The sequence below is a fragment of the Acidovorax sp. A1169 genome, assembly GCF_030704685.1.
GTDB lineage: Bacteria > Pseudomonadota > Gammaproteobacteria > Burkholderiales > Burkholderiaceae_C > Acidovorax.
In genome coordinates this window covers 109,337-163,799 of sequence record NZ_JAUZDX010000012.1, presented here as the reverse complement: position 1 = coordinate 163,799, position 54,463 = coordinate 109,337, and the positions used below count along the sequence as shown (strand labels likewise).

General features: G+C 68.7%; 54 protein-coding genes (2 of these 54 cut by a window edge). 30 read left to right on the top strand and 24 right to left on the bottom strand.

Annotated features, from left to right (window positions below; genetic code table 11):
- The 5 genes from QYL93_RS19810 to QYL93_RS19790 all read left to right on the top strand — a co-directional run.
- Nucleotides 1-472 carry the 3' end of a dienelactone hydrolase gene (locus tag QYL93_RS19810; RefSeq protein ID WP_305745251.1) on the top strand. Its footprint begins 602 nt before the window's first position, so only the last 472 of its 1,074 coding nucleotides appear in the window; its start codon lies beyond the left edge, outside the window; its stop codon occupies nucleotides 470-472.
- Nucleotides 473-547: 75 nt separating this feature from the next.
- The gene (locus QYL93_RS19805; RefSeq protein WP_305745250.1) at nucleotides 548-844 is read left to right on the top strand and encodes a 2TM domain-containing protein; all 297 of its coding nucleotides are present in this window, start codon (nucleotides 548-550) and stop codon (nucleotides 842-844) included.
- A gap of 12 nt (nucleotides 845-856) precedes the next feature.
- Nucleotides 857-1,924, top strand: coding sequence for a sensor histidine kinase (locus QYL93_RS19800; protein ID WP_305745249.1), 1,068 nt, complete (start codon nucleotides 857-859; stop codon nucleotides 1,922-1,924).
- A complete protein-coding gene (locus QYL93_RS19795; protein ID WP_305745248.1) occupies nucleotides 1,921-2,751 on the top strand; it encodes a LytTR family DNA-binding domain-containing protein in 831 nt (276 codons plus the stop codon). Before QYL93_RS19800 ends, QYL93_RS19795 begins: the two co-directional genes overlap by 4 nt.
- A gap of 124 nt (nucleotides 2,752-2,875) precedes the next feature.
- Complete coding sequence (locus tag QYL93_RS19790) at nucleotides 2,876-4,150, top strand: putative Na+/H+ antiporter (RefSeq protein ID WP_305745247.1); 1,275 nt, start codon at nucleotides 2,876-2,878, stop codon at nucleotides 4,148-4,150.
- On the opposite strand, the gene QYL93_RS19785 is transcribed toward QYL93_RS19790, so the two are convergent.
- On the bottom strand, nucleotides 4,151-4,762 hold the full coding sequence (locus tag QYL93_RS19785; RefSeq protein ID WP_305745246.1) for a glutathione S-transferase family protein: 612 nt from the start codon (nucleotides 4,760-4,762) through the stop codon (nucleotides 4,151-4,153).
- A gap of 125 nt (nucleotides 4,763-4,887) precedes the next feature.
- On the opposite strand from QYL93_RS19785, the gene QYL93_RS19780 reads away from it, so the two are divergent.
- The 3 genes from QYL93_RS19780 (at nucleotide 4,888) to QYL93_RS19770 (ending at nucleotide 7,967) form a co-directional block, all read left to right on the top strand.
- On the top strand, nucleotides 4,888-5,856 hold the full coding sequence (locus QYL93_RS19780) for a YafY family protein (protein ID WP_305745245.1): 969 nt from the start codon (nucleotides 4,888-4,890) through the stop codon (nucleotides 5,854-5,856).
- Nucleotides 5,857-5,989: 133 nt separating this feature from the next.
- Nucleotides 5,990-7,306 (top strand): hypothetical protein, encoded by a 1,317-nt coding sequence (locus tag QYL93_RS19775; protein WP_305745244.1) that lies wholly within the window; start codon nucleotides 5,990-5,992, stop codon nucleotides 7,304-7,306.
- A gap of 16 nt (nucleotides 7,307-7,322) precedes the next feature.
- Entirely contained in the window at nucleotides 7,323-7,967 is a 645-nt protein-coding gene (locus tag QYL93_RS19770; RefSeq protein WP_305745243.1) for an SMI1/KNR4 family protein, read from the top strand.
- Nucleotides 7,968-7,982: 15 nt separating this feature from the next.
- Here QYL93_RS19770 and QYL93_RS19765 read toward each other — a convergent pair whose 3' ends face one another.
- From QYL93_RS19765 to QYL93_RS19745, 5 genes are read right to left on the bottom strand one after another with little or no spacing between them, the layout of a single operon-like run.
- Nucleotides 7,983-8,555, bottom strand: a complete 573-nt coding sequence (locus QYL93_RS19765) for a TIGR00725 family protein (RefSeq protein ID WP_305745242.1) — start codon at nucleotides 8,553-8,555, stop codon at nucleotides 7,983-7,985.
- On the bottom strand, nucleotides 8,506-9,327 hold the full coding sequence (locus QYL93_RS19760) for an ABC transporter permease (RefSeq protein ID WP_305745241.1): 822 nt from the start codon (nucleotides 9,325-9,327) through the stop codon (nucleotides 8,506-8,508). The genes QYL93_RS19765 and QYL93_RS19760 overlap by 50 nt, the downstream gene beginning before the upstream one ends.
- A gap of 14 nt (nucleotides 9,328-9,341) precedes the next feature.
- Nucleotides 9,342-10,433 carry an extracellular solute-binding protein gene (locus QYL93_RS19755; RefSeq protein WP_305745240.1) on the bottom strand — a complete coding sequence of 364 codons (1,092 nt, stop codon included), beginning with the start codon at nucleotides 10,431-10,433 and terminating at the stop codon, nucleotides 9,342-9,344.
- Between the two features lie 40 nt (nucleotides 10,434-10,473).
- On the bottom strand, nucleotides 10,474-11,502 hold the full coding sequence (locus QYL93_RS19750; protein ID WP_305745239.1) for an ABC transporter ATP-binding protein: 1,029 nt from the start codon (nucleotides 11,500-11,502) through the stop codon (nucleotides 10,474-10,476).
- The gene (locus QYL93_RS19745) at nucleotides 11,499-12,266 is read right to left on the bottom strand and encodes an ABC transporter permease (protein WP_305745238.1); all 768 of its coding nucleotides are present in this window, start codon (nucleotides 12,264-12,266) and stop codon (nucleotides 11,499-11,501) included. The genes QYL93_RS19750 and QYL93_RS19745 overlap by 4 nt, the downstream gene beginning before the upstream one ends.
- A 181-nt stretch (nucleotides 12,267-12,447) precedes the next feature.
- On the opposite strand from QYL93_RS19745, the gene QYL93_RS19740 reads away from it, so the two are divergent.
- Nucleotides 12,448-13,359 (top strand): LysR substrate-binding domain-containing protein, encoded by a 912-nt coding sequence (locus QYL93_RS19740; RefSeq protein WP_305745237.1) that lies wholly within the window; start codon nucleotides 12,448-12,450, stop codon nucleotides 13,357-13,359.
- A gap of 28 nt (nucleotides 13,360-13,387) precedes the next feature.
- Here QYL93_RS19740 and QYL93_RS19735 read toward each other — a convergent pair whose 3' ends face one another.
- The 6 genes from QYL93_RS19735 to QYL93_RS19710 form a co-directional block, all read right to left on the bottom strand.
- Nucleotides 13,388-14,842, bottom strand: a complete 1,455-nt coding sequence (locus QYL93_RS19735; RefSeq protein ID WP_305745236.1) for an efflux transporter outer membrane subunit — start codon at nucleotides 14,840-14,842, stop codon at nucleotides 13,388-13,390.
- Complete coding sequence (locus QYL93_RS19730) at nucleotides 14,842-17,979, bottom strand: efflux RND transporter permease subunit (RefSeq protein ID WP_305745235.1); 3,138 nt, start codon at nucleotides 17,977-17,979, stop codon at nucleotides 14,842-14,844. The genes QYL93_RS19735 and QYL93_RS19730 overlap by 1 nt, the downstream gene beginning before the upstream one ends.
- Complete coding sequence (locus QYL93_RS19725) at nucleotides 17,976-21,107, bottom strand: MdtB/MuxB family multidrug efflux RND transporter permease subunit (protein WP_305745234.1); 3,132 nt, start codon at nucleotides 21,105-21,107, stop codon at nucleotides 17,976-17,978. Before QYL93_RS19725 ends, QYL93_RS19730 begins: the two co-directional genes overlap by 4 nt.
- A 36-nt stretch (nucleotides 21,108-21,143) precedes the next feature.
- The gene (locus QYL93_RS19720) at nucleotides 21,144-22,787 is read right to left on the bottom strand and encodes an MdtA/MuxA family multidrug efflux RND transporter periplasmic adaptor subunit (RefSeq protein ID WP_370877006.1); all 1,644 of its coding nucleotides are present in this window, start codon (nucleotides 22,785-22,787) and stop codon (nucleotides 21,144-21,146) included.
- A 139-nt stretch (nucleotides 22,788-22,926) separates the two neighbouring features.
- The gene (locus tag QYL93_RS19715) at nucleotides 22,927-23,559 is read right to left on the bottom strand and encodes a LysE family translocator (RefSeq protein WP_057266123.1); all 633 of its coding nucleotides are present in this window, start codon (nucleotides 23,557-23,559) and stop codon (nucleotides 22,927-22,929) included.
- Nucleotides 23,560-23,639: 80 nt separating this feature from the next.
- Entirely contained in the window at nucleotides 23,640-24,278 is a 639-nt protein-coding gene (locus tag QYL93_RS19710) for an ABC transporter ATP-binding protein (protein ID WP_305745232.1), read from the bottom strand.
- Nucleotides 24,279-24,376: 98 nt separating this feature from the next.
- On the opposite strand from QYL93_RS19710, the gene QYL93_RS19705 reads away from it, so the two are divergent.
- The 3 genes from QYL93_RS19705 (at nucleotide 24,377) to QYL93_RS19695 (ending at nucleotide 26,318) form a co-directional block, all read left to right on the top strand.
- On the top strand, nucleotides 24,377-24,745 hold the full coding sequence (locus QYL93_RS19705; RefSeq protein WP_305745231.1) for a hypothetical protein: 369 nt from the start codon (nucleotides 24,377-24,379) through the stop codon (nucleotides 24,743-24,745).
- 384 nt (nucleotides 24,746-25,129) lie between these two features.
- Nucleotides 25,130-26,038: a transglutaminase family protein gene (locus tag QYL93_RS19700; RefSeq protein WP_305745276.1), complete on the top strand. Its 909-nt coding sequence runs from the start codon at nucleotides 25,130-25,132 to the stop codon at nucleotides 26,036-26,038.
- A 109-nt stretch (nucleotides 26,039-26,147) separates the two neighbouring features.
- Nucleotides 26,148-26,318: a hypothetical protein gene (locus QYL93_RS19695; protein ID WP_164470704.1), complete on the top strand. Its 171-nt coding sequence runs from the start codon at nucleotides 26,148-26,150 to the stop codon at nucleotides 26,316-26,318.
- Nucleotides 26,319-26,420: 102 nt separating this feature from the next.
- On the opposite strand, the gene QYL93_RS19690 is transcribed toward QYL93_RS19695, so the two are convergent.
- Nucleotides 26,421-27,335 (bottom strand): LysR substrate-binding domain-containing protein, encoded by a 915-nt coding sequence (locus QYL93_RS19690; RefSeq protein WP_305745230.1) that lies wholly within the window; start codon nucleotides 27,333-27,335, stop codon nucleotides 26,421-26,423.
- 124 nt (nucleotides 27,336-27,459) lie between these two features.
- Here QYL93_RS19690 and QYL93_RS19685 point away from each other — a divergent pair, with 124 nt between their 5' ends.
- The 7 genes from QYL93_RS19685 (at nucleotide 27,460) to QYL93_RS19655 (ending at nucleotide 33,277) form a co-directional block, all read left to right on the top strand.
- On the top strand, nucleotides 27,460-28,458 hold the full coding sequence (locus QYL93_RS19685; RefSeq protein WP_305745229.1) for a tripartite tricarboxylate transporter substrate binding protein: 999 nt from the start codon (nucleotides 27,460-27,462) through the stop codon (nucleotides 28,456-28,458).
- Nucleotides 28,459-28,463: 5 nt separating this feature from the next.
- The gene (locus QYL93_RS19680) at nucleotides 28,464-29,342 is read left to right on the top strand and encodes an N-formylglutamate amidohydrolase (protein ID WP_305745228.1); all 879 of its coding nucleotides are present in this window, start codon (nucleotides 28,464-28,466) and stop codon (nucleotides 29,340-29,342) included.
- A gap of 91 nt (nucleotides 29,343-29,433) precedes the next feature.
- Nucleotides 29,434-30,120, top strand: a complete 687-nt coding sequence (locus tag QYL93_RS19675) for a glutathione S-transferase family protein (RefSeq protein WP_305745227.1) — start codon at nucleotides 29,434-29,436, stop codon at nucleotides 30,118-30,120.
- Between the two features lie 266 nt (nucleotides 30,121-30,386).
- Nucleotides 30,387-31,493 (top strand): 4-hydroxyphenylpyruvate dioxygenase, encoded by a 1,107-nt coding sequence (gene hppD, locus QYL93_RS19670; protein ID WP_305745226.1) that lies wholly within the window; start codon nucleotides 30,387-30,389, stop codon nucleotides 31,491-31,493.
- Complete coding sequence (locus tag QYL93_RS19665) at nucleotides 31,490-31,792, top strand: 4a-hydroxytetrahydrobiopterin dehydratase (RefSeq protein ID WP_305745225.1); 303 nt, start codon at nucleotides 31,490-31,492, stop codon at nucleotides 31,790-31,792. Before hppD ends, QYL93_RS19665 begins: the two co-directional genes overlap by 4 nt.
- Nucleotides 31,793-31,801: 9 nt before the next feature.
- The gene (gene phhA, locus QYL93_RS19660; RefSeq protein WP_305745224.1) at nucleotides 31,802-32,704 is read left to right on the top strand and encodes a phenylalanine 4-monooxygenase; all 903 of its coding nucleotides are present in this window, start codon (nucleotides 31,802-31,804) and stop codon (nucleotides 32,702-32,704) included.
- 63 nt (nucleotides 32,705-32,767) lie between these two features.
- Entirely contained in the window at nucleotides 32,768-33,277 is a 510-nt protein-coding gene (locus QYL93_RS19655; RefSeq protein ID WP_305745223.1) for a low molecular weight protein-tyrosine-phosphatase, read from the top strand.
- A 5-nt stretch (nucleotides 33,278-33,282) separates the two neighbouring features.
- Here the strand turns inward: QYL93_RS19655 and QYL93_RS19650 are convergent, their stop codons facing one another.
- From QYL93_RS19650 to QYL93_RS19620, 7 genes are all read right to left on the bottom strand, one after another.
- Nucleotides 33,283-34,359, bottom strand: a complete 1,077-nt coding sequence (locus QYL93_RS19650; protein WP_305745275.1) for an XdhC family protein — start codon at nucleotides 34,357-34,359, stop codon at nucleotides 33,283-33,285.
- A 220-nt stretch (nucleotides 34,360-34,579) separates the two neighbouring features.
- Nucleotides 34,580-35,263, bottom strand: coding sequence for a CoxG family protein (locus tag QYL93_RS19645; protein ID WP_305745222.1), 684 nt, complete (start codon nucleotides 35,261-35,263; stop codon nucleotides 34,580-34,582).
- Nucleotides 35,264-35,300: 37 nt separating this feature from the next.
- Nucleotides 35,301-36,518 (bottom strand): VWA domain-containing protein, encoded by a 1,218-nt coding sequence (locus QYL93_RS19640; RefSeq protein WP_305745221.1) that lies wholly within the window; start codon nucleotides 36,516-36,518, stop codon nucleotides 35,301-35,303.
- Between the two features lies 1 nt (nucleotide 36,519).
- Entirely contained in the window at nucleotides 36,520-37,428 is a 909-nt protein-coding gene (locus tag QYL93_RS19635) for a MoxR family ATPase (protein ID WP_305745220.1), read from the bottom strand.
- Between the two features lie 4 nt (nucleotides 37,429-37,432).
- Complete coding sequence (locus tag QYL93_RS19630) at nucleotides 37,433-38,224, bottom strand: xanthine dehydrogenase family protein subunit M (protein ID WP_305745219.1); 792 nt, start codon at nucleotides 38,222-38,224, stop codon at nucleotides 37,433-37,435.
- 11 nt (nucleotides 38,225-38,235) lie between these two features.
- A complete protein-coding gene (locus QYL93_RS19625) occupies nucleotides 38,236-40,623 on the bottom strand; it encodes a xanthine dehydrogenase family protein molybdopterin-binding subunit (protein WP_305745218.1) in 2,388 nt (795 codons plus the stop codon).
- 33 nt (nucleotides 40,624-40,656) lie between these two features.
- Nucleotides 40,657-41,127 (bottom strand): (2Fe-2S)-binding protein, encoded by a 471-nt coding sequence (locus QYL93_RS19620; RefSeq protein ID WP_057201248.1) that lies wholly within the window; start codon nucleotides 41,125-41,127, stop codon nucleotides 40,657-40,659.
- A gap of 218 nt (nucleotides 41,128-41,345) precedes the next feature.
- On the opposite strand from QYL93_RS19620, the gene QYL93_RS19615 reads away from it, so the two are divergent.
- Nucleotides 41,346-42,509 carry a helix-turn-helix domain-containing protein gene (locus QYL93_RS19615; protein WP_305745217.1) on the top strand — a complete coding sequence of 388 codons (1,164 nt, stop codon included), beginning with the start codon at nucleotides 41,346-41,348 and terminating at the stop codon, nucleotides 42,507-42,509.
- A gap of 11 nt (nucleotides 42,510-42,520) precedes the next feature.
- Here QYL93_RS19615 and QYL93_RS19610 read toward each other — a convergent pair whose 3' ends face one another.
- Nucleotides 42,521-43,300: a TOBE domain-containing protein gene (locus QYL93_RS19610; protein ID WP_305745216.1), complete on the bottom strand. Its 780-nt coding sequence runs from the start codon at nucleotides 43,298-43,300 to the stop codon at nucleotides 42,521-42,523.
- A 203-nt stretch (nucleotides 43,301-43,503) separates the two neighbouring features.
- Between QYL93_RS19610 and modA the strand changes: the two genes are divergently transcribed.
- The 7 genes from modA to QYL93_RS19575 all read left to right on the top strand — a co-directional run bounded on the left by modA (nucleotide 43,504) and on the right by QYL93_RS19575 (nucleotide 49,808).
- The gene (modA, locus tag QYL93_RS19605) at nucleotides 43,504-44,229 is read left to right on the top strand and encodes a molybdate ABC transporter substrate-binding protein (RefSeq protein WP_305745274.1); all 726 of its coding nucleotides are present in this window, start codon (nucleotides 43,504-43,506) and stop codon (nucleotides 44,227-44,229) included.
- Nucleotides 44,230-44,260: 31 nt separating this feature from the next.
- Nucleotides 44,261-44,941, top strand: a complete 681-nt coding sequence (gene modB / locus QYL93_RS19600) for a molybdate ABC transporter permease subunit (RefSeq protein ID WP_305745215.1) — start codon at nucleotides 44,261-44,263, stop codon at nucleotides 44,939-44,941.
- Nucleotides 44,938-46,029, top strand: coding sequence for a molybdenum ABC transporter ATP-binding protein (gene modC, locus QYL93_RS19595; RefSeq protein WP_305745214.1), 1,092 nt, complete (start codon nucleotides 44,938-44,940; stop codon nucleotides 46,027-46,029). The genes modB and modC overlap by 4 nt, the downstream gene beginning before the upstream one ends.
- A gap of 92 nt (nucleotides 46,030-46,121) precedes the next feature.
- Nucleotides 46,122-47,825 carry an EAL domain-containing protein gene (locus QYL93_RS19590; RefSeq protein ID WP_305745213.1) on the top strand — a complete coding sequence of 568 codons (1,704 nt, stop codon included), beginning with the start codon at nucleotides 46,122-46,124 and terminating at the stop codon, nucleotides 47,823-47,825.
- Nucleotides 47,822-48,964 carry a saccharopine dehydrogenase NADP-binding domain-containing protein gene (locus tag QYL93_RS19585; RefSeq protein WP_305745212.1) on the top strand — a complete coding sequence of 381 codons (1,143 nt, stop codon included), beginning with the start codon at nucleotides 47,822-47,824 and terminating at the stop codon, nucleotides 48,962-48,964. The genes QYL93_RS19590 and QYL93_RS19585 overlap by 4 nt, the downstream gene beginning before the upstream one ends.
- Nucleotides 48,961-49,332, top strand: a complete 372-nt coding sequence (locus QYL93_RS19580) for a DoxX-like family protein (protein WP_305745211.1) — start codon at nucleotides 48,961-48,963, stop codon at nucleotides 49,330-49,332. The genes QYL93_RS19585 and QYL93_RS19580 overlap by 4 nt, the downstream gene beginning before the upstream one ends.
- Nucleotides 49,329-49,808, top strand: coding sequence for a DUF2269 domain-containing protein (locus QYL93_RS19575; protein ID WP_305745210.1), 480 nt, complete (start codon nucleotides 49,329-49,331; stop codon nucleotides 49,806-49,808). Before QYL93_RS19580 ends, QYL93_RS19575 begins: the two co-directional genes overlap by 4 nt.
- 1 nt (nucleotide 49,809) lies before the next feature.
- On the opposite strand, the gene QYL93_RS19570 is transcribed toward QYL93_RS19575, so the two are convergent.
- The 3 genes from QYL93_RS19570 to QYL93_RS19560 are packed head-to-tail and all read right to left on the bottom strand — an operon-like array spanning nucleotide 49,810 to nucleotide 52,138.
- Nucleotides 49,810-50,646 carry an extracellular solute-binding protein gene (locus tag QYL93_RS19570; RefSeq protein WP_305745209.1) on the bottom strand — a complete coding sequence of 279 codons (837 nt, stop codon included), beginning with the start codon at nucleotides 50,644-50,646 and terminating at the stop codon, nucleotides 49,810-49,812.
- Nucleotides 50,643-51,380 carry a phosphate ABC transporter ATP-binding protein gene (locus tag QYL93_RS19565; protein WP_305745208.1) on the bottom strand — a complete coding sequence of 246 codons (738 nt, stop codon included), beginning with the start codon at nucleotides 51,378-51,380 and terminating at the stop codon, nucleotides 50,643-50,645. The genes QYL93_RS19570 and QYL93_RS19565 overlap by 4 nt, the downstream gene beginning before the upstream one ends.
- Before the next feature lie 20 nt (nucleotides 51,381-51,400).
- Nucleotides 51,401-52,138 (bottom strand): ABC transporter permease, encoded by a 738-nt coding sequence (locus QYL93_RS19560; RefSeq protein ID WP_305745207.1) that lies wholly within the window; start codon nucleotides 52,136-52,138, stop codon nucleotides 51,401-51,403.
- A gap of 49 nt (nucleotides 52,139-52,187) precedes the next feature.
- On the opposite strand from QYL93_RS19560, the gene QYL93_RS19555 reads away from it, so the two are divergent.
- From QYL93_RS19555 to QYL93_RS19545, 3 genes are all read left to right on the top strand, one after another.
- Nucleotides 52,188-53,312, top strand: coding sequence for a substrate-binding domain-containing protein (locus tag QYL93_RS19555; RefSeq protein WP_305745206.1), 1,125 nt, complete (start codon nucleotides 52,188-52,190; stop codon nucleotides 53,310-53,312).
- Between the two features lie 438 nt (nucleotides 53,313-53,750).
- Nucleotides 53,751-54,371, top strand: a complete 621-nt coding sequence (locus tag QYL93_RS19550) for a TRAP transporter small permease subunit (RefSeq protein WP_305745205.1) — start codon at nucleotides 53,751-53,753, stop codon at nucleotides 54,369-54,371.
- Between the two features lie 18 nt (nucleotides 54,372-54,389).
- Nucleotides 54,390-54,463, top strand: the start of a protein-coding gene (locus QYL93_RS19545) for a TRAP transporter large permease subunit (protein ID WP_305745204.1). It continues 1,708 nt past the right edge of the window; only the first 74 of its 1,782 coding nucleotides appear in the window; its start codon is at nucleotides 54,390-54,392; the stop codon falls past the right edge of the window.

The following is a 54,463-nucleotide window of genomic DNA, read 5'->3' as shown; positions in this document are numbered from 1 at the left end:
CAATTTCCTCGATGGCGTGAAGAAGACCGTGGCACTAGGCGTGATCCGCCAACGCTTTGACGATGCCGCCTGGCAGGTGCATACCGATCCCCGCATCGCGGCCGTGGTGTCGGGCGTGCCTGCCGCAGCCGACTTCGACATGGAGTCGCTGGCAAAGCCACGCATCCCGCTGGCGCTGATCACCTCGGGCAAGGACCTGTGGCTGGTGCCACGCTTTCACAGCGACCGCGTGATACAGGCCTGTGCCGAGCGCTGCACCGTGCTGGCCGCCCTGCCCGACGCCGGCCACGGCGCCCTGCTCTCGCCCCAGCCCCCCGTGGATCGGATGTCCGCACTGGCCGCACGCCTGCTGGGCGACCCACCGGGGTTTGACCGCAGCCTGATGGGTGCGGTGGATGTAGAGATCGTGCGCTACTTCGAGCGGCATCTGCTGGCGCCCGCGTCCGTGCGGGCACGGGGGCAGACCCCGTAACGCAGGCCTGATTAGGCATCGGCCTGCGCCCACGCCTGCTGACACCGCGCTACCAAGCCTAGAATAACCCTATCCATGACCGCACCCCTGACCCCTGAAGCCATCGAGCAACTCGCCCGCAAACGCGCAGGCGCCAAGCTCGGCTGGTACATGCACGCTGCCTTCTATGTGGCGGTGAATCTGGTGCTGTTCTCCGTATCGCGCTACGGCTTTGGCAACCGGCCCTGGTCGGTGTACCCGCTGCTGGGCTGGGGGCTGGGGCTGGCGCTGCACGGCGTCTCGGTCTTCGTGCTGGGCACCGGCAGCGGCCTGCGCGAACGCATGGTGCAAAAAGAGCGCGAGCGGCTGCTGCGCCAGCGCGACGGCGGTTGACGGCACGCCACCATGAAGATCGACTGGATCGACAAGCTGCAGCGCCTGTTGCAGACTTTGGCATTCTGTCTGGCGATTTCAGCCATACAGTACGCTTTTCAGCCTGAGAAGCCCTACGACATCCCGGCGCGCTATTCGCTGGCCATCGGCACGCTGACCTGGGCGCTGGTTGATTTCGGGCGCCACCTGTTCCCCTCCAGCGAGGACTATGGCTGGCCCCGGGGAATTCCGGGCATCGCCCTGCCGGTCGTGGGCATCGTGCTTGGGTACCTGGGTGGCACCGTGCTGGCGGATTGGTGGTGTGGCATCTCGTCATGGGAAAACCCTGGCCGTGCGCAGTTGCGCATCTCCATCGGCATCACCGTGCTGGCGGGCACCGCTATCTGCTACTACTTCTACATGAATGGCAAAAGCGCCTGGCTGCAGGCGCGCATGACCGAGGTGCACAGCCAGGCCACCGAAGCCCAGCTCAAGCTGCTGGAGACACAGCTCGAACCCCACATGCTGTTCAACACTCTTGCCAACCTGCGCATGCTGATTGGCACCGACCCGCTGCGCGCGCAGGACATGCTGGACCGCATGATCGCCTACCTGCGCGCCACGCTGAGCGCATCGCGCAGCACGCAGCACCCGCTGGCCGACGAGTTCCAGCGCCTGGCCGACTACCTGGAGCTCATGGCAGTGCGCATGGGGCCGCGACTGGCTTACACGCTGGACCTGCCCGAGGCCTTGCGCGAGGTGCCCGTGCCCCCGCTGCTGCTGCAGCCGCTGGTGGAAAACGCCATCCGCCACGGGCTGGAGCCCGAAGTGGAAGGCGGCCACATCACCGTGCAGGCGCGCACACAGGCCGGCCCCAGGGGCCGGATGCTGCTGGTGCTGCAGGTGAGCGACACTGGCGCCGGGCTGGACGCCGCGCGCCCCTCTGCATCCACGACACCGGGCACCAGTTTCGGACTGACCCAGGTGCGCGAGCGCCTGGCCACGCTGCATGGCGAGGCCGGGCAGTTCGCGCTGGCCGCCCATGCGCCCCGGGGTACCAGCGCCACCATCACCTTTCCCTTGACTACGAGCCCGGCATGAACACCCCCACCGTGCGCGCCCTGATCGCCGAAGACGAACCCCTGCTGGCCATGGCCCTGCAGCAGGAGCTGGCCCGCGCCTGGCCGGCGCTGCAGATCGCCGCCACCGTGGGCGATGGCCTCTCGGCCGTGCGCCAAGCGCTGGCGCTGCAGCCCGAGGTGCTGTTCTTCGACATCCGCATGCCGGGCCAGAGCGGGCTGGACGCCGCCGTAGAGCTGGCCGATGCCTGGCCTGCGGACAAGCCCTTCCCGGCCCTGGTGTTCGTGACGGCCTACGACCAATACGCCGTGCAGGCCTTCGAGGCCCAGGCGGTGGACTACCTGCTCAAGCCGGTGCAGGCCGCGCGCCTGCAGAAGACCGTGCAAAAGCTGCAGCAGGCGCTGGCCTCCCAGGCCCCTGCGGCCAGCGCGCTCGAAGCCACCATGGCCCAGTTGCGCCACCTGCTGGCGGCGCCCAGTTTGGCGGCCACTGCCCCCGCCCCTGCGGCAGGCAACCCCGCTGGGCCCCTCACCTTGATCCAGGCCAGCAGCGGCAGCCAGATCCACATGGTGCCGGTGGCCGAGGTGCTGTACTTCGAGGCCGCCGACAAATACGTGCGCGTGCTCACGGCGGAGCGCGAGTTCCTGATCCGCACGCCGCTCAAGGAGCTCACGGAGCAGCTCGACACCAGCGTGTTCTGGCAGATCCACCGCAGCACCCTGGTGCGCGCCAGCGCTATCACCACGGTGACGCGCGACGAGGCCGGCAAGCTGCACCTGGCCCTCTCGGGCCGCCTCGAGAGGCTGGCCGTGAGCCGGCTGTACGCACACCTGTTCAAGGCCATGTAAAGTCCGTGCCGGGCCGCGTGCACGCGCGCTCTGGTAAAATCAGCGCTGGGTGTACATGCCGCAGGGGCATGGCAGGTTCATGCGTCGGTCGGGCCGCCACGCGGCTTTTTTGCGACTGGATCCCATGCATTCCCACGCCATCCAATGGATTGCGGCCAGCCTTTTCGGCATTGCCCTGCTCCACACCTTCGCTGCCAAGCAGTTCGAACGCCTCTCCCACCGCTATCCCCGCCATGCCGGGCTGTTCCATCTGCTGGGCGAGGTGGAAGTGGTGTTCGGCTTCTGGGCCATCGTGCTGGTGCTGGCCATGGCCTTCGTGTCGGGTGGCGCGCAGGCGCTGGACTACGCCGAATCGCGCAACTACACCGAGCCCCTGTTCGTCTTCGTGGTGATGGTGATCGCCGCATCCCGCCCGGTGCTGCGCACCGTGATGGCCGCCGTGGATGCCATCGCGCGCCTGGTGCCCGTGCCCACCCCGCTGGCCACCGCCTGGCTCGGCCTGGCCGCCGTGCCGCTGCTCGGCTCGCTGATCACCGAGCCCGCCGCCATGACCATCGCGGCGCTCATGCTGGCGCCGCAGATCTTTCGCCCGGCCGTGCCCGAGCCCGTGAAGTACATCGCGCTCGGGGTGCTGTTCGTCAATGTGTCCATCGGCGGCACGCTCACCTCCTATGCCGCCCCCCCGGTGCTGATGGTGGCCACCACCTGGCAGTGGGACAGTGCCTTCATGCTGGCCACTTTCGGCTGGAAGGCGGCGCTGGCCGTACTGGTCAATGCCACAGCCTGCGCCGTGGTGCTGCGCAGGCACCTTCAGGCAGCCGACGACCCGGCGGTACCGGACGCAGGCGGGCAAGGCTCGAACGCGCCGGTCCCCGTTACCGTGGTGGCCGTGCACCTGGCGCTGCTGGCCGGGGTGGTGCTGTTTGCGCACCATCCCGTCGTCTTTCTGGGCCTGTTCCTGATGTTCCTGGGCTATTCGCAAGCCTATGAGCGCCACCAGAGCCCGCTCATCATCAAGGAGGCCCTGCTGGTGGGCTTCTTCCTCGCCGGGCTGGTGGTGCTGGGCGGCATGCAGCAGTGGTGGCTGCAGCCCATCGTTGCCGGCCTGCCACCGCTGGCCCTGTTTGCCGGCGCCCTGGGCCTGACGGCCATCACCGACAACGCGGCGCTGACCTACCTGGGCTCGCTCATCGAAGGCATCTCAGACCCCGCCAAGTACATGCTGGTCGCCGGTGCCGTGGCCGGGGGAGGCCTCACGGTGATTGCCAACGCCCCCAACCCGGCCGGCGTGGCACTGCTCAAACGCGGCTTTGCCGACGAGACGATCGGCGCAGGCGGCCTGCTGCTCGGTGCACTGGCACCCACGGCAGTGGCAGCCGCCGCGTTCCTGCTGCTGTGATCAATCGGCCTTGAGCTGCATGGCGGGCCGCGCCTGCACGCGTTCCAGCCATGCCTGCACGTGCGGGTGCGCTGCCACCGGCGCACCGACGTAGACGCTGTAGCCGAGGACGGAGCCCACGATCAGGTCCACCAGCGAATAGTCGGCGCCCAGCATCCAGGCCTGTGCGGCCAGGCGGGCATCGAGCAGGGCGAGCAACTGGTCCAGCCCGCTGCGCGCTGCATCCGCATGCACCTCGCTGCGCAAGGCCTCATCGCCCTGCGTGGCCACATGCAGGCGCACCAGCAGGGTGCCGTAGGTCACATAGGCCCAGGTGGCCCAGGACAGGGCCTGCATGCGCTCGGGTGTGCCCTCCTTCGGCCACAGGCCGCGCTCCACACCGTACTGCCCGGCCAGCCAGAAATGGATGGCCAGGGTCTCGAACATGGGGTTGCCGTCCACCACCATGGTGGGCACCTTGCCATTGGGGTTGAGGGCCAGGAACTCGGGGCGGCGCTGGTCGCCGGCCTTCAGGTCCAGCGTGACGCGCTCGTGGGGAATGCCCAGTTCGAGCAGTGCGCTGGCGATGGGGGTGGCGCTGGACATGGGGTGCCAGTAGAGGACGATGGACATGGGAGACTCCTTGAAATGGTTGGTTGACGGGTTCAATCCGTTTCGGCACTGCGCCGGCAACGTGGATGCAATGTAGGATCGATTGCGGACAGATTCCGCCCTCGATTCGGCGTACATTCATTTCCATGCTGTCCTCGTCTTCTCGCCTGCTGCGCGTGCTCTCCCTGCTGCAGACCCGCAGCCACTGGGCCGGTGCCGAGCTGGCCGAGCGCCTGGAGATCCACCCGCGCACCGTGCGCCGCGACATCGACCGGCTGCGCGAGCTGGGCTACCCCATCCACGCCAGCAGCGGCGTGGCCGGCGGCTATGCGTTCCGTGCCGGCCAGGCGCTGCCGCCGCTGCTGCTCGACGACGAGGAGGCGCTGGCCGTGGCGATTGCCCTGCGCCTGGCCACGGCCGGCACCGTGGGCGGGGTGGAGGAAAGCTCGCTGCGCGCCATGGTGAAGCTCGAACAGGTCATGCCCGCGCGCCTGCGCAAGCGCATCGACGCGCTGCGCTCGGCGATCCTGCCCACCGAGCATGTGGGCCCGACCGTGCACGCCGCGGCGCTCTCGGTGCTGGCCACGGCCTGCCGCGACCAGTTGCGCGTGGACTTCGCCTACCTGGACGGCAAGGGCCAGGCCAGCCAGCGCAGCGTGGAGCCGCAGGGCCTGGTGCACAGCGGCCAGCGCTGGTACCTGGTGGCCTGGGACCCGGCGCGCAGCGACTGGCGCACCTTCCGCATCGACCGCATGGCCAGTGATGCGGCGGCGGGTGCCCACTTCGCCCCCCGCGCCGGCCCGGACGGGGGCGACCTGCGCGCCTATGTGTCGCGCTCGGTGGCGCTGACGCAGTACCCGCAGCAGGCGCGCATCATCCTGCACCAGCCGCACGCCACCATGGCACGGCGCATACCACCGTCCGCCGGTGTGCTGGAGGCGCTGGACGACACACGCTGCGTGCTGGCCTGCGGCGCCCACCAGCAAAGCACGCTGGTGCACTGGCTGCTGGCGCTGGACGTGGAGTTCGAGGTGCTGGAGCCGCCGAGCCTGCGCGACCTGCTGCAGGCCGCCACCGAGCGCGTGGCGCGCGGGCTGGCGCGCGGGCGCGCCTGAGCCAGAGCCCGTGTTTTCTGGGCATTTTTCACACCCACGCAGCCCTTTTGCAGATGGCCGCTCAGGCATTGCAGTCCGCGCCCTGTGCCTCTGGCACCATGGTCGTTCCATTCACCGAACTGCCAACGAACCCATGGATTTCGATTCTGTCCTGCCCCTGCTCCAGCGCATCTATGCTTCGGCCAACATGGGCATCGACGACAACGGTCAGACGTTCCACCGCATTCCCGACACCGTGACGGCCCAAGAGCGCCAGCAGCTGGCCGATGCTGGCTGGGAGCCCAACGACCAGGTGCAACTGACGCACGACGAGGCCACCCAGCGTTTGCGCAGCCTGGCCGCGCAGGTGGACCTGCGGCGCGCGGCCGACGCCTTCGTGTCCTCGCTGGGATCGGGCGGGCTGCACTGGCAGGCCGTGCTGCCATCGGTGGCCCTGGGCCTGGCGATGCCGGAGCATGCAATGCAGCCCATGGGCCAGCAAGGGGATCGCTGCGCCATCTGCTTTCACACCGCATCGGCCAAGGACCGCACCCTGCTGGCCTACTTCCGCGGCATCGAAGGCTCGGGCTGGAGCGATGAGGACGGCCCGCTGGGTGCCGTGCTGGCCCTTGAAGACGCACTGAAGCTGCCGCAGGGGCTTTGGCCCCGCCCCACGCCGCGCAACGTCTGGCTGCTGCACCACCTGCTGGACCTGCTGCGCGCCCTGCCCCCAGCCACCCGCTACAGCCAGGCACGCAAAAGCCTCCAGGAGACGAAACTGCTGCGGCCGCACAGGCCCCAGCGCTACGGATCACTGCTCGAAGCGCTGGCGTTCATGGGGGTGCTGGAGACGCCCGAACGCCCCGGCCTGTTCACCCGCTTCACCACAGCGCGCGAACGCGACCAGCGACCCAGCGTGCGCGTGGAAGTGCCCGCGCCGCTGGCCTGGTGGTCGGCGGGCGATGGCACCAACGCCGCCCTGCTGCAGCGCCTGTTCGGCCACCTGGACCGCCCCGAAGCGGAGCCCGCCGCCCCGCCCCCGCCACCCCGTGCCAGGCCTGCGGCGCAGCCCGCCGGAGTTGCCAGGGCACCCCGCGCACTGCCAGGCCCGCTGGCCGCAGGGGACGTGTATGCCGTGCGCTTTCGCGAAGACCTCTGGGGAGCCGCCTACTGCCACGAGGTGAAGCCCGATGCGCGCGGCATCCTGCGCGGCCGCATGGAGTACCTGGACATCCTCTCGCCCACACCGCCCACCGCCGACGCCGTGGCCGGCCGGGGCTTTCGTGACCGCACGCACGACGGCAGCCGCTGGCAGACCTGGTGCGCCGGGCTGGACAAGACCACCGGCGTGAAACGAATCGCCGCGCAGATGCCCGCGCCGCCGCATGCGCAGCCGACGCCAGACCGCATTCCCGTGGGCTCCGCCAAGGAACTCACGCACCTGGCGGCGTGGAACTTTCCACAGCTGTGAACGTACGATACGCACCATGACCACCCTGCCCTACCCGGAACTCTTCGCCATGCTCGGGCGCCGCCTGGCCGCGCAGGACGCCATGCCGCCGCAGGCCATCGACAAGGCCGAGGCCGGCCTGCAGCTCACCGTGCCGAACGCACTGCGCGATTTCTACCTGCAGGCTGGCAATGCGCGCGACTTCATCGCCGTGTACGACCAGTTCCTGGCACCGTCGGAATGGGGTGTGCAGGACGGCAGGCTGATCTTCGTGGAAGAAAACCAGGACGTGGTGCGCTACGGCGTGGACTGCAGCGCCGATGCACCGGCCGACCCGCCCGTGTGGATAGCGACCACCGGCGCCACGCTGGAGTGGCACCCGGCCAGCGACACCTGCTCTGGCTTCATCGCCGCCATGCTGGCGTGGCAGGCCGCCTTCGGTGAAGCCTTGCCCTTCACGGGCTCGGGCTTGGCAACGCCCGCCGCAACGGCGGCGCTCGCAGGCGGCGACTGGCGCCACCTGGGCACGGTCAACGGGATGAGCGCCTACCTGCGGCCGGGCCAGGCCGTGTGCCAGGTGGAGTGGGATGAAGGTGTGCGCCTTTTCGTGAGCGCGCTGACGGATGAATCCTTCTGGGCGCTGGAAGACCTGCTCGGTGTGGAGCTGGAGGCCCACGACTGACGACAGCGCCCCGCTTCAACCAAGCAGGCAGGCCAGCACCCTGGCAAGCATGTCGTTCACGTCGCTGACCGCCACAGCCCCCGGCAGCTCCACGCCACCGTACAGCACGAAGACCGGCTTGCCCCACTTGAGGCCCATCGCCATCTCCGACAGGGTGCCCATGTTGCTGCCGATGGCCACCAGGCAGACGCCGGCGCGCGCGATGATGGCGTTGCGCATCTCCCCCATGCCGGTGGGCACCGCAACGCTCAGCCACTGGTTGGCCTGGGAGTCATCGTCCTCGGGCAGGATGCCCACGGCAATTCCCCCGGCCTCGCTGGCCCCGCGCGATGCGGCGGCCATGACACCGCCGCGCCCGCCGCAGATCACCGCCATGCCGGCGCCCGCCAGCGCATGCGCCACGGCATAGGCAGCGGCGCACTCGGCCTCGTTCGCATCGCCGGGCCCGATCACGGCCACCGGCTGGCGGTGGCGCGCGGGCCCCTGCTGTTTCAGGGCCAGGCGCTGCAGCGCCTGCATGACCGGTGCCGACAGCACCTCAGTGACCGGCACCGACCGCACCCCGCTCGCGCCTTCGCGTAAAGACATCGCCCACTCCCATCACGACCACACACACCACCATCAGCACCAGCGACAAGGCCGCTGCCACCGCGAAATCCGACCCGCCATCGCTGACCTGCGCCAGCAGCATCAGCGGCAGGATGTTGAGCTGCGTACCCACCAGCGCCAGCGCCGTGCCGTAGGTGCCCATGGCGATCGCGGCCACCATGCAGGCGTTTGACAGCACCGAGGGCAGCACCTCGGGCACCACCGTGTCCCAAAAGGCCCGCGCGCGCGACGCGCCCAGCGTGCGCGCGGCCTGCGCCGGGCGCAGGTCGAGGTTGGCGAACACCGGGTACAGCGACAGCGCCACGCGCGGGATCAGGTAGTAGGCATAGGCCACGCCCAGGCCCGAGACGCTGTAGATCCAGCTGCCGATCACGGCCGGGTCACCGCCCAGCCCCGCCAGCAGTTGCGTGACGAAGCCCGCGCGCCCGAAGGCCAGGATGAAGCCGTAGGCGATCACCAGCCCCGAAAAAGCCAGTGGCAGGCCCAGCAAGGTCATCATCCACTGGCGCCGCGATGGGCTCTGGCGCGCCAGTTCGATGGCGATGCAGCTGCCCACCAGCGCCGACACCGCGCCCGCCGCCAGCCCCAGGGCCAGCGTGTTGCGCAGCGCCCCGAGGAACAGAGGGTTGCCGAACAGGCGCGCGAAGGCGCTGCCGCCATCGCCAAAAGCCTCGGGCAGCAGCGCCGCCAGCGGCACTGCGAAAAAGAGCGCCATGAAGGCCCATGCGGGCCAGGCACCGAAGCGTCGCATGCGGGAGAGCCTGCTTACTTGTTGCCCAGGGCCGCCTGGGCCCACAGACGGTCCACCTCGGCCTTGCGCTCGGAGGCCTTGACCACGTCGAGCGGTCGGATCTGCGGCGCGGCCGGCATCTTCGCCGCCACGTCGGCGGACAGCGGCGTGCCCGGCACCGCAGGGCGCACGAAGCCCTGCGCGAACAGCGTCTGCCCAGCCTCGCTCATGATGAAGTTGAGCCAGAGCTTGCCAGCATTGGGGTTGGGGCCGTTCTTCACCAGGCTGATGGCATAGGGTGCGGCTACGCTGGCCTCCTTGGGGATCACCACCTCGACCGCATCGCCCATGCCATCGACATGCTTGGCCTTGAGGCCGTCGTTCTCGTAGCTGATCCACACGGGGATCTCGCCCTTCAGGAACTTGGCATAGGGCGTGGTGCCCTCCACGCGCAGCACGTTGCCGGCGGCATGCAGCTTGCCCAGGTAGTCGGTGCCGGGCTGCACGTTGTCCACGCCGCCGCCGTTGGCGTAGGCCGCGGCAAAGGTCAGCACCTGGCCGATGCCGGTGGAGCGCGGGTCCAGGTAGACCACGGTGTTCTTGAACTCGGGCTTGAGCAGGTCGGCCCAGCCGGTGGGCACGTTCTTCACCAGCTTTTTGTTCACCAGGAAGGCGATGTTGAGCGTGTGGATGGTGAACCAGCGGCCCTCGGCCTCGCGGAACACGGGTGGCAGCTTGTCGAAGTTAACGGGCTTGAAGGGGGCGACCACGTCCTTCTTCGCGGCGTCCACGGCCGACGCGGCGAAGTAATAGGCGGTGTCGGCCTGCGGGCGGCGGCGGGTCTTTTCCAGCGCCACCACGGTGGCGGCCGAGCCGATGTCGTTGTAGGTCAGCTCGATCTCGGGGTAGCGCTTCTTGAAGTCGCGGAACAGCGACTTCCAGTTGGCCCACTCGGGCCCGGTGTCGAACGAGACGCACAGACCTTCCTTCTGCGCCTCGGCATACAGGGCCTTCTCGCCCGCATAGAGCTCGGGGCCGTCAAAGGCAAAGGCGGTGCGTGCGGCAAGCGTTGCGAATGACAGTACGGGCAATGCGCCGGCGGCCTGGATCAGTTGTCTGCGTTGCATGGTGGCTCCTCGGTGGGATGGGTTGGGTGAGGGAAGGAACTCAGTCGTCAAGAAGGCGGATGTGCTCGGGCGCGATGGCGATGGCTTGAGCCGCAGGTATGGGCGACTCGGCCAGGAAGGGCTTGGCCGCACCGGGCACCTCGAAGTCGTAGCGCGTGAGCGCGCCGAGATAGCGCTGGGCACCGGTGCGCCCGGCCAGGCGGTTCAGGCTGCCTGGCGGCGGATCGGGCTGGATATGCTCGGGGCGCACCAGCACATACACCTGGGCGCCTGCAGCGCGGGTGCCCGTGTCGGCCGCCAGTTCGGCAAACCCCAGGTCGAGCCGCCCGGGCGATGCCACTTTGGCAGGCAGGAGGGTCGAGAGGCCAACGAACTCGGCCACCGCGCGGCTGGCGGGCTGCTCGTAGATCTGGCGCGGGGTGGCGATCTGCAGCAGCCGGCCGTCCTTGAGCATGGCCACGCGGTCGGCCATCACCAGCGCTTCCTCCTGGTCGTGCGTGACCAGCAGCGTGGTGGCGCCAAAGCGCTGCTGGATGGCGCGGATCTCGTCGCGCAGATGTCCGCGCACACTGGCGTCGAGGGCAGAGAGGGGCTCGTCGAGCAGCAGCGCCAGGGGGTCGATGGCCAGCGCACGGGCCAGTGCCACCCGCTGCTGCTGCCCGCCCGAGAGCTGGCCGACGCCGCGCTTCGCGTAGCCACCCAGGCCCACAATGTCGAGCAGCTCCTGCGCTCGCCGGTGGCGCTCGGCAACGCCCACCTTGCGCAGCTTGAGGCCATAGGCCACGTTGTCGAGCACGCTGAGGTGCGGGAACAGGGCATAGCTCTGGAACACCATGCCCATGCGGCGCTCGTGCACCGGTGTGCGAGACATGTCCTTGCCATCGAAGGCGATGTGGCCCGTGTGGCCGGTGGTGAGCCCCGACACCAGCTGGAGCAGCGTGGACTTGCCCGAGCCGCTGGGCCCGATCACCGCCACCAGTTCGCCGGTGCGCACATCCAGGGAGACCTCGTGCAGGCCGTGCGTGCTGCCGGGATAGTGGTAGCTGACGTTGTCGAGGACGAGGCTCATGGGCGCTGCTTTACCAAAGAGGAGGACAGGAGGGCCGATGCGCCGGCCAGCACCAGCAGGATCACCGTGGCGGCGCAGGCAAAGCCCGTGGCGCCGTAGAAGGCCTGCAGCAGCACGACCGGGTAGGTGCGGTTCTGAAAGCTGGTGAGCAGGTTCGATACGCCGAACTCGCCCACCGAGATGGCGGCCACCATGACCAGCCCGCTGATCAGGCTCTGGCGCAGGCTGGGCAGCACGATGCCGGTGAACTGCTGCCAGCCCGAGGCGCCCAGCGTGGCCGCTGCCTGCTCCAGCCGGCCAAGGTCCAGGTGGCGCAGATCCGTCAGCAGCGTGTTGGTGAGGTAGGGCAGCGTGAGGACGGCATGCGCCGCGATGAGCAGCGGCATGGAGCCGAGCCAGGGCGCAAGATCGGTGTTGAACACCACCATGTAGCCAAAGGCCAGGGTGATGGCCGGCACGGCCACCGGCATGGCGCTCACGATGCGCGCCGCCATACCGCCGCTGCGGCGCGCGCCGTGGTACAGGGCATAGGCCAGGGGCAGCGCCAGCACGGTGTTGATGGCGCAGGCCGCCATGGCCACCACCAGGCTGCTCACGAAGGCCTTGCGGAACGAGGTGCCCTGCCAGAGGTCGAGGTACCACTGGCCCGTGGTGCCCGTGGGCAGCAGCGTGTTGGTCCAGTTGCCGCCCACGCTGCCGACCATGAGCAGTGCGATGGGCAGCAGCAGGTACAGGCCGTAGATGAGGGAAATGCCGCGGACCACGTTGTTATCTCCAATGTCAGAATCACCGGCATATTTTCCGGATGCGCTACTGTCCGCCACAAGGCATGCCGCAGCACTGGCCAAATTCTAGGGAGAGACCGCCCCATGATGGGTGAAACCTGGATGAAGACAGTTGAGCAATTGGAAAACTTTTTTCACACAGCTTTCACCAAACCCGGATATGAAACGCGACTGCCCGACCATCCAGGAACTGCTGGCCTTCGACTCCGTGGCCCGGCACCAGAGCATCACCCTCGCCTCGGGCGCGCTGTGCATCACCGCCAGCGCGGTCAGCAAGCAGGTCGCAGGGCTGGAAGCCTTTCTGGGCCGCCAACTGCTGCAGAAGAACGGCCGCGGGGTGGAGCTCACACCACAAGGTCGCGTTTACTGGCAGAAGATCTCGGGCGGGCTGCGCGCCATCGAGGCGGCCACCTTCGAGGCCCGCTCGGGCGACGCGGGCGCGGGCCTGCTCACGCTGGCCAGCGTGCCCACCTTCCTCACCAAGTGGCTGATCCCGCGCCTGCCGGACTTCAGCCAGAAAAGCCGCCACGTGATGCTCAGCTTCAGCCGCCACCTGGAGCCCAGCGACGGCATACCGGCCGGGGTGGATGCCGCCATCCGCTACGGGCCCGACGGCTGGCCGGGCGTGGTGTCCGAGTACATCGCGGGGCGCGAGTTCGTGCTCATCGTGGCGCGCAGCCTGGTCGAGGGGCGCCACCGCATCGCCCAGCCCGCCGACATCCTGGGCCACACCCTGCTGCACCATGAGGGCGCGCCCACCGCCTGGCGCCAATGGGCCGCGCAGCATGGCGTGCCCGAGGTGCAGACCCTCGCGGGCCCACGCTTCGCCCAGTATTCGGCGCTGATCCAGGCCGCCCTCAACGGCCTGGGCATCGGTCTGGTGCCGGCCCTGCTGGTGCAAAAGGAGTTTGCCGAGGGCTCGCTGCTCGCCCCCTGCGGCAGCCCCATCCGCGTGGACCAGGGCCACTACCTGTGCTACCGGCCCGACCGGCTGGACCTGCCAGCCTTCGCAGCGTTCCGCGCGTGGATCCTGGATGAGGGCTCGCGGTCGCGCGGCGCGTCGGCGGATTGACGGGCGCGGTGACGCGCGCCAGCGCCCCTCACCGCGCCAACGGCTCCCAGTTCCCCGCCACGTTCTTGAGCAGGGTGTTCACGGCCACCAGGCGGCGGTTCTTCACGTCGATCAGGCTGCGCTGCGACGAAAGCACACTGGCCTGCGCCGTGATCACGTTGAGAAAGCCCACGGTGCCGGCGCGGTACTGGTTGTTCACCACGTCGAGCGCACGCTGGGCGGCGGCCAGGGCCTCGGTCTGCAGTTGCTGCTCCTGCGCCAGGGCGGTGGCGGCAGTGAGGTTGTCCTCCACCTCCTGCAGCGCCGTCAGCACCGTCTGGCGGTAGCTCGCAGCGGCCTGGTCGTTGCTGGCGCGGGCCGATTCCACGGCGGCATTGCGCGCACCGCCATCGAACAGAGAGACCGCAAGCGCCGGGCCCAGCGACCAGAACAGGTTGGGTGCACTCAGCAGGTTGGACAGCTCCGAACCCCGGTAACCGGCCGAGCCCGAGAGCGTGAGCGCCGGGAAGAAGGCCGCGCGCGCCACGCCGATCTGGGCATTGGCGGCGGCCACGCGGCGCTCGGCGGCGGCGATGTCGGGGCGGCGCTCCAGCAGCTGCGAGGGCAGTTGCGCGGGCACGGGCGGTGGGGCCGGCAGCTCGGCCGTGGCCGGCAGGCTGAAGGCGGCGGGCGCCTGGCCCACCAGCGCGGCGAGCGCATGTTCGAGCTGGGTGCGGCTGGTCTCGGATTCGAGCAGTTGCACCTGGGTGTTCTTGTACTGCGCCTCGGCCTGGGCCACGTCGGCCAGCGATGCCACGCCGGCGGCCTGGCGGTTGCGCGTGAGCTCCCAGCTGCGGTCATAGGCATCGAGCGTTTCGCGCAGCAGCCGCGCCTGGGCCTCGGCGGCGCGCAGCGAAAAATAGGTCTGCGCCACCGTGGCCTGCACCGACAGGCGCATGGCGGCCAGGTCGTCGGCGCTGGCCTGGGCGCTGGCGCGTGCGGAATCCACCGTGCCCGAGATGCGGCCCCACAGGTCCAGCTCCCAGCTGGCGTTGAGGCCCAGCGAATGGCTGGTGCCGATGCGCGAAACGCTGCTGCCATCGCTTTGCACCGTGCCGCCGCTGCGCGAGCGCGAGCTGCTGGCGCTGGCGCCCAGGCTGGGCAACAGGCTGGCGCTGCTGCTGGCCACGGCCGCCTGCGCGGACCGCAGGCGGGCCACGCTCAGCGCGATGTTCTGGTTGCCGGCGGCGGCCTGTTGCTGAAGGGTGTCGAGCGTGGCATCGCCATACAGCGACCACCATGCCGTAGGCACGGCCTGGTCGCCACCGGGCTGGGCGGGCTGCCACAGGCCCTGGGCGGCAGCGCTGCTTTCCTTGTAGTCCGGCGGGATGTCCATGGCCGGGCGCTCGTAGGCCTGCTGGCTGGCGCAGGCGCCGAGCAGGACCAGCACGGCGAGCGACAGCGCCAGGCGTGCGGGGAACGGGGAAGAAGGGGTCGAAAGCATCAATCGTTTCCTTGAAGCGCCACGGCGGGGCCCGGCGCTGGGCGCTGTCTGCGCCAGCGGCGCGCCGTGCGCAGCACGCGGGCGCGCAGGCGGTCCAGCGCCACGTAGACCACGGGCGTCGTGTAGAGCGTGAGCACCTGGCTGAACAGCAGCCCGCCCACGATGGCGATGCCCAGGGGCTGTCGCAGCTCGGCACCGTCGGCCCGACCCAGGGCCAGCGGCAGCGCGCCGAAGATAGCCGCCATGGTGGTCATGAGGATGGGGCGCAGGCGCAGGTTGCAGGCGCGGTAGATGGCCTGGGCGGCGCTCACATGGCCGCCGCGCTGGCGCACCAGCGCGAAGTCGATCATCATGATCGCGTTCTTCTTGACGATGCCGATGAGCAAGATCACCCCTATCAGCGCGATCAGCGAGAACTCGGTCTTGAACAGCATCAGCGCCAGCAGCGCCCCCACGCCGGCCGATGGCAGGGTGGAAAGGATGGTGAGCGGGTGCACCAGGTTCTCGTACAGAATGCCCAGCACCAGGTAGATGGTGATGATGGCCGCCAGGATCAGCAGGGGCTGCCCGGCCAGCGCGTCCTGGAAGGCCCCGGCCGTGCCGCCGAAGGTGCCGCGGATGCCCACCGGCACACCGAGCTCGGACACCGCGTTGTGCACCGCGTCGGTCGCCTGCGACAGCGAAATACCCGGCGCCAGACTGAAGCTCACCGTGCTGGCCGGCGTGCCCCGGTCGTGGCTGACCGACAGCGGCGTGTTGGTCTGCGTGATGCGCGCAAACGCCGTGAGCGGTATCTGCTGGCCCAGGTTGTTCACGAAGAAGAAGCTGCGCAGCGTCTCGGGGTCCTGCAGGTACTGGGGCGCGGCTTCCATCACCACGCGGTACTGGTTGAGCGGGTTGTAGATCACGCCCACCTGGCGCTGGCCGAAGGCGTCGTTGAGCGTGGCGTCGATGGTGGCCACCGTCAGGCCCATGCGGGTGGCCGCGTCGCGGTCGATCACCAGCGTGGTCTGCAGGCCATAGTCCTGCACGTCGCTGTTCACGTCCTCCAGCTCGGGCAGCTGCGACAGGGCCTGGCGGATGCGCGGCTCCCAGGTGCGCAGCTCGGCGATGTCGTCGGCCTGAAGGGTGTAGTCGAACGAGGCGCTGCTCTGCCGCCCGCCGATGCGGATGTCGCGCTGGGGTGTCATGAACAGGCGCGCGCCGGGCTCGTTCTTGAGCTGCTCGCGCAGGCGGTTGATCACCACCTCGGAGCTCTCCTGCCCCGGCCCGCGCTTGAGCGACATGAACATCATCGCCGCATTGCGCTGCCAGCCCCCCGTGAAACCCGTGACATGCTCCACGGCCGGGTCGGCCTGCACGATGGACAGGAAGCGCTGCAGCCGCTGCTCCATGGCCTGGAACGAGGTGGCCTGGTCGGCCCGGATGAAGCCCGAGATGCGGCCCGTGTCCTGCTCGGGCATGAAGCCCTTGTCGATGGCGGTGTACAGGTAGACGTTGCTGGCCACCACGCCCGCCAGCACCAGCAGCACCACGGGCTGGTGGCGCAGGCACCAGGCCAGGCTGCGGCGGTAGGCGCGCAGGCCGCGCTCCTGTAGCCGGTCGACCCAGCGCGAAAAGCGCGCCCAGCGGGACTGGCTGGGCGCCCTGGGCGCGCGGTGCTGCTTGAGCAGCACGGCGCACATCATGGGCGTGGTGGTCAGCGAGACCACCAGCGACACCAGGATGGCGGCCGACATGACGATGGCGAATTCGCGAAAGAACCGGCCCACGATGCCGCCCATGAACAAAATGGGCACGAACACCGCGATCAGCGAGATGCTCATGGACACCACGGTGAAGCCGATCTCGCGCGCGCCGTCGAGCGAAGCCTGCAGCGCGGTCTTGCCGCGCTCCATGTGGCGCATGATGTTCTCGAGCACCACAATGGCATCGTCCACCACGAAGCCGGTGGCCACGGTGAGCGCCATCAGCGACAGGTTGTCGAGCGTGTAGCCCGCCAGGTACATGATGCCGAAGGTGCCCGCCAGCGACACCGGCACCGCCACGCTGGGGATCAGCGTGGCACGCGCATTGCGCAGGAACAGAAACACCACCATGATCACCAGCGCCACGGCGATCAGCAGGGCGCGCTCCACCTCCTTGACCGAGGCGCGCAGCGTGGGCGTGCGGTCGGAGACGATCTCGATGTCGATGGCCGCGGGGATGGATGCCTTGAGCGCCGGCAGCAGCGCGCGCACGCGCTCCACGGCTTCGAGGATGTTGGCGCCGGGCTGCTTGTACACCTGCAGCAGGATGGCGGGCTTGCCGTTGGCCACGCCGAAGTTGCGCACGTCCTGCACCGAGTCGGTGACCTGGGCCACGTCGGCCAGGCGGATGGCGTTGCCGTCCTTCCAGCGCAGCACCAGGGGCGCGTAGTCGGCCGCCACGCGGGCCTGGTCGTTGGCGGTCACCTGCCAGTAGTGGTCCTCGCGCTCGACCGAACCGAGCGGCCGGTTGGCATTGGTGCTGGTAATGGCCGCGCGCACCTGCTCCAGCGAGACGCCGTTGGCCGCCAGGCGCAACGGGTCGAGCTGCACGCGCACGGCGGGCAATGCGCCGCCGCTGATGGAGGCCTGGCCCACGCCCTCGACCTGCGAGAGCTTTTGCGCCATGACGGTGGAGGCCGCGTCGTACATCTGCCCGCGCGTGAGCGAGTCGGACGTGAGCGCCAGGATCATGATGGGCGAATCAGCCGGGTTCACCTTGCGGTAGGTGGGGTTGCTGGGCATGCCCGTGGGCAGCAGCGTGCGCGATGCGTTGATGGCCGCCTGCACGTCGCGCGCGGCGCTGTCCACCGTGCGGCTCAGGTCGAACTGCAGCGTGATGGAGGTGCTGCCCAGTGTGGAGCGCGAGGTGATTTCATTGACCCCCGCGATGGCCCCCAGGGCCCGCTCCAGCGGCGTGGCCACCGTGGCGGCAATGGTATCGGGGCTGGCCCCGGGCAGGCTGGCCGAGACCGAGATGGTGGGGTAGTCGACCTGCGGGAGCGGCGCTACAGGCAACAGAAAGTACGACACCGCCCCCGCCAGCGCCAGGCCGATGGTGAGCAGCATGGTGGCGATGGGCCGGTGGATGAAGGGGGTGGACAGGCTCACACCGCTCCCTCGGCATGTGCCGCCTTGGCCGCGCGCCGTGCGCGCCAGCGCTCGGCCGCGTTCTCGAAGGTCAGGTAGATCACCGGCGTGGTGAACAGCGTGAGCAGCTGGCTCACGATGAGGCCGCCGACCATGGTCACGCCCAGCGGATGGCGCAGCTCGCTGCCCACGCCCGTGCCCAGCATCAGCGGCAGCGCGCCCAGCAGGGCCGCCAGCGTGGTCATCAGGATCGGGCGAAAGCGCAGCAGGCAGGCCTGGTAGATGGCCTCGCGCGCACCCATGCCCTGCTCGCGCTGGGCCTCCAGCGCGAAGTCGATCATCATGATCGCGTTCTTCTTGACGATGCCGATCAGCAGCACGATGCCGATGATGGCGATGATGTCCACATCGAGCCCCGTCACCAGCAGCGCCAGCAGCGCGCCCACGCCAGCCGATGGCAGGGTGGAGAGGATGGTGACCGGGTGGATGGTGCTCTCGTACAGCACGCCGAGCACGATGTACATGGTGACCACCGCCGCCAGAATCAGCAGCAGCGTGTTCGACAGCGAGGCCTGAAAGGCCAGCGCCGCGCCCTGGAAGCTGGTCTCCACCGACAGCGGCAGCAGCCCCGCTTCCTTGGCGGCGGCCTGCTCGGCCTGGATGGCCTTGACCGCATCGCCCAGCGCCACGCCGGGCGCGGTGTTGAACGAGATGGTTGCTGCGGGCAGTTGGCCCACGTGGTTCACGCCCAGGGCCATGGGCCGCTCTTCGATGCGCGCCACGGTGGACAGCGCCACCGGCTTGCCCGCAGTGGAGGTGACGTAGATGTTGGCCAGCGCCTCGGGGCCCACCTTGAACTGCGGCGCCACCTCCAGCACCACGCGGTACTGGTTGGACTGGGTGAAGATGGTGGAGATGAGGCGCTGGCCAAAGGCGTTGTACAGCGCCGTGTCGATGCCCGACACCGTGACCCCCAGGCGGCTGGCCTGGGCCCGGTCGATCTGCACGAAGGCCTGCAGGCCCTGGCTCTGCAGGTCGCTGGCCACGTCGGCCAGTTGCGGCAGGCCGCGCATGCGGCGCACCAGGTCGGCGGTGCTGGCCTGCAACTGCGCCGAATCGGGCGAGGAGATCAGCAACTGGTACTGCGTGCGCGCCACGCGGTCCTCGATGGTCAGGTCCTGCACCGGCTGGGCGTACAGGCGGATGCCGGGCAGGTCGGCCGTGTCGTCGGCCAGGCGGCGCACCACGGTGGACGCCTTGTCGCGCTCGCCATGGGGTTTCAGGTCGATCAGCAGGCGACCGGTGTTGAGCGTGGTGTTGGCGCCGTCGACCCCGATGAAGGACGAGACGCTTTTCACCGCCGGGTCGCGCAGGATGCGCTCGGCCAGCTGCTGCTGGCGCTCGGCCATGGCGGCGAACGAGATCGACTGGTCCGCCTCGGTCGTGGCCTGCAGCGTGCCCGTGTCCTGCACCGGGAAGAAGCCCTTGGGCACCACCATGTACAGCAGCACCGTGAGCGCCAGCGTGGCGATGAACACGACCCAGGTAAGCCCCTGGTGGCCCAGCACCCAGTTCAGCGCGCGGCCATAGTGGGCGATGGTGCGGTCGAAGAAGCGGCCCGTGGCCTGGTACAGGCGGCCATGGCTCTCCTCGGGCGTGTGGCGCAAGAGGCGCGCGCACAGCATGGGCGTGAGCGTGAGCGAGACCACGGCCGAGATCAAAATGGCCACGGCCATGGTGATCGCGAACTCGTGGAACAGCCGGCCCACCACGTCGCCCATGAAGAGCAGCGGGATCAGCACGGCGATGAGCGAGATGGTCAGCGAGATGATGGTGAAGCCGATCTGCTTGGCACCCTTGAGCGCGGCCTGCAGCGGATGTTCGCCCTCTTCCACGTAGCGCGCGATGTTCTCGATCATCACGATGGCGTCGTCCACCACGAAGCCAGTGGAGATGGTCAGCGCCATCAACGTGAGGTTGTTGATCGAAAACCCCGCCATGTACATGACACCGAAGGTGCCCACCAGCGACAGTGGCACCGCCACGCTGGGGATGAGCGTGGCCGAGGCGCTGCGCAAAAACACGAAGATCACCGCCACCACCAGGCCGATGGCCAGGGCCAGCTCGACCTGCATGTCCTTGACCGAGGCGCGAATGGTCACAGTGCGGTCGGTCAGGATCTGCACATCCAGCGAGGCCGGCAGCGTGCTCTGCAGCTGGGGCAGCAGGGCCTTGATACGGTCCACCGTCTCGATCACGTTGGCGCCGGGCTGGCGCCGGATGTTGAGGATCACGCCAGCGCGCGCCCCCGTGTCGGGCGTGCCGGCCCATGCGGCCAGGCGGGTGTTCTCGGCATCGTCCACCGTGGCGGCCACGTCGCTCAGGCGCACGGGCACGCCATTGCGCAATGCGATCACCAGGTTCTGGTACTCCGCCGCCGACTGCAACTGGTCATTGGCGTCGATGGTGGAAGCGCGTGCCGGGCCGTCGAAGCCGCCCTTGGCCTGCTTGACGTTGGACGAGGCGATCATGCTGCGCACGTCTTCGAGCGTCATGCCCACCGCCGCCAGCGCCACCGGGTTGACCTGGATGCGCACGGCCGGGCGGCGCCCACCGGCGATGGCCACCAGGCCCACGCCCTTGACCTGCGAGAGCTTGGGCGCCAGGCGGTTTTCCACCAGGTCGTTGACGCGGATCACCGGCAGCGAGGGCGAGGTGATGGCCAGCGTGAGGATGGGTGCGTCCGCCGGGTTCACCTTGCTGTAGATGGGCGGCATGGGCAGGTCGTTCGGCAGCAGGTTGCTGCCGGCGTTGATGGCCGCCTGCACCTGCTGCTCGGCCACGTCCATCGCCATGTCGAGTGCAAAGCGCAGCGTGATGACCGAGGCCCCGCCCGAGCTGGTGGAGGACATCTGCGCGAGGCCCGGCATCTGGCCGAACTGGCGCTCCAGAGGCGCGGTGACATTGGAGGTCATCACGTCGGGGCTGGCGCCCGGGTACAGCGTGGTGACCTGGATGGTGGGGTAGTCCACCTCGGGGAGGGCCGAGATGGGCAGCAGCCGATAGGCCAGCAGGCCTGCGATCAAGAGCGCCACCATCAGCAGCGAGGTGGCGATGGGGCGCAGAATGAAGATGCGCGAAAGGTTCATGGGGGCGGGGCCCGCTTCAGGGTGATCGGGGCCGCGTCAGCGCGAGGCCGCTGCGCCAGGGGCCGCCATGCCGGCCGCCTGCATCTTGCCGCCGATGAAGGCGCGGCGCTCGTCGGGCGCCATGGCCTGCAGCTTCTGGCGCTCCTCGGGGCTCATCTTGTCAAGCAGGGCCCGCACCTCGGGCGACATGCCAGGGCGGCGCTCACCGCCAGGGGCGCCGCCTTCGGCCGATGCGGCAGGCGCCGGTGCCGCGGTGGCGGGCTCGCCACCCACCGTCCCGCTGGCTGCCCCTGCAGGTCCGGCCGCGCCGGGCTGGTTGCGCTTGCTGCGCAAGAAGGCGCGGCGCTCTTCCTGCGTCATCTTGGCCAGTCTGTCGCGCTCTTCCTGGGTCAGGTTGCGCATCGCGGCGCGGCGCGCGCCGCCCTCCTGCACAGCCTCGTCGGCGCGGGCGGCGGCGTTCGAATCGATCACGGCCACCTTGGCGCCTTCGCGCAGGCGGTCGATGCCGTCGACCACCACCCGGTCGCCGTCCTTGAGTTCCCCTTCGACCGCCACGCGGTCGCCATCGGCCACGCCGACGCGGATGCGCCGCTGCGTCACCGTGCCGTCGGGCTGCACCAGGTAGACATAGTTGTTCTGGATGGCCGTGCCGGGCACCGTGAGCGCGTTTTCCAACAGATTGACCTGCAGGCGCACATTCACGAACTGGTTCGGGAACAGCGTGCCGTCCTCGTTGGCGAAGCTGGCCTTGACCTTGATGGTGCCCGTAGTCGCGTCGATGGCGTTGTCCAGGGCGCCCAGGCGGCCACGCGCCAAGCGGCGCTTTTGCTCGCGGTCCCACAGCTCCACGGGCAGCTCGGCGCCTTGGGCCAGGCGCTGGTTGATCTGCGCCAGGTGCGCCTCGGGCACGGAGAACACGGCGTCGATGGGCCGTACCAGGTTGATGGTGACGATGCCCGTGGCGTCCGAGGGGCCGACCACGTTGCCCCGGTCGGCCTGGCGCAGGCCCAGGCGCCCGGCGATGGGCGCGGTGATGCGGGTGTAGCTCAGCTGCAGCCTGGCGGCGTCCACCTGCGCCTGGTCTGCCGCCACGGTGCCTTCGAGCTGGCGCACCTGGGCGGCCTGGGTGTCCACCTGCTGGCTGGCGATGGAGTCCTTGGCCAGCAGGTCCTGGTAGCGCTTGAGGTCGAGCTGCGCGTTCTTGAGCAGGGCCTGGTCGCGTGCAAGATTGCCCTGCACCTGGCCCAGCGAGGCCTGGTAGCTGCGCGGGTCGATCTCGGCGAGCAACTGGCCGGCCTTGACCTCCTCGCCCTCCTTGAAGCGCAGGCTGGTCAGCTCGCCGCTGACCTTGGCGCGCACGACCGCCGTGGCGCGTGCGCTCATGGTGCCGATGGCGTTGACCTGTACACGCACGTCCTGGCGCCGCACCACGCCGACCGACACCGGCTGCGTCTGGCCGCCCGCGCTGAAACGGGCCGGCCCCCGGCCACCGGGGCCGCCCGGGCCGCCGCGCCCCGCAGGCGCATCGGCCTGGGCCGGCGCCGCCTGGCGCTGCCTCCACCACAGCCCGCCCCCCACAGCAGCGGCGATGAGCACCAGCAGCACGACCCACCACAGGGCGCGCCCCTGTTGGCGCAAGAGGGACCGCGGAGACACAGGCAGGAAACGGAGGGACGGCATGGTGGACGCAACAGATGGAATCGTGGCTATGGTAGCCATGCGCCGAGACACTCCGGCGCGCAGGCAAAGGGATTTACCCTGCCTTTACCCTCGCTTTACGGCGCTTCATGGGCGGGCAGCGGGCCCCGCAGCAGGCCTTTCAGCGGTTCGTGGCCAGCAGCAGGCCGCCCGCGCCCATGAAGAAGCCGCCCGTGGCCTTGTTCAGGCGCACCACCCCGCGCGAAGTGCGGATGAAGCGGCGGATCTGCCGCCCGCCGGCGGCGTAGACCGCCGTGGCGACGAACTCCGCAGCCAGGTACACGCTGCCCAATATGAGGAACTGGCGCGCCGCCGGCTGCGCCGGGTCGATGAACTGCGGAAAGATGGCCGCGAACAGGATGATGGCCTTGGGGTTGGTGATACCCAGCAGGAACTCTTGCGTGATCAGCGACCACAGGCGCACCGGCGCCGCGCTCGCAGCCACCTCGGCCCCGTCCACGACCTCCAGGCCATTGAACTCACGGCTGCGCCAGGCGCGCCAGCCCAGCCAGAACAGGTAGCAGGCGCCCACCCACTTCACGGCGGTGAAGGCGGCTTCGGACGCCAGCAGCATGGCCCCCAGGCCCACGGCCGACACGGTGAGAAAAATCGCAAACGCCGCCGCGCGCCCGAGGGTGCCCACCAGGGCTGCGCCCACGCCGGCACGGATGCCGTTGTTGAGGCCGCAGAAATTGTTGGGGCCGGGCGTCAGGGCGATGGCCACGGCGACAGGGGCGAAGAGAAGGGCGTCCATGGGAATTTCCGGTGAAAACGGCCGCAATGGCGGCGCAGGCCCCAGTTTAGGGCCTGGGAAACGATCCTGTTCGGCCAGGGTTACCGGTCAGGCAGCGTGATGGTCGCCTGCCAGGGGACACCCACCAGGGCATCGTAGTGGGCGACCACCACGGCCCGGTCCTGCTGCGTGGCCAGGGCGGCCAGAGCCTGCTGCAGGTACTGCACCGAAGGCTTGTCGAGCCCCGCCACGGGCTCGTCGATCAACGTGAGCGCTGCACCCGAGGCCAGGGCCCCGGCCGTCCACACCTTGCGCCGCGTGCCTGTGGACAGCATCAGGAAGCGCTTGTGCAGATGCTCCTGCAGCTCGAAGCCCTCGATGTGCCGGGCCAGCGCCGCCGCGTCGAACTGCGGGTAGCGGGCGGGCAGCGCAGCCAGCCAGTCCTGCGCCACCTGTTCGCTCAGCGCATCCGAACGCGGGTCGCCCTGGAACACCTGGGCCCGGTAGGCGGCAGGTGATGCGTGCAAAGGAACGCCCTGCAGCACCAGTTGGCCGGCGTCAGGGACAAGCTCGCCCGCCAACAGGCGCAGCAGGCTGGTCTTTCCGCTGCTGTCGGCGCCGAGCACGAGCGTGGTGCCGGCCGGCAATCGGGCGTCCAGGCCCTGGAACAACGGGCATTCGGGGTAGGCAAAGCACAGGCCGTTGATGTGCAGGATGGCGTCGGTGCTGGCAGCAGGCATGAAAGGGAAGACCTCGGAGAAGCGAACTCAGCCATTCTAGGAAATGCAGCCCCCTGCTGCGCGACAATGCACGGCCCACCCTGCCTCCACCTCACGCCATGCCCCTGCGCTACCTGGATTTCGACTACAGCGAAGACTTCGAGGGCACCGGCACGTTCGATGCGATGGCGGCAGTAGCCCCAGCGCAGGTGGCGGCCCTGCATGCCGAAGTGGCACAGGTGCTGGCCTGGGCACATGCGCAGTTTCCCGGTGGCTGCGGCCCGGCCGACGAGGGCGGCGAATGGGACTACGACCTGGCTTGCGTGCAGGAGGTGGCCACGCCCCTGGATCTGGCATTCGACGACGCCAGCGGCACCATTGCGGTGCATGCCCGCACGCCCGGCCCGGCGCGCACCACCATCACCCTGTCGATCAGCGGCAGCAGCATGTTCTGCAACGCGCTGCGCGAGGCCTTCGGGCTCGACTGAGCCAGCGCGGTCTCCAGGGGCTCGCTGTGTAAAGACGCAGCTGTCAGCGCCGTTCACAACGGCAACAGGCTGTCAGCCTACATACAGCAGCCGGGTAAACGCCTATCCTGCAATGGCAGCGGTGTGCAGGGGTTGCCTTGCACTGGCCACGCAAAGCCCAAGGCCAGGCGCACGGCGCCTGACGGAGCTGCACCCACCAGAGAGGCTCACTTCATGCTCGCGCAATCGTCTTCTTCCATGGCCCCGCCCTTCAACCCGATGACGGCGCCCTTGCCCCTTGCAGCGGCCAACGAGTCGCCTACTGCGGTCACACCTGCTGCCAGCAACCTACAGCAGTCGCAAGGTATGCAGAGCACGCCCATGCAGGCCACGGCTGCGCCCTTCATGGCCAACACCCGGGTGCGCATGGAACTGGAGATCGAACTACACTACGAGATCGACCAGTACGGTGCCGACTTCGTGTTCAACATCCACGCCGCGCACACGCCCAGCCAGGCCGTCAGCAACGAACGCCTGGTCATCAACCAGAACATTCCGCAGCAGATCCACACCGACCCGGCCACCGGCAACCGCTACCTGCGCTTGCATGGCGAGCCCGGGCCGCTGAGCGTGGCGTACTCGGCCACGGTGGACATCACCCACCACCGCACCGACCCCATGCAGCTGGCCGAAGTGCCCGTGCGGCGGCTGCCGCAGGAGGTGATGGGCTACATCTACCCCAGCCGCTACTGCCAGTCCGACCGGCTGCTGCGCCTGGCGCTCAACGAGTTCGGCGCCCTGTGGCAGGGCCACAGCCGGGTGCAGGCGATCCGCGACTGGGTGCAAAAGCATGTGGCGTTCACGTCCAACACCTCCAACTCCAACACCTCGGCCGTGGACACCCTGGTCGAGCAGGTGGGGGTTTGCCGCGACTTTGCCCACCTGATGATTTCGTTGTGCCGCGCGATCAATATCCCCGCACGCTTCACCACCGGCACCGACTACGGCGCCGACCCGAGCCTGGGCCCGCCAGACTTCCATGCCTACGTGGAAGCCTACCTGGGTGACCGCTGGTACCTGTTCGACCCCTCGGGCACGGCAATTCCCATGGGGCTGATCCGCTTTGGCACCGGGCGCGATGCGGCCGACGTGGCGTTTGCCACCATCTTCGGCGGCGTGCGCGCACAACCGCCTGTGATACGCACCAAGGCCGTGGAGGATGCGGGCCGCGGTTTCGTGCTGCCGCACCACTGCCGCGAGGCGCTTTCCACCGACCACGGGGCTGCGTTTGCCACCCGGTTCACCGGCAATTGAGGCATCCAACACCACTCTGTCACCGGTGCGAAAAAGGCTTCATTTTCTGCATCCAGCCCGACCTATGGCCTAATACACGTTTTTCCACCATCTTTTCCAGAGAATTCCCATGGGCAACAAGATCGTCACCGAAGCAGACCGCAAGCGCACCCCCCGCCCTACGCCAGTGCCCGGCTACAACCTGGCCACCCCAGGTCGCGGCCAGCGCGTGAGCCTGGAGCGCGGCGTCGCCACGCGCAGCAAGAAGAACCCTGGCAAGCGCTCCAAGAAGGGCGGCTGATCGCCAGATCGCCACGGGCAGGCTGCGGCCGGCCCCTGCAAAAAAGCCCTCGCGAGAGGGCTTTTTGCTTGGTGCGCCATGCAGGCACGGGCATGGACCCGCTCACGCGGGCATCGAGGCGATGTCCTCACGGGCCCTGTCCAGCAGCCATTGGCGAAAAACCGGTAGGCTGGCCGCCGCCCGGCGCCCGGGCAGGCGGCACAGGAAGTAGCCGCGCTGCAGGGTGATCGGCAGATCGAACGGCGTGACCAAACGGCCGGCATCGATTTCGGCCCGCACCAGGCAGCGCTGCACCAGCGCAACGCCCATGTCGGCCATGGCCGCCTGGACCAGGATGGACACCTGGTCGAACACCGTCGACAGCTCGGGCTCGGCCCCTGCGGCGCCTGCGGCCCGCAGCCACTGCGCCCAGTTGCCGGGCGAGGTGGAATGGGCCAGCAGCGGCTCAGAGGCCAGGTCGGCCGGATGCTGCCACTGCTGCCTTGCCGCACGCGCAGGGTGGCACACCGGCACGACCTCGCGGCCGATGACGTAGTCGCACTCCCACCCGGGCCACTGCGCCGCCCCCAGGCCTGTGAGGATGGCGGCATGCGGCGTGGGGCCCGAGAAGTCCTCGTCCTTGCGGTAGGGAACGAAACGCACGCGCACATCCGGGTGACGCGCCTGGAAATCCGGCAGGCGCGGCACCAGCCATACGCTGGCCAGCGTGGGCACCACGGACAGCACCAGTTCCGTGGTGCGCGCGGGCCCCACGCGCAGGGCCTCGCTGGCCGCCTCGATCGCTGCCAGCGGCTCGCGCACGGCCGCCAACAACTGTTCGCCTGATGCGGTCAGCAGCATCTGCTGGGAACTGCGCTTGAGCAGCACCTTGCCGTAATGGCCCTCCAGCCGCGCCACCGCCCGGCTGATGGCGCCCTGAGTCACGCACAGCTCGTCCGCAGCGCGCGAAAAGCTGCCCGTGCGCACCACGGTGACGAAGGCGTGCAACTCGGACATCGATGGCGAATGCAGGCGCATGGTGCAGCAAGGCTGGGGTGGTGTATGACCAATGGTAATACAGGAATGCCGGAGTGTCGTTTGCGGGTGATCACCGTTCGCCAGAGACTGCCAGCACCCTTTGGCCACCGAAAGAACCCCCACCATGGCAAGCATCCGCCTCCCTTCCTCCCTCAGCCGCCGGGCCGCCCTGTTGGCCCTGGCGCTGGCACCGCTGGCTGGCGCGGTTCACGCACAGGCCGGCTACCCGGACCGGCCGATCAAGCTGATCGTGCCCTTTGCACCCAGCGGCTCCACCGACCTGGCGGCACGGCTGATTGCCGAATTCGCAGGGCGCGAACTCGGCCAGCCCATCGTGGTGGAGAACAAGGCCGGCGCCGGCGGCTCGCTGGGCATGGAGCAGGTGGCCAAGGCCCGCGCCGACGGCTACACCCTGGGCATGGCCACCATGAGCACGCACGGCTCCAACGCAGCGGCCTACGGCAACCGCATGAAGTACGACCCGGTGAAGGATTTCGCCCCGGTGTCCAACGTGGCCACGGTGCCCAGCGTGTTCGCGGTGAACGCCAATTTCCCGGCCCGGACCATGCAGGAGTTCATCGCGCTGGCCAGGGCCAACCCGGGCAAGTACAACTTCGCATCCCCGGGCACCGGCTCGCTTGGGCATGCCAACGTGGAGCATTTCTCCAGCCTGGCCAAGATCCAGCTATTGCACATTCCCTACAAGGGCGCGGGCATGGCGCTCAACGACGCCGTGGCCGGCCAGGTCGACGGCATCACCGACAACCTGCCCTCGGCGCTGCCGCATATCAAGGCGGGCCGCTTGCGGGCATTGGCAGTGCTCTCCGAGACCCGCTCGCCCCTGCTGCCCGATGTGCCAACCTACGGCGACCTGGGTTTCAAGGAAATGGGCGCGGGCGGCTGGTTCGGTGTCGTGGCACCGGCCGGCACGCCCGCGCCCGTGGTCAACCGGCTCAACCAGGCGATCCACGCGGCCATGAAGCACCCCGACTTCATCAAGAAGATGGACGAGGCCGGCGCCACGTTGATCCCGGGCACCCCCGCGCAGTTCGGCGTACAGATTCGCCAGGCGCTGGACCGCTATGCGCGCGTGGCCAAGGTCGCCAAATTGACCGCGGAATGATGCACATGGACCTGCACAGCGATGCCCCCACCTTCACCCTGCACACGCCGGTGGCGCCGGCCATCCCCCTGGTCTGCGACTCGCCGCACAGCGGCACTGCCTACCCTGCGGATTTTGGCCACGCGGTACCCCGCGCCCTGCTGCGCGCGGCCGAAGACACGCATGTCGAGGCCCTGTGGCAGGCCGCACCGGAGGTGGGCGCCAGCTTGCTGCAGGCGCACTTCCCGCGCAGTTACATCGATGCCAACCGCACGCTCGACGACCTGGACCCGACCTTGCTGGACGCGCCCTGGCCCGAGCCGCTGGCCCCGGGCGAAAAGACGCGCCTGGGCTACGGCCTCATCTGGCGCAACGTGAACGCCACCACGCCCATCTACGACCGCAAGCTCACGGTGGCCGAGGTGCAGGCACGCATAACGCGCTGCTACCAGCCCTACCATGCAGCGCTGGCAGCCGCCATCGGCCAGGCGCATGTGCAATTCGGCGCCGTCTGGCACCTGAACCTGCATTCCATGCCCAACAACGCCTACGAGCGGCTGCAGATAGACAGCCCACACCCGCTGGCCGACTTCGTGCTGGGCGACCGCGATGGCACCACCTGCGAACCGGCGTTCGTCGACCTGGTGGAAAAGGAGCTCAAGTCCCGCGGCTACACTGTGGCCCGCAACGACCCCTACAAGGGCGTGCAGCTCATCGCCCGCATCGGCCAGCCCGCGCACCAGCGGCACAGCATGCAGGTGGAGATACGCCGGCCGGTCTACATGGACGAGGCCAGCCGCGAGCGCGGCGCGCACTTCGACACGGTGCAGCGCGACCTCACCAGCGTGCTGCAGGCGATTGCACGCTACCTGCGCGAGCACCCCTCCCTGCACACAAGGGGCTGAACCGCCAGACACAGGGCCAGATTGGCGCCAGCATCGCCCAGGCGACACAAAGGGCGCCCAAAGCATCGGCAACAGCGCCTAAGATGCGCGCATGATCACCGTCCACCACCTTGAAACCTCGCGCTCGCAGCGCGTCCTCTGGCTGCTCGAAGAACTGGGCGTGCCCTACGAGCTCAAGATCTACCAGCGCGACAAGGCCACCAAGCTGGCCCCGGCCGAGCTCAAGAAGATCCACCCCCTGGGCAAGTCGCCCGTGATCACCGATGGCGACGAGGTGATCGCCGAGTCCGGCGCCATCGTCGAGTACCTGGTGGAGACCTATGGTGCGCAGGCCGGTGGCGACCTGGCCCATCTGCAGCCTGTGCGCGGCACGCCCGAGTACCGCCAGTGCCGCTTCTGGATGCACTACGCCGAAGGCTCGCTCATGAACTGGCTGGTGATGAAGCTGGTGTTCATGACCATCCCGCGCCAGCCCATGCCCTTCTTCGTCAAGCCCATCGCCAAGGCGCTGTGCGGCAAGGTGCTCGACAAGGTGGTGGACCCGAACGTGAACACGGCCATGGACTTCATGGAGGCTCACCTGGGCCAGCACACCTGGTTCGCGGGCGAGCACCTGACGATGGCCGACTTCCAGATGAGCTTTGCGGTGGAGGCGGCCCTGTCGCGCTCCAGCAAGGCCAGCACTTGCCCGAACATTCTGGCCTACAAGAAGCGCATGGAGGCACGTCCTGCCTACCAGCGCGGCATCCAGAAGGGTGGCCCGGTGGTCATGGGCTGAGCCGGGAATCCAGGGCGCTCGGCGCCCAGCGATGCCGACATGGCGGCAGGGCTTCTCACGCAAGGAGCTCGCCGCCCGAACAAGCAGCAACTTTGCGCCAATTGGGCATTAAGAGCTTTTCACATGCTCTGCACTTGATTTTTCGCATGAATCGAGCGCATACCAGCCCTTGGCGTCTTGAACTTGCAAGATAACTGCGCCCCACAGTCTCTACAGTCTCCATACCCCCTCAGCCAACCAACGGCTGCTCATTTTGGAGACGATGTATGACCGACCTGTTTGACAACCCCATGGGCCTGTGCGGCTTTGAGTTCGTGGAGTTCTCTTCGCCCAAGCCCGGCTTGCTGGAACCCATGTTCGAGAAGATGGGCTTTTCGCTGGTTGCCAAGCACCGCTCCAAGAACGTGCTGCTGTACCGCCAGGGCGGCATCAACTTCATCGTCAACAACGAGCCAGGCACCGCTGCCTACTTTGCCGGCGAGCATGGCGCCGCGGCCTGCGGGCTGGCGTTCCGGGTGCGCGATGCCCACAAGGCCTACAACCGGGCGCTCGAACTCGGTGCCCAGCCCATCGAGATCCCCACCGGCCCGATGGAGCTGCGCCTGCCCGCGATCAAGGGCATCGGCGGTGCGCCGCTGTACCTGATCGACCGCTTCGAGGACGGCAAGTCCATTTACGACATCGACTTCGAGTTTTTGCCCGGCGTGGACCTGCACCCCAAGGGCCACGGCTTTCAGGTGGTGGACCACCTCACGCACAACGTGTACCGCGGCCGCATGTCCTACTGGGCCGACTTCTACACCAAGCTGTTCAACTTCCGCGAAATCCGCTATTTCGACATCTCGGGCGAGTACACGGGCCTGACCTCCAAGGCCATGACAGCACCGGACGGCCTGATCCGCATCCCGCTGAACGAGGAATCGCGCCAGGGCGGGGGCCAGATCGAAGAGTTCCTGATGCAGTTCAACGGCGAGGGCATCCAGCACATCGCGCTGCTGACCGACAACCTGCTCGAATCCATCGACCAGTTGCAGATGGCCGGCATCCCCTTGCTGACCGCGCCCAACGAGGTCTACTACGAGAACCTGGAAAACCGCCTGCCCGGCCACGGCCAGTCGGTGGGCGAGCTGCAGGCCCGCGGCATCCTGCTGGACGGCACGACCGAAGGCGGCCAGCCGCGCCTGCTGCTGCAGATCTTCTCGCAGCCCATGCTGGGCCCGGTGTTCTTCGAGTTCATCGAGCGCAAGGGCAACTACCGCGAAGGCTTTGGCGAAGGCAACTTCAAGGCGCTGTTCGAATCGCTGGAGCGCGACCAGATCAACCGCGGCGTGCTCACCGCCACCGACAAGGCCCCCGCCAAGGAAACGGCATGAAGCTCACGCCCGAGGAGCTGGCAGCGCAACTGCCCTCCCTGGCCGGCTGGACGCATGCCGAGGGGCGCGGCGGCCTGATCACCAAGGAGTTCCAGTTCGCCGACTTCGTGCAGGCCTTCGGCTTCATGGCCCAGGTCGCCCTGCATGCGGAGCGCATGAACCACCACCCCGAGTGGTCCAACGTCTACCACCGCGTGTCGGTCACGCTGACCACGCACGACGTGGACGGCATCTCGGGCAAGGATATCGAGATGGCCCGGCTTATGAACCGCATCGCGGCAGCCCCAGCCGCCGCATAGGAGACAGGCATGCTGCAGCAGCAACTCAAGGAAACCGCCAAGCACGGGCTGGCGGCCGGAGAGGCTCAAGCCCCGGAGCGCCCCGACTGGACCATCGACCAGGGCTGGGCCAACTACACGAAGGAAGAGCACGGCGTGTGGCGCACCCTGTTTGACCGGCAGTCGAAACTGCTGCCCGGGCGCGCCTGCGACGAGTTCATCCGCGGTATGCAGGACCTGCCCATTGGCCCCGAGCAGATTCCCGACTTCGAGCAGATGTCCAAGGTGCTCAAGAAGCGAACCGGCTGGGAAGTGGTGGCCGTGCCCGGCCTGGTGCCTGACGAGGTGTTCTTCGAGCACCTGGCCAACCGGCGCTTTCCTGCGGGTCAGTTCATCCGCAAGCCGCATGAGCTCGACTACCTGGAAGAGCCTGATGTCTTCCACGACGTGTTCGGCCATGTGCCGATGCTGATGAACCCGGTGATCGCCGACTACATCCAGGCCTATGGCGAAGGCGGCCTCAGAGCCTACCGCCTGGGCGTGCTGGAGAAGCTGGCCCGGGTCTACTGGTACACGGTGGAGTTCGGCCTGGTGCAGCAGAGCGACGGCCTGCGCATCTATGGCGCGGGCATTGCCTCGTCGGCGAGCGAGACGCGCTTCTCGGTCGAGAGCGATTCGCCCAACCGCGTGCGCTTTGACCTGGAGCGGGTGATGCAGACCAACTACCGCATCGACGATTTCCAGGAAACCTACTTCGTGCTGGGCCACCTGGACGAGCTGCTGGAACTGGCCAAGATCGACTTCGCGCCGATCTACGACCGGCTGAAGGGGGCCCCGGAACACGATGCGGGCGCGGTGCTGCCCGGCGACAGCGTGGTGACCCGCGGGACTCTTGCGTACCACGATGCCAAGCGCCAGGAGGCACACGCCTGATCGCCTGCCATGCGACACTCCAGAACGGCCCCACGCGGGCCGTTTTGCATGAGGGGCACACACATGGCACAGCAACCAACCGCGGCAGGCTACTCCGTTCTTTTTCTCTGCATGGGGAACATCTGCCGCAGCCCCACCGCGCACGGCGTGTTCCGCCACCGCGTGCAGGCGGCCGGCCTGGCCGACCGGGTGCGCGTGGATTCGGCCGGCACGCACAACTACCACCCGGGCGAGCCGCCGGACCACCGCTCGCAGCGCCATGCCTCACGGCGCGGCTACGACCTGTCGGACCTGAGGGCGCGGCAGATGCTGCTGGCCGACTTTGCCGCGCACGACCTGGTCCTCGCCATGGACTGGGACAACCTGGCCATGGCGCAGGAGCTGTGCCCGCCCGGGCACGCGCACAAGCTCAGGCGCCTCACGGAGTTCTGCCTGCACATGCAAAGCCCTGTGGTTCCCGACCCCTACTACGGCGGCGCCACGGGCTTCGATGATGTGCTGGACCTGGTGGAGGATGCCTGCGAGGGGCTGCTGCAGCATGTACAGCGGGAGCTGCAGGACCGCAGCCGCTGAAACGGTCAGCGGCCCACCGCGCAGACCAGTGGCCCGGGATCGTTGTGCGCCACATCCCGGTCGTTCTTGGCCTGGCCGACCTCCATCACGCGCGGCAGGGCAACGCCGTTCTTCACGGCCAGGATCTCGGCCATCACGCTCACGGCGATCTCGGGCGGGGTCTTGCTGCCGATGTAGATGCCGATGGGCCCGCGCAGGCGCGCCAGGCTCTGTTCGGTCTGCTCGAAGTGCTCGATCATGCGCGCGCGGCGCGCATCGTTGTTGCGCCGCGAGCCGATGCCGCCCACGTAGAAGGCTTCGGAGGACAGGGCTTCAAGCAGGGCCAGGTCGTCGAGCTTGGGGTCGTGCGTGAGCGCCACCACGCAGCTGCGCCGGTCGGGCTTGAACTGCACCACCACGTCGTCGGGCATGTCGCTCACCAGGGTGGCACCAGGCACCTTCCAGCCATGGCGGTATTCCTCGCGCGGGTCGCACACGGTCACGGCGAAACCGTTGAACAAGGCCATGGTGGCCAGGTACTCGGCCATCTGCCCGGCACCGATGATGAGCATGCGGTACTCGGGGCCGAAGGTATTGGTCAGTTGCTGTGCATCCACGGCCAGTTCGGCGGGCTCGGTCGCCATGGCCAGGGTGGCTGCGCCATCGGCCAGGCGCACGGTGCGCTGCACCAGCCGGCCGGCGTCGAGCGCGGCGATCAGCTCGGCGAGGCCGGCGGGATCGGGGTCGTATTCGAGCAGCAGTTCCAGTGTGCCGCCGCAGGGCAGGCCGAAGCGGTGTGCCTCGTCGGCCGTGATGCCGTACTTGGCGAAGGACGGCGGGCCATGGGGAATGCGGTGCTCATGCCCCGTGGCACCGGCACGCTCCTGCGCGTAGGCGCGGGTGTGGCGGTCGATCAGGTCGTCCTCGATGCAGCCGCCCGAGACCGAGCCCACCACCGCACCGTCGTCGCACAGCGCCATGATCGAACCAACGGGCCGGGGGGATGACCCCCAGGTGCGTACCACCGTGGCCAGCAGCGCACGCCGCCCGGCGGCACGCCAGCCGTGCAGGGAGCGCAACACCATCACATCGAGGTTTTCCATCGTCATCGTGCGTAGATTGTGCCCAAGGCCCGCCGGTTCCGTGCGCCAGAGGGAAAGCTCAGAAGGTGTGAATGAATCCGGCGTGTCCGAGCAGGCTGCCACAACGCGTGCGATCTAGGCGCAAAGCACAGCCATAGCTCGGGCTATGGCGAGCATTTGCAACGACGAGCGCGCGTGTTTTGGCGGGATGAGCGGGCATGGCGGGTTCGTTCATACCTTCTTAGTTCAGCCACCAGGCCAGGGCCACCAGTGCCGCAGCACCCGCCACCCAGACCCAGACGGGAACGCCGCCGCTGGGAGCGTCTGCCCCGCCTGCGGCCTGCAGGCCGGCGCGCTGGCTCTGGACAAAGCCGCTCGGCGGCCCGGCGTCCTCGCCCGGCTGGGTGGGGATCTCAGCGGGCACGGTGTCGGGGGGATCGGCATCGCTCTCCCCCTGGGCGGGCGGGTGGCGGCGCTGCATCTCGTTGTCGAAGCGCTTGAAGAAGTCCTCGGCCATGCCCTTGGCGGCGCCGTCGATCAGGCGCTGGCCCAACTGGGCGATCTTGCCGCCCACGGTGGCATGCACGGTGTAGTGCAGTTCGCAGTGCTCCTGCCCGCCTTCGGGCGGCAACGGCGCGAGCCTCACCTGGGCATTGCCCTTGCCGAAGCCGGCCACGCCGCCCGATCCATCGAAGGCGATGGTGTAGCTTTCGGGCGGCACGATGTCGGACAGCGTGATCTTGCCCGCGAACTTGGCCGACACCGGCCCGATCTTGAGCGCCATGGCCACGCTGTACTGGTTCTCGCCCGTGGGCTCGATCTTTTCGCAGCCGGGAATGCACAGCTTGAGCACCTCGGGGTCATTGAGCGCCTCCCAGGCCTGGCTCTGGCTGGCGGCAAGGGGGCGGCTGGCTTGCATTTCCATGGTGATCTTCCTCGGTGATTCGGTCAGGCCGGGGCCGTCATTGCCGCAGTACGGCCGCCAGGCTGCCGGCCAGGTCCTGCAGGCGGCTCAGGTTGTGCACGGCCAGCATACCGTGCGCCTCGCGGTGCAGCACCGATGCACCGCGTGCCGCTGGCACATACCCCTCAAAACGCAGCAGTGGGTTGAGCCACAGCAGGCGCGCGCAGTGGCGGCGCAGCCAGGCGAGCTCCTGCCCCAGCAGTTCGGGCGCGCCCGTATCCAGGCCATCGGTGATGAGCAGCACCAGCGTGCGCCGACCCACCAGCCGGCGCGCGTGGCGCAGCCGCAGGCTGCGCAGGCTCTCGCCCATGCGGGTGCCGCCGGCAAAATCGTCGATGGCGTGGCTGGCGGCCTCCAGCATGGCATCGGTGTCGGCCAGGCGAAAGGCCGGGGTCAGGTCCGTGAGGCCGGTGCCGAAGGCGAACACGTCGCGGCGCAGCGCGCCTGCGCGGCGCGGCGCCGTGGCGGCGTGCAAAAAGGCCAGAAGCAGCCGTGCATAGCGTTCCATGGAGCCCGACACGTCCACCAGCGCCAGAAGCGGCAAGGGCTGGCGGCGGCGCTGCAGCAGCGGCACCCGCAGGAATTCACCGCCCGTGCGCGCCGCCTGGTGCATGGCGCCGGGCCAGTGCGGGCGGCTGCCGCGCGCTCCGGGCCGGGTGCGTCGCGCAGCAAAGTCGGGCAGCGGCAAAGGAATCTCGCGCGCGAGCTGCGCCACCAGCCGGTACTCGCTGGCCGAGAGCTGGTTGAAATCGGCTTGGCGCAGCCGCTGCACGTCGCTGGCAGACATCGCGGCGTCGAAATCGACCTTGTCCTCCTCGCGGGGCGGGGCGTTGCGTGCAGCACGCACGGGCGCCAGCGCCTCGCTCACGCGCGGGCGGCGTTTCACGGGCTCAGCCTTCGATTCGGCGCTGGGCATCATCTGCGCCAGCAGTTTCTGCGCGACGTTGGGGTTCTTGAAGTAGGCGTCAAACAGCTCGCGGAACACCAGGCGGTCCTGCTCGCGGCTGACCAGCACGGTCTCCAGCGCGGCTGCGAAATCCTGGCGTTGCATGCCCACCAGCATCACCGCCTGCTGGGCCAGCGCCATGCGCGCGGCGTCCACGCGCACCCCGGCGCGGCGCAGGGTGCGGCCAAAGCCCGTGAGGTTGTCGGCCAGCTTGCCGGTGCGCGCATCGCCGAGCTGGGAGACCGTTGCGGCGGACGGAGCAAGAGTCATGTCAGCCCGCTTCTTCCACCGGTTTCAGCAACTCTGCCGCCATGTCCCTCGTGAGCGCCGCCACATCCTCGCGCTGCTTGAACAGAATGCCGGCGGTGTCGGAGACGATCTCGGGGTCCACCACCAGGGTGTCGAGCGCCACCAGCGCCTTGGCCCATTCCACGCTCTCTGCGATGCCGGGCGCGCGCTGGAAGGCATTGGCAAACGGCTGGCTGCGCAGCCGGTGCACGAAGTCGGCCACCTGGGCGGCCAGGGCTTCGCTGGCGCCGGGCACCTGGGCGCGCACAATGGCCAGCTCGCGCTCGCGCTCGGGGTAGTCGAGCCAGTGGTACAGGCAGCGGCGCTTGACGGCATCGTGCAGGTCGCGCGTGCGGTTGCTGGTGAGCAAGGTGACGGGCGTGGCACCAGCGCGCACGGTGCCGATCTCGGGAATGCTGACCTGGTACTCGCCCAGGTATTCGAGCAAGAATGCCTCGAAGGGCTCGTCGGCCCGGTCCACCTCGTCGATCAGCAGCACGGCGCCGGGTGCGGGGGCCTGCAGCGCCTGCAGCAAGGGGCGGCGGATCAGGTAGCGCTCCTGGTAGACCTCGGCTTCGATGTCCCTGGCGCCCCCCGGCGCGAGTTCTGCTGCGCGCATGTGGAGTAGCTGCGCTGCATAGTTCCACTCGTACAGTGCCTCGCGCTGTTCCAGCCCGTCGTAGCACTGCAGGCGGATCAGGCTGCGCGAGAGCACCCGGGACAGGGCCTGCGCCAGCGCCGTCTTGCCCACGCCGGGCTCGCCTTCGAGCAGCAACGGGCGCTGCAGTCGCAGGGCCAGGAACACGGCGGTCGCCAGGCGCCGGTCGGCGAAATAGCCCACACGCTGCAGGGCCTGCACCAGGTCGTCGATGGAGGCCAGCTCGGGTGGCAAGGCGTCAGCCCAGCATCTGCGCCACGGCCCGCTGCGTCTGCACGCTGATCAGGTTGGCACGGTAGATGGCGCTGGCATGGATGTCGGTGTTCAGGTCGCTGGCGTCCACCTTGACCGCGGCGGCCGAGGCCACCGAGAAGTCCTTGCTCAGCGCGGCCTCCAGTGCCTGCTGGCGGAACACGCTGCTGGCGGCGCCGGTCACGGCCACGCGCACGCCGGCATCGGTCTGCGCCACGAACACGCCCACCAGCGAGAAGCGCGAGGCCGCCTGCTTGAACTTGAGGTAGGCCGCGCGCTTCGGGATAGGGAAGCGGATCGCGGTGATCAGTTCGCCCTCCTGCAGCGCCGTGGTGTACATGCCCACGAAGAAGTCGTCCGCCGCGATCTCGCGCTGGTCGGTGATGACGGTGGCCCCCAGGGCCAGCACAGCGCTGGGGTAGCAGGCGGCGGGGTCGTTGTTGGCCACCGACCCGCCCAGCGTGCCGCGGGCGCGCACCTGGCGGTCGCCGATGTGTGCGGCCAGGTCGGCCAGGGCCGGGATGGCGGCCTTGACGTCCGCGCTGCCGGCCACGTCCATGTGCCGCGCCATTGCGCCGATCACCAGGGCATTGCCTTCGCGGCGAATGCCCGCCAGCTCTGGAATGCCATTGAGGTCGATGATCTGGCCCGGGTTGGCCAGGCGCAACCGCATGGAAGGCAGCAGGCTCTGCCCGCCCGCGATGGGCTTGCCGCCGGCCGCTGTCAGGCGCGCTGCATCGGCCACGCTGGCCGGGGTTTCATAAGTGAATGCGTACATGGTGCTTCTCCTCAGGCCTTGGCACTTTGAATGGCATCCCACACGCGGTGAGGAGAGGCCGGCATGTCGAAATCCTTGACACCCAGCGGGCGCAGGGCGTCGAGCAAGGCATTGATCACCGCTGGCGGCGAGCCGATGGCTCCGGCCTCGCCGCAGCCCTTGGTACCTAGCGGGTTGTGCGTGCAGGGGGTGCAGACATGGCCGAGCTTGAACTCGGGAAAGTCGTCGGCGCGAGGCATGGCGTAGTCCATGAAGCTGCCGGTAAGCAACTGGCCGGTCTCGCGGTCGTACACGCAGTTTTCCATCAGCGCCTGGCCGATGCCCTGCACCAGCCCGCCATGCACCTGGCCCTCAACGATCATCGGGTTGATGATGGTTCCGAAGTCGTCCACCGCCGTGAAGCGGTCCACCCGGGTGGAGCCGGTCATCGGGTCCACCTCCACCTCGCAGATGTAGGTGCCGGCCGGGAAGGTGAAGTTCGTCGGATCGTAGAAGGCCGTCTCGTTCAGGCCCGGTTCGAGCTTGTCGAGCGGGTAGTTGTGCGGCACATAGGCCGTGAGCGCCACCTGGCCGAAGGGGATCTTCTTGTCCGTGCCGCGCACGGTGAACTCGCCGCCGCTGAAGTCGATGTCGGCGTCGCTGGCCTCCATCAGGTGGGCGGCGATCTTCTTGGCCTTGGCCTCGATCTTGTCCAGCGCCTTCATGATGGCCGCGCCGCCCACGCTGATGGAGCGCGAGCCGTAGGTGCCCATGCCGAAGGGCACGCGACCCGTGTCGCCGTGCACGATGTCCACGTTCTCCACCGGGATGCCCAGGCGCGCGGCCACCACCTGCGCAAAGGTGGTCTCGTGCCCCTGGCCATGGCTGTGCGAGCCGGTGAACACCGTCACGCTGCCCGTGGGGTGCACGCGCACCTCGCCGCATTCGAACAGGCCGGCGCGCGCGCCCAGGGCCCCGGCGATGTTCGACGGGGCGATGCCGCAGGCCTCGATGTAGCTGCTGTAGCCCATGCCGCGCAGCAGGCCCTTGGCGGCGCTGGCGCTCTTGCGCGCCTCGAAGCCGGCCACGTCGGCCAGCTCCTGCGCCTGGTTCATGCAGGCGTGGTAGTCGCCCACGTCGTACTGCAGCGCCACCGGGGTCTGGTAGGGGAAGGTGGTGATGAAGTTGCGCTTGCGGATCTCGTCCTGCGACAGGCCCAGCTCCCAGGCGCAGCGGGTGACCAGGCGTTCGAGCAGGTAGGTGGCCTCGGGCCGACCCGCGCCGCGGTAGGCATCGACCGGAGAGGTGTTGGTGAACCAGGCGTCCACCTCCACGTAGACCTGCGGCGTGGTGTACTGCCCGGCCAGCAGCGTGGCGTAGAGGATGGTGGGCACGGCGCTGGCAAAGGTGGACAGGTAGGCGCCCATGTTGGCATCGGTGTGCACGCGCATGGCCAGGAACTTGCCGTCCTTGTCCATGGCCATCTCGGCATGGCTCACATGGTCGCGGCCATGCGCGTCCGTCAGGAAGGACTCGCTGCGGTCGGCCACCCATTTGATGTTGCGGTTGAGCTTCTTGGCGGCCCAGGTCAGGCACACGTCCTCGGCATACAGAAAGATCTTGGAGCCGAAGCCGCCACCCACGTCGGGCGCGATCACGCGCACCTTGTGCTCGGGCAGGCCCATCACGAAGGCGGTCATCAGCAGGCGTTCGACGTGCGGGTTCTGGTTGCTCACATAGAGTGTGTATTCGTCGTTGGCGCGGCTGTACGAGCCGATGGCCGTGCGCGGCTCCATCGCATTGGGGATCAGGCGGTTGTTCACCAGATCGAGCTGCGTCACGTGCGCGGCATTGGCGAACACCGAATCCACCGCGCCCTTGTCGCCAATCGCCCACTTGTAGCAGTGGTTGTCGGCTGCGGCATCGTGCAGGCCGGCACCGGCCACCTTGCCGGCCGCAGCATCGGCCACGCTGACCACGGCGGGCAGCACGTCGTAATCCACCTCCACCAGCTCGGCCGCATCGCGTGCCTGCTGCTGCGTGAGCGCCACGACCATGGCCACCTGGTCGCCCACGTAACGCACCTTGCCCTGCGCCAGGATGGGGTGCGGCGGCTCCTTCATGGGCTGGCCATCGGTGCTGGTGATGAGCCAGCCGCAGGGCAGGCCGTTGATATTGTCGGCCGCCACGTCGGTGCCGACGAACACACCCAGCACGCCGGGCGCCGCCTTGGCGGCGTCGATGTTGATGCTGACGATGCGCGCATGCGCGTGCGGCGAACGCAGGAACACGGCATGGCTCTGCGCGGCCAGCACCACGTCGTCGGTGTACTGGCCGGCGCCGGTCAGAAAACGGTAGTCTTCCTTGCGGCGAAGCGATTCACCGATGTGCGGAAGCTTGGAAAAGTCGGATGCACCCATGGTCTTGTCTCCTGATGGAATGAGGGACGTGACTCAGGCGGAGGCCATGGCTTTTTGGCCATGCTGCACTGCGCGCACGATGTTCTGGTAGCCGGTGCAGCGGCAGATGTTGCCCTCCAGCAGCTCGCGGATCTCACCCTCGCTGGCCTGGGGGTGGTTCTTGCACAGGTCCACCGCGCTCATCACCATGCCCGGCGTGCAAAAGCCGCACTGCAGGCCGTGGCACTCCTTGAAGGCCGCCTGCATGGGGTGCATGGTGCCGTCGGGCGCGGCCAGCCCCTCGATGGTCTGCACCTCGGCGCCCTGGGCCTGCACGGCCAGCATGGCGCAAGACTTGACGGCCCGGCCGTTGACGTGCACCGTGCACGCGCCGCACTGGCTGGTGTCGCAGCCCACGTGCGTGCCGGTGAGCAGCAGGTGCTCCCGCAGCGCGTGGACCAGCAGGGTGTTGGGGGGAACGTCAACGCTGGCCGCGCGGCCATTGACGGTGAACTGGACTTGCATCTGGCTGTCTCCTCGGAGGGTGTTGGCTGGATCTGCAAGCCGCATCTTGGGCCGGGCGCGGTGGCGGATTCCTAGGGTCAACCCTAGATCGGTGGCGCCCGGCCGCGGATATTCTCAAAATGAAACATGTTGCAGTGCACCGCCCGCGCATCATGCGCACTGCACACCGAAGCACCCCGCAGTGGGTGCACCGGCCCGCCACCCCACGGGAGCCCGCCATGCTGTCCGCAGCTGTCGCCACGCCATCATCGCCAGACGAGCGCCAGGACATGATCGACCGCGCCCGCACCGCCCTGCTCAGCCAGGGCCAGGTGCCGACGGCGCTGGGCATCGAGCCCTGGATCGTGCGCTCCTGGCAGCGCTGCCTGGCGCAAGGGCATGCACCCGGCCAGCGCGTGGCGTTCGACCTGGTGAGCGCCGCCATGCTGCGCAGCGTGGCAGAGCAGCACCGCCATCTGCTGCAGGCGGCGCGGCCGGTGCTGGCCCATCTCACCCGTGCCATCGCCGGCATGCACTACTTCGCGGTGCTCACCGATGCGCGCGGCGTCGCGGTGGACGTGCAGGGCGCCATCGACCACGGCGACGCACGGGTGCATGCCATCGGGCGCGTGGGCATCGACCTGTCGGAGGCGGCCGTGGGCACCACCGCCATCGGCGCAGCCCTGGCCGAGCTGCAGCCCGTGTGGCTGCACCGGGGCGAGCACTTCTTCAACGACAACACCAGCTACAGCTGTGCCGGCGCCCCACTGTTCGACCCGCACGGCCAGTGCATCGGCATGCTCGACCTGACCGGTGTGGACGTGCCCGAGCGGCCCGAGCTGCGCCACCTGGTGGACCGCTCGGCCCGCGCCATCGAGGACGCGCTGCTGCTGCAGCAACCCCATGCCCTGCTGCTGCGCCTGAACTGGCCCGGCAGCACGCTGGGCGGCGAAGGCGATGGCCTGATGCTGCTGGACGCCGATGGCTATGTGGTGGGCACCAACCGCACGGCACGCCAGCTGGTGCCGCAGCCACTGCGCGCGCCGGACACGCGGCCCCACGCGGGGGATCTGCTGGCCCTGCCCTGGCCGCTGCTGTTCGATGCGGCACTGCAACAGCAGCGAAGCGGCCCCGTGCCGATGGACATGCCCTTGTGGTCAGGCCTGCGCCTGCAGGGGTTGGCCCTGCCCGCCCGGCCTGCCGGCCAACGCACCAGCTTCGCACCCTTGCTGGCACCCGCGCCTGGGCACGCTGCGGCCAGCGCACCGCTGCGCGAATCCGAAACCGCGCTGATCCGCCAGGCCGTGCAGGACGCCCGCGGCAATGTGGCCGAAGCGGCGCGCGCGCTGGGCATCAGCCGGGCGACCGTCTACCGCAAACTGGGCACGCCCAGGGGGCACTGAAGAGGGTTCGCTCAGCCCTGAGCGAGCGCGATCACGACGGCGTTGTCTTCTACCACCAGCAGCACGCGGCTGCCGCCGCGCAAGCCGCTGTCCGGCACGGCGAAGCCCACCATCTGGATGCCACCCGTGAGCTCGGCGGACACCTCGTCGCCCGTCTCGCCGCGCACCACACGCACGGCCTTGGCGGGCAGCCGGCAGACCCCGGGTTCGGCCCGCAGCAGGTCGGCCCCGGCGCGCTCCACCCGCACCGCCGTGGCCTTGCACAGCGCCTGCACCACCAGGCCGGGCGCCAGGCCCAGCAGTTCGGCGCTTTCAAGGGTGATGCGGGCGCTGAGAAAGGCACCGTCATCGTCCGCAGTCCGGCCCAGGTGCACGCGCACGATCTGGCCGAGCATTTCGAGCCGCTGCACGGTGCAGGGCCACTGGTTGCGCATGCTGGTGCGCACCGCCAGGCGCGCCACCGCAGGGCCTGCTTGGCCCTCCCAGCGGGCCAGCACAGCGGCGCGCGCTTCGGCCATGGCATCGGCGGCGGCCAGCAGCTGATGGCCGGCATCGGTCAATTGCGCGCCGCCGCCGCCGGCACCGCCCACGGCGCGGTCCACCAGGGGCGTGCCGGCCAGGTTGGTCAGGCTGTCGAGCGCCTGCCAGGCGGCCTTGTAGCTCACGCCCACGGCGCGCGCGGCCTGCGAGATGGAGCCGCCCGCGCCGATCTCGCGCAGGATGGCGATGCGCTTGTCGGCCATGTCATGGCACAGGGCACCGGCAAAGGAAACAGGAGAGGTAGGGGGCATGGGTGAAAGGCCGATGGAGCGATCGTAAACAGTTTCCACCATCACGCAAACGCGGCAGAGACGGGCCAGGCCCTTCGCCATGCGGGGCGTGCGGCGTATGCGGCATGCTTCTATACTCTCGCTATTCCATAAATGAATAGCGCATGCGCGCCTCCGCCACCATGCACCTGCCTGCGCCCCCTCTGCGCCATGCCTTTGGCGCCATGGCCCTCACCCTGTGCGCGGTGCATGTCGCCCATGCCGGACAGGTCTCGGTGGCCGTGGCTGCCAACTTCACGGCGCCCATGCAGAAGATCGCCGCGGCGTTCGAGGCCGACACGGGCCACAAGGCCGAGCTGTCGTTCGGTGCCACGGGCAAGTTCTACGCACAGATCACCCACGGCGCGCCGTTCCAGATCCTGCTGTCGGCCGACGACACCACGCCGGCCAGGCTCGAACGCGAGGGCAAGGTGGTGGCCCACTCGCGCTTCACCTATGCCATCGGCACGCTGGTACTGTGGAGCGCCAAGGAGGGCTACGTGGACGCAAAGGGCGCCGTGCTCAAAACCGGCGACTTCAAGCACCTGGCGATTGCCAACCCCAAGCTCGCGCCCTATGGCCTGGCCGCCACACAGGTGATGGACAAGCTCGGGCTGGCGGCCACGCTGCAGCCACGCTTCGTGCAGGGCGAAAACATCGCGCAGACCTACCAGTTCGTGGCCACCGGCAATGCGCAACTGGGCTTCGTGGCCCTGTCGCAGGTGATGGTGGACGGCAAGATCAGCCAGGGATCGGCCTGGCAGGTGCCGGCCGACATGCACGGGCCGATCCGCCAGGATGCCGCGCTGCTGGAGAACGGGAAAAGCAATGCGGCGGCCACGGCGCTGATGCAATATCTGAAGACTGATAAGGCGAAAGCCATCATCAAATCTTACGGATATAGTTTCTAAATAGTTTCCGCACGAGCCCTCTCCCCTGTCCATGCCCTTTTCCAGCGCCGATCTTGCGGCCATCGGCCTCACGCTGCGGCTCGCGGGCACCACCATGGCATTGCTGCTGGTGCTGTGCACGCCGCTGGCCTGGTGGCTGGCGCACACGCCCTCGCGCTGGCGCGGGCCGGTGTCGGCCGTGGTGGCGCTGCCGCTGGTGCTGCCGCCCACGGTGATCGGTTTTTACCTGCTGGTGACCATGGGGCCCAGCGGGCCCGTCGGGCAGTTCACGCAGTGGCTGGGCGTGGGCACCCTGCCCTTCACCTTCTGGGGCCTGGTGGCGGGCTCGCTGATCTATTCGCTGCCGTTCGCCGTGCAGCCGCTGCAGGCGGCGTTCGAGGCCATCGGCACCCGGCCGCTCGAAGCGGCGGCCACGCTGGGCGCGGGGCCGCTGGACCGCTTTTTCACCGTGGCATTGCCGCTGGCGCGCCCAGGGTTCATCACCGCGGCCATCCTGAGCTTTGCGCACACGGTGGGCGAGTTCGGCGTGGTGCTCATGCTGGGCGGCAACATCCCCGGCGTGACGCGCGTGGTCTCGGTGCAGATCTATGACCATGTGGAGGCCCTCGAATACACGCAGGCGCACTGGCTGGCGGGCGGCATGGTGCTGTTCTCCTTCGTGGTGCTGCTGGGCCTGAACCTCACGCGCCGCCGCGCGTCCATGGTGTCATGAGCGCCTCCCAGCAGATCAGCGCGCGCCTGCTCGTTTCGCGCCCGGGCTTCACGCTCGACGCGGACCTCACGCTGCCCGGGCGCGGCGTCAGCGCCCTGTTCGGCCCCTCGGGCTGCGGCAAGACCACCTGCCTGCGCGCCATCGCGGGGCTGGCGCGCGCGCAGCCGGGCCGCGTGGTGGTCAATGGCGAGGTCTGGCAGGACGATGCGCAGCGCATCTGGCGGCCCACGCACGAGCGCGCGCTGGGCTATGTGTTCCAGGAGGCCAGCCTGTTCGAGCACCTGAGCGTGCGCGGCAACATCGACTATGGCCGCAAGCGCACGCCCCGGGAGCGGCAGCACACCGTGGCGCTGGACCAGACGGTGGACCTGCTGGGCATCGCCCACCTGATGGACCGCAAGCCCCACGCCCTCTCGGGCGGCGAACGCCAGCGCGTGGCCATGGCGCGGGCCCTGGCCACGGGCCCGCGCGTGCTGCTGATGGATGAGCCCCTGGCCGCGCTGGACGCGCAGCGCAAGGCCGAGGTGCTGCCCTACCTGGAGCGGCTGCACCAGGCGCTGGACATCCCCGTGCTGTACGTGAGCCACGCCATCGACGAGGTGGCGCGCCTGGCCGCACACATTGTGCTGATGCAGGACGGGCGGGTGCTGGCCAGTGGGCGCACCGAAGACATGCTGGTGCGGCTGGACCTGCCGCTGGCGCACGGCGATGCGGCTGCCTCGGTGGTCGAGGGTACGGTGCTGCGCCACGACGCGCACGACCACATCACCACGGTGCAGTTCGCCGGCGGCCAGTTGCTGCTGGCCAGCGCCACGGCCCGGCCGGCGGGTGCGCCGGTGCGCCTGCGCATCCAGGCGCGCGATGTGAGCCTGACCCTGGCCGAGCAGGTGGACACCAGCATCCTCAACATCCTGCCCGCCACGGTGGTGCAGGTCAGCGAAGACAGCCCCGGGCAGTGCATGGTGGCGCTCGACGCCGGCCCCACGCGGCTGCTCGCCCGGGTGACCCTGCGCTCGGCCCAGGCCCTGGCGCTGGCACCGGGCCAGCGCGTGTACGCCCAGGTCAAGGGCGTTGCCATCGTGAACTGATCTCCGAGGGCCTTTCGTCACAGACAATCCCCCAGGCCTCGCCATCGGCAGGTCGTATGATGACTGCACACGATTTGGGGGGAAGGGACAGAATGTTTTCAATCGGGCATGACACCGCGCAGGTGTTCGCGGTGGGTTTTCCACCGCTGCTGCACAGCCTGCTGTTCTGGATCTTCGCTTCGCTGGTGGTGCACGTGTGCCAGCGCCTCGTGGAGCACACGGCCTTTGCCATCGACCCGTCGAGCCGGCGCATCAGCGCTTCGCAAGCCGCCCTGTGCATCGGCTGCATCGTGTGGGCGCTGGATGTGGTCGGCATGCTCATGTATGCGGAGCTCGCCGGCCATGCGCTGGGCCTGGTGCCTGCACTCACGGGCCTGGTCGTCATGGCGCTGAGTGCGCGGCTCACGGTCCCCACGCTGAGCACCAGCACCAGCCGCGCGCGCATCGTTCTGGCGGGGGCCGGGCTGGCGCTGGGCATGCTGGCTGCGCACTTCACCATCTCCGAAGGCTATGTATCGAGCTACGTTCGGGTCAACGGCCTGGCCATCGTGCTGGCCCTGGCCACGGCCATCGGCATCGCCGCCTACACGGCCATACGCCTCAGGGCCGCCAAGATGAAGGCACTGACCCGCGTCTACATTCCCCAGCAGTGGCAGGACAAGCTCCTGTCCGGCGCCGCCATCCTGGTGCTGCACTGGCTGCTGGTGAACACCTTTCCGCTCGCATGGCCCGACAGCGCGACCTCGGCCGATGGGGTGGCGCTGCTGGTGATCGTGTTGCTGTTCGGCATGGCCATCGCCACCGAGCAACTGAGCAACATGCGCTTTGACCAGGCGCGCCAGCAACTACTGCGCCGCGCCCTGTCGCTGATGCGCACCTCCAGCCACGAGCTGCATCAGCCCGAAGGGGACATCCAGCTGTCGCTGATCGCAGACCAGTTGCCCGTGCTGCTGCAGCCTGATCAACTGGCCCTGCACTTTCAGCCAATTGCCGACCTGCACAGTGGCGAGGTGCAGTTCGAAGCCTTGCTGCGCGTACACAGCGACCTGCTCGGAGCCATCCACCCCGAAGCCTTCCTGCTGGTGTGCGAACTGCAGGGCAAGACCCCCCTGGTGGACCGGCTGATCCTGACCAACGCCATGGCCTCGGCCTGCCGATGGCGCAGCGAGGGCATGGCCGGCGCAAAGTTCAGCGTGAACGTGGCGCCGGCCACCCTGCTCGAAGAAGACTTTGCGCCCTGGCTGCAGGCCGAGCTCTCGCGCCATGCCCTGCCCGGCAACTGCCTCAAGCTGGAGCTGACCGAGCACGCGCTGATCGCCAGCGGCCCGCGCATGCTCGAATCCATACGCCACCTGCAGGCCATTGGCGTGGGCGTGCTGATGGACGACTTCGGCGCGGGCTATTCCTCGCTGGGCATGCTGGCCGACCTGCCGATTGCCGGCATCAAGTGCGACCGCCTGTTTGTGCGCCAGCTGGCCCAGGACCCGCGGCGCCAGTCGCTGCTGCGGCATGTGGGGGCGCTGGCCAGCGAGTTCGGCCTGTCGGTGGTGGTGGAAGGGGTCGAGACCCCGGCCGAGCTGCAGACCCTGGCGGCCTGCGGCCTGCCCACCATCCAGGGTTATGTCTTTTGCAAGCCCATGCCGGCCGCCGACGTGCCTGGCTGGAACCAAGCCCAATGGCCCCAGCGCCTGGCCGCACTGCGGGCACAGTTGGGCACCACGGCCGATGTGCAGGATGCCCGCGACACCCCTGTGGCGGCGGCCACCTGGCTGCAGCCCCGGGAGGCCGGCCGATGAGCACGCCACCGCTGACCACCCTGGTACTGGGGGGCTATGGCAACTTCGGCGCGCGCATCTGCCGCGCGCTGGCGGGTGACGAGCGCATCCAGCTGCTGGTGGCGGGGCGCCGTGCCGCCAGCGCCCAGGCATTGGCCGCCACGCTGGGCGGTGGCGCACAGGGCATCGCGCTGGACCACAGCGCGCCCGGCCTGGCCCAGGCACTGCGTGCGCACGGCGTGGGCCTGGTGGTACACACGGCAGGGCCGTTCCAGGCACAGGGCTATTCGGTGGCCGAAGCGGCCGCCGAAGCGGGCGCCCACTACATCGACCTGGCCGATGGGCGCCGCTTCGTCTGCGACTTCCCGGCGGCGCTGCACGCCCGGTTCACGGCAGCGGGGCGCACGGCGGTCTGCGGGGCCAGCACGGTGCCGGCGCTGTCCTCGGCCGTGGTGGACCACCTGTGCGCCGGCTGGCAGCGCATCGACAGCATCGACATCTGCATCGCCCCCGCCCAGCGCGCGCCGCGCGGCCAGGCCACGCTGGCAGCCGTGCTCAGCTACTGCGGCGAAGCCATTGCCGTGTGGGAGCAAGGCCGCTGGCAGAACCGGCTGGGCTGGGCGGCGCCCACCCCGGTGCAGTTCCAGCGCCTGCGCCCACGCCTGGCAGCGGTGTGCGACATCCCCGACTTGGAGCTGCTGCCCGCCCACTACCAGGTGACGCAGCGCGTGAGCTTTCGCGCCGCGCTCGAAGTGGGCTTGGCCCAGCGGGCCTTTGCCGCCATCGCCGCACTGCGCGCCTGGGGCCTGCTGCGCCATCCCGAGCGCCTGGCCGGGCTCATGCACCACACCGGCGGGGTCTTCGACTTTTTGGGCACGCCGCTGGGCGGCATGGTGGTGCGCGTGGCCGGTGCCGATGGCGAGGGCGCTGTGCGCCACCGCGCCTGGCACATTGCCGCAGACAGCGACCACGGCCCCGAGATCCCGTGCATGGCCGCCATCCTGCTGGCGCGCCAGCTCGCGCGCGGCCAGGTCGTTCCACCCGTCCTGCCCATTGGTGCCCACACCAGCACCAGCCTGCTGCCCCTGGAGGCCTTCGCCCCCGAGTTCGCGAAGTGGGGCATGCTGACGGATGTGGTGGAAGAGACCCCCAACCCGTGAGCGACGCACAACACCGCCTGCTGCGCTACAGCCTGGTCTTCGTCTGGCTCGCCACCGCTGTCGTCAGCGTCTGGGAGCTCGATGGCCAAAGCCGACAATTGCTGGCCACCCTGCCCTTCAACAGCCCGCAGCTCGTCACCGCCCTGGTGCTGGCCGGCGCCGCCGCCGATGCCGTGGTGGGCCTGTGGATCGCCCTGTGGCCCGGCCGCTCGGCCTATGCCGCCGCGCTGCTGCTGATGGTGGCGATGACCCTGCTGGCCACCGCCATCGAGCCGGGGTGGTGGCTGCACCCCTTCGGCCCGCTGACCAAGAACCTGCCGATCGCCGCCATCCTGATCGTGCTGTTGCGCGACGCCCCCCATCCATGAGCCTGTACCTGACCCTGAAATGGATCCACATCGTCTCCAGCGTGCTGCTGGTGGGCACGGGCCTGGGTTCGGCCTACTACATGTTTTTTGCCAACCGCAGCGGCAACCTGCAGGCCCAGGCCGTGGTGGCGCGGCTGGTGGTGCGGGCGGACTGGTGGTTCACCACGCCCACGGTGTTCATCCAGCCTGCCACGGGGCTGGCCATGGCGCACATGGCAGGGCTGCCCCTGTCCACCCCCTGGCTCGCCGCATCCCTTGCGCTGTTTGCCCTGGCGGGCCTGTGCTGGCTGCCCGTGGTGTGGCTGCAGTTGCGCATGCGCGCCCTGGCCCAGCAGGCGCTTGACGCCGGCAGCGATTCCCTGCCCGCCACCTACTGGCGCCATGCGCGCTGGTGGGAGGCGCTGGGCTACCCGGCCTTTGTGGCCATGGCCGTGGTGTTCTACCTCATGGTGGCCAAGCCCACCCTGTGGACCTGAATCACTTACCGGCGTTCGGAAAGAACAGCTGTTCGCCCCCGATCTTGTAGCCCGCGATGCTGGCCTGCCCGCCGGGCGAGACCACCCAGTCCACGAACTTCTGTGCGTCCTGCACCTTGACCTGGGGGTGCTTGGCCGGGTTGACCACCATCACGCCGTACTGGTTGAACAGGCGCGTGTCTCCCTCCACCAGCACCACCATGTCGGCGCGGTTCTTGAAGTTCAGCCAGGTGCCCCGGTCGGCCAGCACGTAGGCGCCGCTGGAGGCAGCAATGTTCAGTGCCGGGCCCATGCCGCAGCCGCATTCCTTGTAGCCGCTGCCCTTGGCCGCGTCGGCGCCCGCCAGCTTCCAGTAACGCAGCTCGGCGGCGTGCGTGCCGCTCTTGTCGCCGCGCGAGATGAAGGCGACGTTTCCGGTGCCCAGCTTCTTCAGGGCCTCGACGATGTCCTTGCCCTGCGTTCCCGCCGGGTCGGCCTTGGGGCCTATGAGGACGAAGTCGTTGTACATCACCGGGTAGCGCTTGACGCCCCAGCCATCGGCCACGAATTTTTCCTCGGCCACCTGGTCGTGCACGAAGAGCAGGTCGGCATCGCCGCGGCGCGCCATGTCCAGGGCCTGTCCGGTGCCCAGGGCCACCACCTTGACGTCGATGCCGCTGGCCTTCTTGAACTCGGGCAGCAGGTAGCCGAACAGGCCCGACTGCTCGGTGGACGTGGTGGACGCCATGGTGATCGTGGTCTGCGCCAATGCCGCGCCGTGCGCGAAGACGATGGCCAGTGCGACCACATGGGGCGCGAACGGCAGGCGGCTGCGTGGGGTCTTGTAGTGATGTCTCATCCTATTTCTCCTTTGACGAACAAACGCGCGGCCTCCGGCAGGGGGCCGTTGAAAAACTCGTGCACCGGCAGGTCGGCCACGATGCGGCCCTGCTCCAGGTAGACCACGCGGCTGGCCAGCCGCTTGACCTGGCCCAGGTTGTGGCTGCTGAAGACCATGGTCACGGCCTGCGCGCAGCCATCTGCAGGGCTGGCTGCGAGGTCGGCCATCAGGCCCTCGACTTCGCGCTTGGCATGCGGGTCCAGGCTGGCGGTGGGTTCGTCGAGCAGCAGCACGCCAGGCCGCAGGGCCCAGGCCCGCGCCAGCGCCACGCGCTGCTGCTGCCCGCCCGAGAGGGTGCGCGCGTTCTGCAGGGCAATGGCTTCGAGCCCCACGCGCCGCAGTGCCGCCAGCGCCTGGGCCCGCGCATCGCGCCAGCGCGTGCCGCGCAGCCACAGGGCCAGCGCCACGTTGTTCTGGGCGCTGGTGCGCAGCATGTGCGGGCGCTGGAACAGCATGGCCTGGCGCTGCGTGGCATCGCGCTGCACTTGGCCGGCACTGGGCGCCACCAGGCCGTGCAGCACGCGCAGCAGGGTGCTCTTGCCACTGCCATTGGCGCCCACCAGGGCCACGCGCTCACCAGGGGCAATGCGCAGGTCGATGTCGGCCAGCGCCTGCACGCGCCCATAGCGCACGGCCACGCCGTGCAGGTCGATCAGCGGGGAGGCCACAGACACAGTCACAGGCACGGCCATGGGAAGGGGCGCCGGATGCCTCATGCAGCCACCCCCGCCATGGCGTCGGACGTGCCGCCATCCACACGTTCGCGCCAGCGGCGCAGCAGTGCGATCAGCACGTTGAGCGCCAGCACCACACCCAGCAGCACCAGGCCCAGCGCCAGCGCCAGGGGCAGGTCGCCCTTGCTGGTTTCCAGCGCGATGGCCGTGGTCATGACTCGGGTGAAGCCATCGATGTTGCCGCCCACGATCATCACCGCGCCGACCTCGGAGATGGCGCGACCGAACGAGGCGATGAGCACGGTGAGCAGCGCATAGCGCTCGTCCCAGGCCAGCAGCAGGCTGCGCAGCAGCGTGCCGGCGCCCAGCGAGCGCAGCTGCTCGCCATGGGCCCGTTCGGCGTCTTCCACCACCTGGCGTGTGAGCGCGGTGACCACCGGCAGCACCAGGATGGCCTGGGCCAGCACCATGGCCTTGAAGCTGAACAGCCAGCCCAGGGCACCGAGCGGGCCGCTGCGCGAGAGCAGCAGGTACACCACCAGCCCCACCACTACCGAGGGTACGGCCAGCAGGGTGTTGAGCACCGCCAGCACCGCGCCCCGGCCCGCGAAACGGGCCACGCCCAGCCAGGCACCGAGCACCAGACCCGCAGCACACGCCAGCGCACAGGCCGTAGCGCTGACCGACAGGGAGCGGCCGACGATGGTCCACAGCGCCGGGTCGGCCGACAGCGTGAGTTCGAGGGCGGTGGCGGCGCTTTGCGTCAGGGTGGACATGCTTGGGCTATCGTAGGGACCTCCTCCATCTCCAGCGATATGAACGTCCGTGCATAGGGTCCAACTTCACTACACGCTCAGCCGCAATGCGGGCGACGCCCAGATCCGCAACCCCCTGCCCGAACTGCTGCAGGCGGTGGCCGAGGAAGGCTCCATCTCCGGCGCGGCGCGCGCGCTGCAGCTGTCGTACCGCCACGTGTGGGGCGCCCTCAAGCGGTGGGAGGAGCAGTTGGGGGGCGAACTCATCATCTGGGGCAAGGGGCAGTCCGCCCAGCTCAGCGAGTTCGGCGCCAAGCTGCTTTGGGCCGAGCGCCAGGCCCAGGCCCGGCTGGCGCCGCAGATCGCCGCCCTGCACGCCGACCTGGAGCGCGCCTTCGCCGTGGCCTTCGACGAACACGCGCATGTGCTCACCATGTATGCCAGCCATGACGATGCGCTTGCCGCGCTGCGTGCCTATGCGGCCACGCCGGGCGAAACCGGCGCGCTGCACCTCGATATCCGCTTCACCGGCAGCGTGGACGCGATCCGCGCGCTCAACGAGGGCCGCTGCACGATCGCCGGCTTCCACACCCGGGAGGCCCCCGCCGCCGATTCGCTGGCCGCCCGCACCTACAAACCCCTGCTGCGGCCGGGGCGCCACAAGATCATCGGCTTTGCGCAGCGCACCCAGGGGCTGATCGTCGCGCGGGGCAACCCGCTGGGCTTGCAGACGCTGGCCGACGTGGCCCGCCAGGGCGTGCGCTTCGTGAACCGGCCCCTGGGCACCGGCACGCGGGTGCTGCTGGACGACCTGCTGGCGCAATCGGATCTGGGCCCTGGCGACCTGCAAGGCTATGAGCGCCATGAGCCCTCGCACACGGCCGTGGCCCAGGCCGTGGCGGCGGGCGCCGCCGACGTGGGCATGGGCATCGAACTGGCGGCCCATGCCCGGGGGCTGGGCTTCGTGCCCCTGGTGCAGGAGCGCTACCACCTGGCCTGCCTGAAGTCGACACTGGAGCAGCCGGCCACCCAGGCACTGCGCGACCTGCTGCAGACCCCGGCATGGCAGGCGCAGATGGCGGCGCTGCCCGGCTACGCAGCCATGCACTGCGGCGAGGTGCTGTCCATGAGCGCCGTGCTGCCCTGGTGGCAGTTTGCCCAGCCCAAGCGCAGCCAGAGGCCGCCGGCATTTTGAGCCTCCTGCCTGAAAGGGCAAGGCACATCGCCCATCGAAGTTCTCACCGAACGCCGCAAGTTGCGCCACACAGTGCTTCGCAATCTACCTGCGCGGCCATCCGAGCGGGCGAGAGACTGTGTGAGGTATGGCATCGATAGCCATGAACCCCGGCTCCCCCCGCCGGGGCAGGGCTCAGCTCATCCCACGCATCACTGGGCCTGGCAGCCCTTTTTCCCGCGCCTGGCGCTGCTTTTAGCCTAGGAAGAAACCCTAATTGCTACACATTTAATAGCAACAAATTGAGGCTGCAACAAGGGATAACACCGTCACACTGCCGTCAGGCTCCAATTAAAGTGCTCCGTAGAATCGCGCCGTTGTCACAGTTTGTACGATGCCTGCACCTATCCGTGGATGCGTCGTGCATTTCCTACGCACAGCCTTTTTATTGGAGACACCATGCAGGCTCTACTTAAATTTTCACGGGGGGTCGACTGGCTAAGTACGCAGATCGGCAAATACGTCATCTGGCTCATTCTTGCCTCGACCTTGATCAGCGGCGTCAATGCCATAGTGCGCAAGGCGTTCAACGTCAGCTCGAATGCCTTCCTCGAAGTGCAGTGGTACCTGTTTGCGGCTTCGTTCCTGCTTGCGGCAGGCTATACGCTGTTGCAGAACGAGCATGTCAAGGTCGACGTCATCTCCAGCCGCCTGTCCAAGCGCAAGCAGATCCTGATCGACATTTTCGGTTTCATCGTTTTTCTCACGCCCATGTGCCTGGCCGTGCTCTGGTACGGCATTCCGTTCTTCTACCGCGCATTCGTCTCGGGCGAAATGTCGAACAACGCTGGTGGCCTCCTGCGCTGGCCTGTGTACCTCATGATGCCGCTGGGCTTCGGGCTGCTGCTGCTGCAGGGCTGGTCCGAGCTCATCAAGCGCATCGCCTTCCTGCAGGGCCTGATCGAAGACCCGACGAACAAGAAGGCCGAGAAGACGGCAGAAGAAGAGCTGGCCGACTCTATCCGCCGCCTGTCCGAAGCCGCCAAGAACTCTGGCAACACCGCCGACAAGGCCGCTTGAGCGGAGACCACACACATCATGGAATTCCTCATACACAACCTCGCCCCGATCATGTTCGCGGGGCTGATCGTCTTCCTGCTGATGGGCTTTCC

Excerpts from the sequence above, each read along its gene's own strand:
- QYL93_RS19620 (WP_057201248.1), bottom strand. The coding sequence starts at position 41,127 with ATGCAAGTCCAGTTCACCGTCAATGGCCGCGCGGCCAGCGTTGACGTT.
- QYL93_RS19705 (WP_305745231.1), top strand. The coding sequence starts at position 24,377 with ATGCCCCTGCGCTACCTGGATTTCGACTACAGCGAAGACTTCGAGGGC.
- QYL93_RS19625 (WP_305745218.1), bottom strand. The coding sequence starts at position 40,623 with ATGGGTGCATCCGACTTTTCCAAGCTTCCGCACATCGGTGAATCGCTT.
- QYL93_RS19650 (WP_305745275.1), bottom strand. The coding sequence starts at position 34,359 with ATGGAAAACCTCGATGTGATGGTGTTGCGCTCCCTGCACGGCTGGCGT.
- modA (WP_305745274.1), top strand. The coding sequence starts at position 43,504 with ATGGCCCTCACCCTGTGCGCGGTGCATGTCGCCCATGCCGGACAGGTC.
- QYL93_RS19735 (WP_305745236.1), bottom strand. The coding sequence starts at position 14,842 with ATGCTTTCGACCCCTTCTTCCCCGTTCCCCGCACGCCTGGCGCTGTCG.
- phhA (WP_305745224.1), top strand. The coding sequence starts at position 31,802 with ATGCTGCAGCAGCAACTCAAGGAAACCGCCAAGCACGGGCTGGCGGCC.
- QYL93_RS19690 (WP_305745230.1), bottom strand. The coding sequence starts at position 27,335 with ATGCGCCTGCATTCGCCATCGATGTCCGAGTTGCACGCCTTCGTCACC.
- QYL93_RS19610 (WP_305745216.1), bottom strand. The coding sequence starts at position 43,300 with ATGCCCCCTACCTCTCCTGTTTCCTTTGCCGGTGCCCTGTGCCATGAC.
- QYL93_RS19760 (WP_305745241.1), bottom strand. The coding sequence starts at position 9,327 with ATGCGACGCTTCGGTGCCTGGCCCGCATGGGCCTTCATGGCGCTCTTT.
- QYL93_RS19695 (WP_164470704.1), top strand. The coding sequence starts at position 26,148 with ATGGGCAACAAGATCGTCACCGAAGCAGACCGCAAGCGCACCCCCCGC.
- QYL93_RS19780 (WP_305745245.1), top strand. The coding sequence starts at position 4,888 with ATGCTGTCCTCGTCTTCTCGCCTGCTGCGCGTGCTCTCCCTGCTGCAG.
- QYL93_RS19685 (WP_305745229.1), top strand. The coding sequence starts at position 27,460 with ATGGCAAGCATCCGCCTCCCTTCCTCCCTCAGCCGCCGGGCCGCCCTG.
- QYL93_RS19710 (WP_305745232.1), bottom strand. The coding sequence starts at position 24,278 with ATGCCTGCTGCCAGCACCGACGCCATCCTGCACATCAACGGCCTGTGC.
- QYL93_RS19640 (WP_305745221.1), bottom strand. The coding sequence starts at position 36,518 with ATGACTCTTGCTCCGTCCGCCGCAACGGTCTCCCAGCTCGGCGATGCG.
- QYL93_RS19795 (WP_305745248.1), top strand. The coding sequence starts at position 1,921 with ATGAACACCCCCACCGTGCGCGCCCTGATCGCCGAAGACGAACCCCTG.
- QYL93_RS19790 (WP_305745247.1), top strand. The coding sequence starts at position 2,876 with ATGCATTCCCACGCCATCCAATGGATTGCGGCCAGCCTTTTCGGCATT.
- QYL93_RS19680 (WP_305745228.1), top strand. The coding sequence starts at position 28,464 with ATGGACCTGCACAGCGATGCCCCCACCTTCACCCTGCACACGCCGGTG.
- QYL93_RS19715 (WP_057266123.1), bottom strand. The coding sequence starts at position 23,559 with ATGGACGCCCTTCTCTTCGCCCCTGTCGCCGTGGCCATCGCCCTGACG.
- QYL93_RS19585 (WP_305745212.1), top strand. The coding sequence starts at position 47,822 with ATGAGCACGCCACCGCTGACCACCCTGGTACTGGGGGGCTATGGCAAC.
- QYL93_RS19550 (WP_305745205.1), top strand. The coding sequence starts at position 53,751 with ATGCAGGCTCTACTTAAATTTTCACGGGGGGTCGACTGGCTAAGTACG.
- QYL93_RS19765 (WP_305745242.1), bottom strand. The coding sequence starts at position 8,555 with ATGTCTTTACGCGAAGGCGCGAGCGGGGTGCGGTCGGTGCCGGTCACT.
- QYL93_RS19570 (WP_305745209.1), bottom strand. The coding sequence starts at position 50,646 with ATGAGACATCACTACAAGACCCCACGCAGCCGCCTGCCGTTCGCGCCC.
- QYL93_RS19575 (WP_305745210.1), top strand. The coding sequence starts at position 49,329 with ATGAGCCTGTACCTGACCCTGAAATGGATCCACATCGTCTCCAGCGTG.
- QYL93_RS19725 (WP_305745234.1), bottom strand. The coding sequence starts at position 21,107 with ATGAACCTTTCGCGCATCTTCATTCTGCGCCCCATCGCCACCTCGCTG.
- QYL93_RS19565 (WP_305745208.1), bottom strand. The coding sequence starts at position 51,380 with ATGGCCGTGCCTGTGACTGTGTCTGTGGCCTCCCCGCTGATCGACCTG.
- QYL93_RS19675 (WP_305745227.1), top strand. The coding sequence starts at position 29,434 with ATGATCACCGTCCACCACCTTGAAACCTCGCGCTCGCAGCGCGTCCTC.
- QYL93_RS19590 (WP_305745213.1), top strand. The coding sequence starts at position 46,122 with ATGTTTTCAATCGGGCATGACACCGCGCAGGTGTTCGCGGTGGGTTTT.
- QYL93_RS19775 (WP_305745244.1), top strand. The coding sequence starts at position 5,990 with ATGGATTTCGATTCTGTCCTGCCCCTGCTCCAGCGCATCTATGCTTCG.
- QYL93_RS19805 (WP_305745250.1), top strand. The coding sequence starts at position 548 with ATGACCGCACCCCTGACCCCTGAAGCCATCGAGCAACTCGCCCGCAAA.
- QYL93_RS19750 (WP_305745239.1), bottom strand. The coding sequence starts at position 11,502 with ATGAGCCTCGTCCTCGACAACGTCAGCTACCACTATCCCGGCAGCACG.
- QYL93_RS19755 (WP_305745240.1), bottom strand. The coding sequence starts at position 10,433 with ATGCAACGCAGACAACTGATCCAGGCCGCCGGCGCATTGCCCGTACTG.
- QYL93_RS19630 (WP_305745219.1), bottom strand. The coding sequence starts at position 38,224 with ATGTACGCATTCACTTATGAAACCCCGGCCAGCGTGGCCGATGCAGCG.
- QYL93_RS19655 (WP_305745223.1), top strand. The coding sequence starts at position 32,768 with ATGGCACAGCAACCAACCGCGGCAGGCTACTCCGTTCTTTTTCTCTGC.
- modC (WP_305745214.1), top strand. The coding sequence starts at position 44,938 with ATGAGCGCCTCCCAGCAGATCAGCGCGCGCCTGCTCGTTTCGCGCCCG.
- QYL93_RS19615 (WP_305745217.1), top strand. The coding sequence starts at position 41,346 with ATGCTGTCCGCAGCTGTCGCCACGCCATCATCGCCAGACGAGCGCCAG.
- QYL93_RS19785 (WP_305745246.1), bottom strand. The coding sequence starts at position 4,762 with ATGTCCATCGTCCTCTACTGGCACCCCATGTCCAGCGCCACCCCCATC.
- modB (WP_305745215.1), top strand. The coding sequence starts at position 44,261 with ATGCCCTTTTCCAGCGCCGATCTTGCGGCCATCGGCCTCACGCTGCGG.
- QYL93_RS19720 (WP_370877006.1), bottom strand. The coding sequence starts at position 22,787 with ATGCCGTCCCTCCGTTTCCTGCCTGTGTCTCCGCGGTCCCTCTTGCGC.
- QYL93_RS19560 (WP_305745207.1), bottom strand. The coding sequence starts at position 52,138 with ATGTCCACCCTGACGCAAAGCGCCGCCACCGCCCTCGAACTCACGCTG.
- QYL93_RS19700 (WP_305745276.1), top strand. The coding sequence starts at position 25,130 with ATGGCCAACACCCGGGTGCGCATGGAACTGGAGATCGAACTACACTAC.
- QYL93_RS19665 (WP_305745225.1), top strand. The coding sequence starts at position 31,490 with ATGAAGCTCACGCCCGAGGAGCTGGCAGCGCAACTGCCCTCCCTGGCC.
- QYL93_RS19770 (WP_305745243.1), top strand. The coding sequence starts at position 7,323 with ATGACCACCCTGCCCTACCCGGAACTCTTCGCCATGCTCGGGCGCCGC.
- QYL93_RS19645 (WP_305745222.1), bottom strand. The coding sequence starts at position 35,263 with ATGGAAATGCAAGCCAGCCGCCCCCTTGCCGCCAGCCAGAGCCAGGCC.
- QYL93_RS19800 (WP_305745249.1), top strand. The coding sequence starts at position 857 with ATGAAGATCGACTGGATCGACAAGCTGCAGCGCCTGTTGCAGACTTTG.
- QYL93_RS19740 (WP_305745237.1), top strand. The coding sequence starts at position 12,448 with ATGAAACGCGACTGCCCGACCATCCAGGAACTGCTGGCCTTCGACTCC.
- hppD (WP_305745226.1), top strand. The coding sequence starts at position 30,387 with ATGACCGACCTGTTTGACAACCCCATGGGCCTGTGCGGCTTTGAGTTC.